The following is a 56,233-nucleotide window of genomic DNA, read 5'->3' as shown; positions in this document are numbered from 1 at the left end:
GAAATAGATCGGCGGGTGTATTGGCGTGCGGCTGCCGGGCGCGGCTTGGCCGCGCGCACGGGCTGCTTCAAGGCATGGTGGCGGGTTCGCCGACGGGTGCAGGCGCCACAGGCCGCCGCGCCGGCCGCCGGCGCAAGCACAATGTGTTGAAGTTTTTCAACACCTCACCCCGGGCTTCACGATGGCCGACGACCCCCAGGACAAGCCCGCGCGCAAGCCGCGTCGCATCAACAAGGCTGCAAGCACGGTGCTTCCCGTGGGCTTGAGCCGCCAGGCCAGTGCGCCGCGCGTGGAAGCCTGGGGACTGGTGGTGGGCCTGCGCCGGCCGGTGCAGGCGCCGGTGCTGCTCAGCCGCGCGCAGTCCACCGCACTGGCCAAGGCGCTGGTGCAGTCGCTGTACCCGGACGCCGCGCAGCGCGCCGCGCTGGCGCGGGCCGGCCACGTGCTGGCCCTGGCCGACGGGTTGATGAGCGCCGACACCTTCATGACCGACGTGGACGTGCAGTCCGAGCTGCACGAGATCGCGGCCTACCTTGGGCGGGTGCTGCCGCCGCCGCCCAGCGAGGGCGAGGAGCGCACGCCGTGGCTGACGCTGACGGACTGCTTCCACGTCTCGGACAAGTCCGACGACATGGCCGCCTTCGCCACTGGGCTGTACGACGAGGCGCACGCGCTGGTGCTGTGCCTGCCCCTGTTCCGCGCCCATTTCGAGCACCAGGGCCCCGACTCCGACCCCTTCAACGGCCCGTTCGCCGACGCCGCCCACCCGCCGCGCAGCCAAAGGCTGGACGCGGCGCTGGCGCGCGCGCTGGGCGTGGCCGAGGCCGACATCCGCACGGTATCGCTGGCGACACTGCGCACCGTGGGTGTGCTGGAGGCCGAAGAGACCGACGCGCAGGCCCCGGAGCTGGAATTCGGCTGCCCGGGCTGGGAGGGCGAGCTCTTCGCGCTGGCGCAGCGCGACAAGCACGAGCTCGACGCCTGTGCCAGCGGCGAGGAGCTGGCGCGGGCGCTGCAGGTCATGCGGGCCCAAGCGGCCGACGAGCAGGCCACGCAGTTCGGCTGGCGCCGCCACGTGAGCGTGGCGGTGCGCGCCGACGGCAAGGTGCTGCTGGGCTTTGCGACGGTGGACGAGATGGGCCAGGCCGTGCGCGAGGCCCTGGACGGCCGGGAGGTCTCCGGCGAGCGGCTGGCCCTGCGCTGGCAGCGCTGGCTCATGGACCACTACATCCCGCTGCTGCAGGAGGTGTTCGACGTGCGCGACCGCGCCCTGTCCTTCAGCGCGCCGGCCGCCGCCTCGGCGCGCCGGGGTGGCGCCGCACCCGGCGGCGTGCAGGACGCGCCCCCGGCGCTGGAGGCCGTGTTCGTCGAACGCAGCCCCCTGGTGCAGGGCGACGAGGCCAGCGGCGTGCGCGCCCAGGCCTGGCGCTGCCTGGCGCTGGCCGGCGATGCCCCGGACAAGCCCTCGGCCAGCCAGGCCCTGCGCGGCAACGCCTTCCTGCTGTGCGTGGTGCTGGTCGTCCTGGACCGTGACGACCAGCCGGTGCAGCAGTGGAACTTCTTCCACACCACGCCCTTTGCGGCCGACACGCTCAAGGACAGCGCCGAGCACCATGCCAAGCAAAGGCAACTGCCGCTGCAGTGGCGCTGGAGCCTGCTGCACGTGGGCGACGAGGCCTTGCGCCTGTCGGTGCTGGAGGCGCAGGAGCTGCACGTCAACGCGCCGGACACGCCGCGTCCGGCTTGGCACCGGCGCGACCACTGAGGGCCGGCGCCGCGCCGTAAGCCGCGGCCTCAGCCGCGCCGCTGCAGCCTGTGCGCGAGGAAGAAGCGCAGCATCGCCGCGGTGGCGTCCGGCCCCTGCGCGTCGGTGTAGGAGCCTTCGCGGCGCCCGCCCGCCCAGGCATGGCCAGCGCCGTGCACGCTCCAGTGCTCGGCCATGGGGTGGCCGGCGGCATTGCGCCAGGTGCGCCGCGTGTAGCGGCGCCCGCCGCGGCTGCTGCCGTGCTCCACCTCGGCGGCGCGGGTGGTGATGGCGCAGGCGGCCACGGCCTGCTCGCCGTTGACGGGGTGGACGATGGCGTCACTGTCGCCATGGAACACGATGGTGGGCGGTGCCGCGGCCTCGCCCGCGGCGGCCGGCTGGCCCTGGCCCTGCATCGCGGCCAGCGCCCCGGGCAGGTCGCGGGCCACGCCCACGGGCAACCCGGAATGCACGCCCACCGCGGCAAACACGTCGGGGTAGGCCGCGCCCAACACGGCGGCCATCGCGCCGCCGGCCGACAGCCCGGCCACGTACACGCGCTCGGGGTCCAGGCCGTGCCGGCTGACCACCGCCTGCACCATGCCCGCCAGCAGCGCGGCCTCGCCACGGCCGCGCGCCTGGTGGCTGTGCTTGAACCAGTTCCAGCAGCGCTGCGGGTTCATCTGCGCCGACTGCGCCGGGTAGAGCACGAAAAAGCCCTGCTCACGCGCCGCTTCGTTCATGCCGGTGCCGGCAGCGAAATCGTCCGGATGCTGCGTGCAGCCGTGCAGCATCACCACCAGCGGCAAGCCGCTGCCGTGCCGCTCGGGGGGGACAAAGAGCTTGAAGGCGCGCGTGCCGCCCGCCTCCGTGTGGCTGCCGTGCACGAAGCGGCCCTCGCCGGGGCCGTAGGGCTCGGCGTCGGGCAGGGTGTGCGGCGCGGGCGCCTGCAGGGGGTCCGCCAGCCCGTCCAGCGAGGGCGCCAGGGACTTGAGCGCCGCCAGCACCCGCCGCGCGGCCCTGCGCCCCGCCCGCGGCCCGACCCCGGGTTCGGCCAGGGGGTCGGCACTCGAGGCGGCCGCAGGGGCCGCCGTGCGCACAGGCGCTTCGGGCGCCGCGCCGGGTGAGGGCGACGCCGGCGCCGGGTCGCTCACCACGCGGGCCGGGATGTCGATCACGTCCGCCTGCGGCCGGTGCGTGCCCAGGGGCGCCGTGAAAGGCGTCGTGAACGGTGTGCTTGGCGCGGGCGTGAAGGTCGGGGGATGGGCACTCGGCTGCCCGTGCAGCGCTGCTTGGATCAGCGCCGTGGCGGCCTGCAAGTCACCGGCGCGCGTGAGGCGCGTGGCGGCCAGCATCGTGCGCTGGAAATCGGCATTCATGGCAATCCTTGGGGAGTGGTGCGCCTTCAGCGCATGCGGGGCGCCAGCGCGGCCTTGACGGCGGCGCTGGCCTGCAGCGCACCGAGCACCACGATGGAGTCGATGGTGTCCAGTGCGAGTTCGGGGCTGACGTCCAGGCCGATGCTGGCCAGGCCCAGCACGCGTATCTGCAGCCGCTGGCCGCTGGCCTGCACGGCGCGCAGGTCGTCCGCGCTGAAGTGCTGTATGCCCAGCACCAGCGTCTTGCGGGCCACCACCTGCTTCACCGCCTCGGCATGGACCGCAAGCTGGTTGCGTATGGCCGTGCGTATCAGGTCCGTGCGGTTGGCATAGAAGCCTTCCTGCACCAGCAGGTCGATCTGGCCGAGGTCCACGACGCCGAGATTGATGGTGATCTTCTCGTCGGTGGACTTGACGGGCGTTTGGGCGAGGGCAGGTCTGGACGGCATGGAGCCATCCTAGAACCATCCAATTGGATGGTGAAGCACTAAGTTGTCAGCGTTGGCAACGGCGCCGCGGCGGCGGCCAGCCCGCCTAGTGCCGGCCGCGCGCCAGCCGCGCCAGCCGCGCCTTCAGCGGCCGAGGTGCGTGTTGTCCAGCATGCGCTCCAGCCACTGCGGGCCCAGCGCCTGCAGCTTTTCCCAGCGCGCGTCGTTGAGCTGGATGGTGCGGGGCTTGCTGCGCTGGTCCACGCCCAGCGCCGGCATGGCCGGCGGCTGCGCCTGGCGCAGCTCCAGGCCGAAGGGCTCCACGCCCAAGGTTTTGGCGGCTTCCCGCAAGGCTTGGCCCATGAGGGCATGGGCTTCGCAGTCGCGCCAGGGCTGGGAGCTGAGCCGGCTCAACTGCCGGCGCGCTTCGTCCACCAGGGCGGCGGCCGTCGGTGGCGGCAACTCGGCCGCGTAGTTCAGCAACTGCAGCGGCATAGCGGCTATGGCCGCCTGATGGGCCTCCGCGCTCACCAGATCGTCCCGTGCGTAATCCGTCATCATCCTTGCGGGCTCCATGTGGATGGGCTTGGCCGGCACCCATGCCGGCGCTGCCGTGGTGGGATCAAGCGGCGTGCCGCCCAACTTCGCTTCACGGCCGCCGCAGGCCACAGGGTAGCCGCCGGGCAGGCCGGCCGCGGGTGGGCTGTACCCGGCTGCCCACAACGCCAGCGGTTTATCGCAGGGTGCCCTGGCCGGCCGCGGCTTCGCGGGCCTTGTCCTTCTTGCTCTTGCGCCGGCCCTTGATGCCGCCGCCGTCGGCCGCTGCCGCCGCGGGGAGCGCCGAGGCCTGCGCGGCCGGCTCGAAGCCGGCCACCCGCTCACGCGGTACGCGCTGCTGCTGGCGTTTCTCTATCAGCCTGAAATGGGCCTCGGCCTCCGGCGTGACGAAGCTCAGCGCCACGCCGGCCGCGCCCGCGCGGCCCGTGCGGCCTATGCGGTGCGTGTAGTCGGCGGCCGCGCGCGGCAGGTCGTAGTTCAGCACCGCCGGCAGGCCCACGATGTCCAGGCCGCGCGCGGCCAGGTCGGTGGCCACCAGCACCTGCAGGGCGCTGGACTGGAAATCGGCCAGCGCCGCGCGGCGCGCGCCCTGGCTCATCTGCCCGTGCAGCGCCGTCGCGGCGATGCCGGCGCGGCGCAGCTTGTCGGCTACGTGCTCAGTGGCGTACTGCGTGGCCACGAACACCAGCAACTGCGGCCAGCCGTGTTGGGCGATGAGGTGGCGCAGCAGCGGCGTGCGCCGCGCCGCGTCCACTTCGATGGCACGCTGCTCGATGTCCGGCCGGCTTTGCGCCTCGAGCGCGGGCGCGATGTGCAGCGGCTCGTGCAGCAGCCGCCCAAGCAGCGCCTGCACGGCGGGGGGAAAGGTCGCGCTGAAGCACAGGTTCTGCCGCCGCGGCGGCAGCAGGGCCAGCACGCGGGCGAGCTCGTCGGCAAAGCCCAGGTCCAGCAGCCGGTCAGCCTCGTCCAGCACCAGGGCCTGCACGGCCGACAGCTTCAGCGCGTTGTGCTCCACCACGTCCAGCAGCCGGCCCGGCGTGGCCACCACGATGTCCGCGCCGCCGCGCAGGCCCATGAGCTGCGGGTTGATGGAGACGCCGCCGAACAGCACCGCCACGCGCAGCGGTGCCTGCAGCGCGCGGGCGAAGTCCTGCAGCACCGTGCCGACCTGCTCGGCCAGCTCCCGCGTGGGCGCCAGCACCAGCGCCCGCGCCGCACGCGGACCCGGCGCCGCGGGCGCCTGCGCCAGGCGCTGCAGCAGCGGCAGCGCGAAGGCCGCCGTCTTGCCCGCCCCGGTGGGGGCATGGGCCTGCACGTCGCGGCCCTGGAGGATGGCCGGCAGGGCGGCGGCCTGTATGGGCGTGGGGGCGTGCCAGCCGCGCTCCTGCGCGGCGCGGGCCAGGGCCGAAGACAGGCCCAGTTCGGAAAAAGTCATGGAGGCGGGCCGTCTTTGAGCGGCCACAGGCGAAAGGGGCCGGATTGTCCCCGGGACTGCGCCCCCGCAAGCGGGCCGAGGCATGAGGCCGTTGGGCCGGCGTGGTGGATTACCGGCATCGCCGCCCGCGCCGCGGGCGGTGCCGGAGCACGCAGGCCGCTGGGCGGCCTTATTTGCAGCTTCTGGCAGGCACGGTGTCCATGTAGTATCCGCGACATGCATGTCGAAGTCGCTACACAGGAGTGGCTGCTGTTGGTCGTGTCCTTGCCCACGGCTAATGCCACGGCGCGCATGCGCATCTGGCGCGCTGTCAAAGGCCTGGGCTGCGAGGCGCTGCGTGACGGGGCCTACCTCATGCCCGCGGGCGGCGAGCGCGAGGCGGCCTTGCAGGAGCTGGCCCAGGAGTGCACGCGCGCAGGCGGTACGGCTTGGCTCATGGCCGTGCAGCCGCGCCGGCCTGGCGAGGAAGGGGCATGGCGCCAGCTTTTCGACCGCGGCGAGGCCTACGCCGGGCTGCGCAAGAGCTGGATGGACGCCGTGCCCACCCTGGCCGGCCTCTCCAGCCAGGAGCTCGCGCGGCTGCACCGCCGCCTGGCCCGCGAATACGAGGCGGTGTGCGCGATCGACTTCTTCCCCGGCGACGCCGCCGCCGACGCCCGCGCGGCTTGGGCGGAGGTGGAACGGCGCCTGCGCCGCGCGCTGCAGGCCGACGAGCCGCACGAGCGCGCGGGTGCCATCCCGCGGCTGGACCCCGGCGCCTACCGCGGCCGCACCTGGGCCACGCGGCGGCGGCTGTGGGTGGACCGGGTGGCCAGCGCCTGGCTGATACGCCGCTTCATCGACCCCGATGCCCGCTTCCTGTGGCTGGCGCAGCCCTCGGACTGCCCGCCGCACGCGCTGGGCTTCGATTTCGACGGCGCCGCCTTCACCCACGTGGGCGAGCGCGTAACTTTCGAGACGCTGCTGGCGGGCTTCGGCCTGGAGAGCGACGCGGCCCTGCGGCGGCTGGCCGTGCTGGTGCACCAGCTCGACGTGGGCGGCGATGCGGCGGCCGAGGCCGCCGGCTTCGAAGCCGTGCTGGCCGGCGCCCGCGAGCGGCTGGACGATGACGACGCCCTGCTGGCCGAGATGGGCACGGTGCTGGACTCGCTGTACGCGCACTTCGCGCGCGCGGCGGCCAGGGAGAAATGAACACGGCACGGGCCTCTGCGGCGGTGGGCAGACACATGCCGCGGCACCCGCGCCCACTCGGAGAGCAGGCATGAGCACCACCACATCCCCCACCCCGGCAAGCCCCGCGGCGCCGGCCGGCCAGGCCCAGGCGGCCCAACCGCCGGCGGCCGTGTCGTTCGCCGAGGCCTTTCGCTTCTGGCTCAAGCTGGGCTTCATCAGCTTCGGCGGCCCGGCCGGGCAGATCGCCATCATGCATACCGAGCTGGTGGAGCGGCGGCGCTGGATCAGCGAGAACCGCTTCCTGCACGCGCTCAACTACTGCATGTTGCTGCCGGGGCCGGAGGCGCAGCAGCTCGCGACCTACATCGGCTGGCTGATGCACCGCACGGCGGGCGGCATCGTCGCGGGGGCGCTGTTCGTGTTGCCCTCGCTGTTCATCCTCATCGCGCTGAGCTGGATCTACCTGCGCTTTGGCAACGTGCCGGTGGTGGCGGGGCTGTTCTACGGCATCAAGCCCGCCGTCACGGCGCTGGTGCTGCACGCGGCGCACCGCGTGGGCACGCGGGCGCTGAAGAACGGCTGGATGTGGGCCATCGCCGCGGCGGCCTTCCTGGCCATCTTCGCGCTGGACACGCCGTTTCCCGCCATCGTCCTGGCCGCCGGGCTGATCGGCCACTTCGGCGCCAGGCGCTGGCCCAAGGTGTTCGCGCTGGGCGGCGGGCACGGCAGCGCCAAGGCCGGCTATGGCCCGGCGCTGATCGACGACGACACGCCCACGCCGGCCCATGCGCGCTTCTCCCGCCGGCAGCTCATGCGCATCCTGGCCGTGGGCCTGGGCCTGTGGGCGCTGGCCATGGCGGGGCTGGTGGCCGCGCAGGGCGTGCAGGGCACGCTCACGCAGATGGGCTGGTTCTTCACCAAGGCCGCCTTGCTGACCTTTGGCGGCGCATACGCCGTGCTGCCCTACGTCTACCAGGGCGCGGTGGAGCATTACCAGTGGCTCAGCGGGCCGCAGATGATCGATGGCCTGGCGCTGGGCGAGACCACGCCGGGGCCGCTGATCATGGTCGTGGCCTTCGTGGGTTTCGTGGGCGGCTGGCTGCGCCAGGTGCTTGGGCCGGACGCGCTGCTCCTGGGCGGTGCGCTGGCGGCGACGGTGGTGACCTTCTTCACCTTCCTGCCGTCCTTCGTCTTCATCCTGGCCGGCGGGCCGGTGGTGGAGGCCACGCACGGCAAGCTGGGCTTCACGGCGCCGCTGTCGGCCATCACGGCGGCAGTGGTGGGCGTGATCCTCAACCTGGCGCTGTTCTTCGCCTACCACGTGCTGTGGCCGCAAGGGTTCTCGGGGCGTTTCGACGCCGTGTCGGCCCTCATCGCCGTGGCCGCCGCCGTGGCGCTGTTCCGCTTCAAGGTGGGCGTGATGCCGCTGCTGGCGGCTTGCGCGGTGGTGGGGCTGGTGGTGACGATGGCGCTGGGCGGCGTGCGGGCCTGACGCGCGGCGCGCCCGCGGGGCAGGCGGCCGCGAAGCCGCCTGGGCTATCGCACGGGGCCCGCTCCGCGAGCCCATTGCCGTTTTCCCCAGGTCCGCGCGTGACTTTCGTCACGGCCATGTGGTGCGGGAAGGCACGGGGCCGCCGTGACGTTTCGCAGCGTGGCGCCGCGCGGCGGCTGCCTACAGTGCATCGCATGAAGTGCTCACTGCTCAACCACCCGCTGCGCAACTCCATCAGCCTGCAGCTGAAGTTGCATCCGCTACTGGCCGGCCTGGACGACGCGGCGCACGCCGCGCTGCTGGGCATCATGACCGTGCACGAAGTCCACCGCGGCGAGCGGCTGCTGGAGCAGGGCAGCCGCGAGCTCAGCCAGTTCCTGGTGCTCGACGGGCTGCTCAAGCGCGTGGTCACCAGCGCCAACGGGCGCGAGATGACGCTGCGCTTTGCCGGCGAGCGCGACATGGAGAGCTGCTACGAGGCCTGGCAGCAGGGCGGCGCCTCGGGCTTTTCCATCGTGGGTGCCAGCGCCGGGCTGGTGGTGTCCCTGAGCATGAGCGACTGGTGCGAGGTGCTGGAGCGCCACGCCTGCGTGCAGCGCGCCTTCCAGCACCGCATGGTGCTCATAGGCGCGGCCATCGTGGAGCACGCCGTCGGGCTGCTGCTGCTCGATGCGCCCAGCCGCGTGCAGCAGTTCTCCTGCAAGCATCGCGAGCTGGTGGAGCGGCTGCCGCACAAGGACCTGGCGTCCTACCTCAACCTCTCGGCCGAAACCTTCTGCCGCGTGACGCGGCGCCACCGCCCGGCCGCGCAGGTGGCCTGAGGAGGCGGGAAGGATTGCCATGACGTGTGCATCACCGTCCCCGCCCTGGCCTGCAGCGGAAACGGCGGGCCGTATATTGGGCTTCATGAACGCCGAACGTGCCACCGCCCAGCAGCGCATACGCCTGCTGATCGTCGATGACCAGTCCCTGGTGCGCCGGGGACTGGCGCTGATGCTGTCCATGCAGGCCGACATGGAAGTCGTCGGCGAGGCCGGCGACGGGCTGGAAGCGGTGGAGCAGGCCCGCAAGCTGCGCCCGGACGTGGTGCTGATGGACCTGCACATGCCGCGCAAGGGCGGCGTGGGCGCCACGCGCGAGATCACGGCCTCGCTGCCCCACACGCGCGTGCTGGTGCTCACGACGCTGGAGTCCGAACAGTCCGTGTTCGACGCCGTGCGCGCCGGCGCCATGGCCTACCTGCTCAAGGACGCCACCGAGCAGGAGGTGCTGGACACCGTGCGCCGCGTGCACCGGGGCGAGTCGCACCTCACGCCGCAGATCGCCCGCAAGGTGCTGGACCAGTTCCGCCGCCTGGCCGAGACCGCGCCGCCGCCGTCGTCCCACCGCCACGACCCGGACGAGGAGCCGCAGGCCGAGCTCTCCGACAAGGAAAGCAAGGTCCTGCAGCTCATCGCCGAGGGCAAGAGCAACAAGCAGATCGCCACCATGCTGTTCCTGGCCGAGGGCACGGTGAAGAACTACGTCAGCCGCATCATGGAAAAGCTGCACGCGGGCAGCCGCACCGAGCTGGCCGTGATCGCGCTGCGGCAGCGACGGGTGGATTAACACCGGCGCCAGCGCCTTGCCGCTTTGCCCAACAGGCCCGCTTGCCGGGCCTGTTGCGTTTCAATGCCCATCCAGCAGCCTGTGCCGCATGGGCCGCAACACGAACCACGCCAGCAGCGCCGCCAGCACGTTCATGGCGCAGGCGATCAGGAACACCGCGTGCCAGTCGTGCGTGGCCAGCACCAGCGTGCTCGACAGCGGCACCGCCAGCGAGGCCACGCCCTTGGCCGTGTAGAGCAGCCCCGCATTGGCCGCCGCGAAGCGCGAGCCGAAGGTGTCGGCGCACACGGAAGGGAACAGGCTGTAGATCTCGCCCCAGGCGAAGAAGAGGGCGCCGCTGAGCAGGATGAAACCCAGCGGGCTGGCGCCCAGCTCGTACAGCGCCAGGATGGCCACGGCCTCCAGGCTGAAGGCCAGCACCATGCTCTGCTCGCGCCCAAGCCGGTCCGACACCCAGCCGAAGACCAGGCGCGACAGGCCGTTGAGCACGCGGTCCAGCGCCAGCGCCGAGGTGAGCACGGGCAGCGCCAGCCCGGCCAGCACCAGGTCCACGTCGTGGATCTTGAAGTCGCGCGCGATGAGCGCGAGCTGCGCCGTGGCCATCAACCCGCCCGCGGCCACCAGCACGAAGATGGCGTACATCACCCAGAACACCGGCTGGCGCAGCGTTTGGGCCGGCGTGTAGTCGCGCTGCGACTGGCGCAGGTGCGGCGGCGGCGCGGGCGTCTCCACGTGCTTGAGCAGTTTGTTGGGGTCCTCCAGGCCCAGCGCCAGCAGCATCACCAGCAGGCCCTGGCCCAGGCCGAAGTACAGGAAGGCCGCTTCGTAGCCGCGCGACTCCAGCACCATGGAGATGGGCACCACCGTCAGCGCCGAGCCCGCGCCGAAGCTCGCCACCACCAGCCCAACCGCCAGCCCGCGCCGCTCGGGGAACCATTTCAAGGTGCTGCCCAGGCAGGAGCCGTACACCGCGCCCGCGCCCGTGCCGCTGATGGCCGAGGCCGCGTAGAGCAGCGGCAGCGAGTCCACGAAGGCGTTCATCACCCAGCCGATGGCGCACAGCAGCCCGCCGCCCAGCACCACGGGGCGCGGGCCGAAGCGGTCCACCAGGTAGCCCTCCACGGGGACGAACCAGGTCTGCGTGAGCACGAAGATTGCAAACGCAACCTGTATGGCCGCGTGGCTCCAGTCGAAGCGGTCGGCAAACGGATCGACGAACAGGGTCCAGCCGTACTGCAGGTTGGCGATGGTGGCCATGCAGACCATGGCCATGGCGAGCTGGCCCCAGCGGAAACGCGGTCCGGGCGGCGCGTCGTCGGCAAAGTCCTCCAGCCACGCGTCGGCCTGCCCTTGGGCACCTTGGGTGACTGGTGCGCTGGCCGGTGCGGCAGCGGCGGCCGGGGCTTGCGTGCCTCGCCAAGGCGTGGCCACGCGGGCGCGGCGCTGGTCGAGCTCGTCGTCGTCCGCGACGGATTGCATGCAGTTCATTCCTGTCAAATCAAGGGATGTGGACGGGATGGCCCAGGGCGCCGTTGCCGTTGCCATTGCCGCTTCCATTGCCGTTGCCGTTCTGCGGCCGCATTTCCGGGCCCACGCGCAGCCGCACCCGCACAGCCGTGCCCGCGCCCGGGGCGCTTTGCAGCTCCAGCGCCGCGTCCACCAGTTGCGCCTGCTCGCCGATGCCCACGAGGCCGAAGTGCCCCGGGTGGGGCTCGTCCAGGTCGAAGCCCAGGCCGTCGTCCACGATGGACAGCTCCACCGTGCCGTCGCCCAAGTCCGTGAGCGCCACGTCCACGTGCGTGGCCTGCGCGTGGCGGTCCACGTTGCGCATGGCCTCCTCGGCGATGCGAAACAGCGTTTCCGCGCGCGTGTCGGCGAAGGTGGCGGCCTGCGGGTCGGCATGGAAGCTCACCTCCAGCCCCGTGCGCTCGGCAAAGCGGTTGACCGCGCCGGCCAGCGCCGCGCCCAGGCCGAGGTCGCGCACGGCGTTGAGCCGCATCTGGCTCACGGCCTCGCGCGCCTCCTTCATGCCCTGGCGCGCCACTTCCTCGGCCCGCTCCAATTCGGCGCCGAGCTTTTGCGGGTCGTGCGCGTGCAGCATGCGCAGCGTGCGCACTTCCACCAGCATTTCCATCATGGAGTGGGCCAGGGTGTCGTGCAGGTCGCGCGCCAGGCGCAGCCGCTCGCGCACCACGGCGGCGTAGCGGCTGTCGGCGGCCAGGCGCTCGACTTCGCGCGTGCGCGCCTGCACGCGCTGCTCCAGCTCCTGCGTCATGCGGTCCAGCTCCTCGTGCTCGCGGCGCTGGGCCTGCAGCAGCCGGCTGAAGGCGCGGCCCAGCACGGCCACCTCGTCGCGGCCGTTGGGCTCGACGATGCCTTCGGCCTCCTGCCGCGCCACGCGCAGCACCTGTGCCGTGAGCGCGCCCAAGCGCCGCGTGAGGCCGCGCGCGAACATGGCGCCCACGAGCGCGGCCGTGATGCTCAGCAGGATGGAGATGGCGGTGAGCTTCTCGTTGAGGCCGCCACCGCCGCCATGGCCGCGCTCCTCGGCCGGCTGCACGGCGGCCACGTGCACGCCCAGCGCGGCCAGGGCCGGGGCCGCATCGCGCGGCGCGGTCACGACCACGGTGCGCTGCCCGTCATCGTCCGGCAGCAGCGCCACGCCGGGCAGCACGGGCGGCAGGTCGTCCAGCGGCCACTGGCCCTCAGGCCGCATGAACAGCACCCCCAGCCGCGCATCCAGCAGCAGGATGCGCGCGCTCCGGTCGGGCTTGACCTCCTCGCGCGCGGCGTCGGCAATGTCGGCGAGCTGCTGCATGGGCGGCAGGGCCTGCATGCTGGTCGCCGCGGGGTCGCGCGTGGCCAGGGCGCGCTCCACGTCCACGGCCACCCGGCCGGCAAAGCGCTTGAGCGTGGCATCGCGCTGCGCCAACATGCTGTTGGCCGCGTAGTCGCCCACGGCCACCAGCGCCAGCGCGATGGTGAGCGAGAGGACTACCGCGAACCAGGCCACCGCGGTGGCAAGGCTGCGTCTGGGATCAAGGGCACGAAAACTGCGGAACATCGTTGCGCGCGGATATTGGCGACTCCTGGGCCCTTGTCCATCGGTATATCGACTAGAAGCACCAGGAGTTGCAGCGCGCGCCGGCGCGAGATGGTGACGCGACGCAACCAAGCGCAAAGAAGTGACGAAAGTCACGGCCCATCAGTGCCTTTGTTCACTGCGCCGGGGTGCCGTTTCGCAGGGGACGGCGCGGCGGCCGGCTTCTAGATTTCCTGCATGAACACCACCGCCTACGCCCTGGATGCCGCCACCGCGGCAGCCGCCTTGTCCCGGGACGACATGCTCGTGGACCTGGTCTGCTTCAAGTGGCTGATGGCGGATCTGGGCTGCTGGGTGGACGTGCCGCGCATGCGCCGCGACGGCGCCTACGCCAGCGAATGTGCCGCGCGTGGCCTCCTGGCGCGCTCGGACGTGCTGCGCCAGCGCAGCCGCGATCTGCTGGCGCTGCTGCACGGCGGCCTGCCGCAACCCGCGCAGGCGGGGCAGGCCCGCGCCTGAAGGCGCGCGGGGTCGGTGCCCGGGGCCGGGCCAGTCCGCAGGCCGGCTTGGGCGCGTTGATCCGGGCGGTGTGGCGTCGTGGAGCGCTTGGCACAGGCGCCACGCGACGCCTTGTGGAGCGCTTTGGGCGCCCTCTGCGGGTTCACCCTAGTCGCAACCGGCCTGGGAGGCCGTGCGACGTGTTCCATCAAGCCGGTACAGGCCTTGCGAAGGAAGCGGAAATTTCCTGGCTGACGACGAACAACGGAGACTTCCCATGTCCCTGAGCACCCAAGCTGCCCTCCTGGCCCTGATGGGCGTGGCTGCAACCCTGGCTGCCGCCCCGGCGCGCGCCGCCGACGGCACGGCCATCTACAACCAGACCTGCGCCATGTGCCACAACCCCGGCCTGGCCAACTCGCCCAAGTTCGGCGACAAGGCCGCCTGGGAGCCGCGCCTGGCCCAGGGCCGCGACACGCTGCTGCAGCACGCGCTCAAGGGCAAGGGCGTGATGCCGGCCAAGGGCGGCAACCCCAAGCTCACCGACGAGGAAGTGGCCGCCGCGCTGGATCACATGCTCGCCGCGGCCAAGTAAGGGCCGCTCCCCCACGCGTCATCGGCGCTGCCGGGGAGGGCCCGGGTGGGCCCCGGGGCGGCCCCAGGCTTTCGCCAGGCTGACACCGGGTGGCGGCGCAACCGGTCTTTTCAGGCCAGGTGGCGGGAAAACAGGCCTTGAGATTCGATCCGGACGGCGGTGTCAGCAAGAACGCCGCCAAGATTGAATACAGTATCTGGTTTTCCCCCCCACCCCCTGACGAGACAGAGAACAACGCCATGTCCGCCGCGCACCCCCGCATCACCTACACGCTCACCGACGAAGCGCCGCTGCTGGCGACGTATTCGTTCCTGCCCATCATCCGCACCTTCGCCGCGCCGGCGGGCATTGAAATCGCCGAAAGCGACATCTCGGTGGCCAATCGCATCCTGGGCGAGTTCCCCGAGTACCTCAGCGACATGCAGAAGGTGCCCAACACGCTGGCCGAGCTGGGCAAGATGACGCTGGAGCCTGATGCCAACATCATCAAGCTGCCCAACATCAGCGCCTCGGTGCCGCAGCTCGTGGCGGCCATCAAGGAGCTGCAGTCCAAGGGCTACCAGCTTCCCAACTTCCCCGAAGATCCCAAGACCGACGCCGAGAAGGCCATCCGCGCCCGCTACGCCAAGTGCCTGGGCAGCGCCGTGAACCCCGTGCTGCGCGAGGGCAACTCCGACCGCCGCGCCCCGCTGGCCGTCAAGAACTACGCCCGCAAGCACCCGCACAGCATGGGCGAGTGGAGCATGGCTTCGCGCACCCACGTCGCGCACATGAAGCACGGCGACTTCTACCACGGCGAAAAGTCCCTGACCCTGGACCGCGCCCGCGACGTGAAGATGGAGCTGGTGACCAAGAGCGGCGAGACCATCGTCCTCAAGCCGCTGGTCAAGCTGCTCGACGGCGAGATCATCGACAGCATGTTCATGAGCAAGAAGGCCCTGTGCGCCTTCTACGAAGAGCAGTTCGAGGACGCGCGCAAGACCGGCGTGATGCTGTCGCTGCACGTCAAGGCGACCATGATGAAGGTCTCGCACCCCATCGTGTTCGGCCACGCCGTGAAGATCTTCTACAAGGAAGCCTTCGCCAAGCACGGCAAGCTCTTCGACGAGCTGGGCGTGAACGTCAACAACGGCATGGTGAACCTGTACGACAAGATCGCCACGCTGCCCTCGTCCAAGCGCGAGGAGATCATCCGCGACCTGCACGCCTGCCACGAGCACCGCCCCGAGCTGGCCATGGTGGACTCGGCCAAGGGCATCACCAACCTGCACGCGCCCAACGACGTGATCGTGGACGCCTCCATGCCCGCCATGATCCGCTTGGGCGGCAAGATGTGGGGCGCCGACGGCAAGCCCAAGGACACCAAGGCGGTCATCCCCGAGTCCACCTTCGCTCGCATCTACCAGGAAGTCATCAACTTCTGCAAGACCAACGGCGCCTTCGACCCGCGCACCATGGGCACCATCCCCAACGTGGGCCTGATGGCGCAGCAGGCCGAAGAGTACGGCTCGCACGACAAGACCTTCGAGATCGCCGAAGACGGCGTGGCCAACATCGTTGACATCGCCACCGGCGAGGTGCTGCTGTCGCAGAACGTGGAAGCCGGCGACATCTGGCGCATGTGCCAGGTCAAGGACGCGGCCATCCGCGACTGGGTCAAGCTCGCCGTCACCCGCGCGCGCAACTCCGGCATGACCACCGTGTTCTGGCTGGACCCGTACCGCCCGCACGAGGCCGAGCTGATCAAGAAGGTCCAGACCTACCTCAAGGACCACGACACCACCGGCCTGGACATCCAGATCATGTCGCAGGTGCGCGCCATGCGTTACTCGCTGGAGCGCGTGATCCGCGGCCTGGACACCATCTCCGTCACCGGCAACATCCTGCGCGACTACCTCACGGACCTGTTCCCCATCATGGAGCTGGGCACCAGCGCCAAGATGCTGTCCATCGTCCCGCTGATGGCCGGCGGCGGCATGTACGAAACGGGCGCGGGCGGCTCGGCCCCGAAGCACGTGCAGCAGCTCGTGGAGGAAAACCACCTGCGCTGGGACTCGCTGGGCGAGTTCCTGGCCCTGGCCGTGAGCCTGGAAGACTTGGGGCTCAAGACCGGCAGCAACCAGGCCAAGATCCTGGCCCGCACGCTGGACGCCGCCACCGGCAAGCTGCTGGACAACAACAAGGGCCCGTCGCCCAAGACCGGCCAGCTCGACAACCGCGGCAGCCAGTTCTACCTGTCCATGTACTGGGCCCAGGAGCTGGCCGCGCAGACGGACGACGCCGAGCTCGCCGCCCGCTTCGCCCCGCTGGCCAAGACGCTGGCCGACAACGAGGCCGCCATCGTCGCCGAGCTGAATGCGGTGCAGGGCAAGCCGGTGGACATCGGCGGCTATTACTACCCCGATCCCCAGAAGCTCAGCGCCGTGATGCGCCCAAGCGCCACCTTCAACGCCGCGCTGGAAAGCGTGAAGGTCGCTGCCTGACGCACGCGCCGGTATAGGCACGCAAGCCTGGCCGCGAAAGCGGCCAGGCTTTTTTGTTGCTCTTTGCTGCCAATTGCAGCCCTGTGCTGCCAGTGCCCGCGTTGCGCTTGCCGTGTTCCAGCAACTGGGAAAATGCCGGCTGCTCCCAGGCAGCGACCTTTCTCCAGGCTTTTTAATGGCTGGCATGCTGAGCCCGACCCCCGTTCCCACCGTCCACGTGATCGATGACGACGCCTCGGTGCGCGCCGCCATCGTGGCCCTGCTGCGGTCCGAGGGACTGGCCGTGCAGGCGCATGCGGACGCCGCGGATTTCCTGCAGCGGCGGCCGCTGCCCGGCCCAAGCTGCCTGGTGCTGGACGTGCGCATGCCTGGCGCCGACGGGCTGGACGTGCAGGCACAGCTCAGGGCGTTGGGCGAGGACATCCCCATCATCTTCGTCACCGGCCACGGCACCATCCCGATGACCGTGCGCGCCATGCGCGCGGGCGCCGTGGAATTCCTCACCAAGCCGTTTGCCGACGACGAGCTGCTGCAGGCCGTGCGCCGCGCCCTGGAGCGCGACGTGGCGGGCTGGGCCGCGCGCCAGGACTTGAAGCTGCTGCGCGAGCGCCACGCGCTGTTGTCGCCCCGGGAGCGGCAGGTGTTTGCCCTGGTCGTGGCCGGGCGGCTCAACAAGGTGGCGGCGGCGGAGCTGGGCGTGAGCGAGATCACGGTGAAGGTCCACCGTCGCCACCTCATGGAGAAGCTGCAGCTGCGCACGGTGGCCGACCTGGTGCGCGCCGGCGAGCGCCTGGGCGTGCGGGCCGGCGCCGCGAACGACGGCGGCGACAACGACTATACGAAGGTGTAATGGCGCCGCCGTGGTCGCCTCCTATGCTGCGCCATGGATGCAAGCGGGCGGGGCGAGGTCGACGGGGGCCAGCAGGACAAGGCGAGGCCGCTGGTGTGCGTCGTGGACGATGACGGCTCCGTGCGCCGGGCCCTGTGCACGCTGCTGCGCTCCGCGGGCTTCGACAGCCACGCCTGGGCCGGCGCGCAGGAGTTCCTGCACGCCGGCCTGGCGGCACAGTGCCGCTGCCTGATCGCGGACCTGCGCATGCCGGGCATGGACGGGTTCGAGCTGCAGCAGTCGCTGCGCCGCTCGCATCCCGGAGTGCCCGTGGTCTTCATTTCCGCCCATGCCGACGAGCCCGCGCGCCGCCGCGCCCTGGCCGCCGGCGCCGTGGATCTGCTGGGCAAGCCGTTCAGCGAGAGCGCCCTGCTGCACGCGGTGCACCGCGCCCTGGAGCCTGGCCGCCCATGAGCATGGTTTCGACGGGCGCCCTGCCGTCCAGGGAGGACGGCGCCGCTGGCCACGGGTCGGATGCGCCCGCGCGCCTGGCGCCCGCCGTGGCCGCCTTGAACCTGCGGCCACCGCTGCAACTGCAGCGCCTGCATGCCGACGACGTGGCCGCCTTGTTCCGGGTGCGCGGCGAGGGCCCGGCGCCCGGCTGCCTGGCGCTGCTGGCCGCGGGGGAGTCGCCGGAGCTGCTGCGCCGCATGCGCCACGAGCTGGCCTTGCAGCCGTGGCTGGACCTGCCCTGCGCGGCCCGCCCGCTGGGCTTGTTCCAGGACGGCGCCACCACCGTGCTGCTGAGGCACGACCCCGGCGGCACGGTGCTGGCCCAACTGCCGGGCGGCGCGATGGACACGGACCGCGCGCTGCGGCTGGCGCTGGACGTCGCGCTGGCGCTGCAGCAGTTGCATGCCGCGGGCCTGGTGCACGGGGACCTGCGGCCGTCCAACATCCTCGTGGCCGAGGGGCAGGGCGCGTGGCTCACCGGTTTCGGCCACGCCTCGCGCCTGGGCCGCGATGCACAGGGCGCCGTCGCCGCCGTGCAACGCGACGCCGACCTGGCCTACTTGCCGCCCGAGCAGGCGGGCGGCAGCGGGCGCGGCGCGGACGTGCGCGGTGACCTGTACGCCCTGGGCGTGGTGCTGCACGAGCTGCTGACGGGCCGCCGGCCCAGCGGCCACGCGGCGTCGCTGGCCGAGGGCCGGCACCTGCGCGGCGCGCCCCGGCAGCTCATGGACATCGTCCACAAGCTGCTGGCCGGGGTGCCGGCGCAGCGCTACCAGTCTGCGGCCAGCCTGGTGGCGGACCTGCGCCGTTGCGCGCGCGACTGGTCGGCCATGGGGGCCATCCAGCGTTTCGCGCTCAACCAGCGCGGCGCGGCCGAGCGGCTGCTCGCTCCGGGCCAGTTGTACGGGCGCGCGCGGCCGGTGCAGGCCTTGATGGAGGCTCACGCCCGCGTCGCCGCCCATGGCGGTTGCGAGCTGGTCGTGGTGAGCGGCCCGGCGGGCGTGGGCAAGTCGTCCATCGCCCAGGAGCTGCGCCGCCATGTCGCGGCGCGCCAGGGCCACTTCGCCGCGGGCAAGTTCGAGCAGCACGGGCGCGACATCCCGTATGCCTGCCTGGCACAGGCCTTTGGCGACCTCGTCAGCGGCGTGCTGGGCGGCGACGAGGCCACGCTGCGCCACTGGCAGGCGCGGCTGCGCGCGGCGCTGGGCACGCACGCCCCGCTGCTGCTGGGCGTGGCGCCGGAGCTGGCGCTGCTTACCGGCGCGCCGCCGCCGCCCTCGGCCCCGCCGCCGCCCGCCGAGGCCGCGGTGCGCTTCCAGTCCGCGGTGCGCGGCCTGCTCTCGGCCTTCGCCTCCGACCGCCAGCCGCTGGTGCTGTTCATGGACGACCTGCAGTGGGCCGACGCCGGCACGCTGCAATTGCTGCTGCACGTGCTCACCCACGAGGAAACGCGCCAGCTCCTGGTGGTCGGCGCCTGCCGCGCCAACGAGGTCGATGCCGCACACCCCTGGCCCGCCGTGCTGGCGCAGGTGCGGGCCGCGGGCGTGCGCGTCACCGACATCGCCCTGGACGGATTGGGCGCGGCCGACGTCGCGCAGCTCGTGGCCGACAGCCTGCAGGTGGAGCGCGACCAGGCCGGGCCGCTGGCCGCGCTGGTGCACGCCCGCACGCACGGCAACCCCTTCTTCACGCTGCAGTTGCTGTCCGCCCTGGCCGAGCAGGGCCTGTTGCGCCTGGACGAGCGCAGCGGGCGCTGGCGCTGGGACATGGCCCGGCTCCAGGCGCACGGACACCGGGACGACGTGGCCGGGCTGATGAACGGCAAGCTGCAGCGCTTGCCGGCGGCCGTGCGCGGCCTGCTGGAAGTGCTGAGCTGCTTCGGCTCCAGCGTGCGGCTGGACACGCTGGCGCGGGCCGCCGCGCTGGACGACGAGGCCGTCGCCCTGCATCTGAGCGTGGCGCAGCGCTCCGGCCTGGTGGAGCTCACGCCCGGCGGCTGCCGCTTCTGCCACGACCGCATACAGGAGGCCGCCTACGCGCTCATCCCCGAGGCACAGCGGCCGCAGCGCCACCTCGACATCGGCTGGCGGCTGTGCGCGGCGCTGGACGCGGACGCCTTGCGCGCGCACCTCTTCGAGGTCGTCAGCCAGCTCTCCCACGGCCTGGCGCTCATCGCCGACGAGGCCGGTCGCCTGCGCGCCGCCCAACTCTTCCTGGACGCGGGCCGGCGTGCCCAAGCCGACACGGCCTACACCGCCGCGCTGCGCTACCTGGGCGATGCCGATGTGCTGCTGCCCGCCGACCGCTGGGAGAATTGCTATGCGCTGGCCTTCCCGGTGGCCCTGGCGCGGGCCGAGTGCGAATTCATGGTGGGCCACATGGAGGCGGCCGCGCAGCGGCTGCAGGCGCTGCAGGCCCTGGCGCACGGCGTGGTGGACTTGGGCGCCGTGAGCTGGCTGCAGATCACGCTGCACACCGCCATGGACCGCAGCGACCTGGCCATACGGACCTGCGTGGCCTTCCTGCAGTCGGCGGGCATGAGCATCGCTGCGCACCCGTCCGACGCCGAGGTGCGCCGCGAATACGAGCTGCTGCTTGGGCGCCTGGGCTCGCGCGAGGGCATCGCCGCGCTGCTGGCGCTGCCCCTGCTGGAGGACCCGCGGCAGCGGGCCGTGCTGGACGTGCTGGCCGCGGCGCTGCCGCCGGCCTTCTTCAGCGACGAGAACCTGGTGTGCCTGCTGTTGTGCCGCATGGCCAACCTGAGCCATGAGTCCGGCAACGGCGACGCCTCGGCGCTGGCCTACGCCTACCTGGGCATGGTCGTGGGCCCGCGCTTTGGCGACTACCCGGCGGCCTTCGCCTTCGGCCAGCTGGGCTACGAGCTGGTGGAGCGCACCCCGCTCACGCGCTACAGGGCGCGCGTGTACATGTGCTTTGCCTACCACGTCATGCCCTGGGCCCGCCCGCTGGGCGAGAGCCTGCCGCTGCTGCGCCGCGCCTTCGACGTGGCGCGCGAAAGCGGCGACGTGACCTATGCCGGCTTCAGCTCCTGCACGCTGGTCACCACGCTGATCTCCTTTGGCGAGCACCTGGCCCACGTGCAGCGCGAGGCGCGCGAGCGGCTGCGCTACGTCAGGGGCGTCAAGTTCGGCCTGGTGGCCGACATCATCACCGTGCAGTTGCAACTGCTGGCCACGCTGCGCGGCGAGACGCCGGTATTCGGCTGCCTGGACGACGCGATGTTCAGCGAGGCCGCCTTCGAGGCCCGCCTGGTGCCCAACCGCAACCTCGACATCGCCACCTGCTGGTACTGGATACGCAAGCTGCAGGCGCGCTTCTTTGCCGGCCGCTACGAGGAGGCCGTGGCCGCGGCCGAGCGCGCCGAGCCGCTGCTGTGGACGTCGGCGGGCCACTTCGAGATGGTGCAGTACCACCTCATCGGCGCGCTGGCGCGCGCGGCCGCGTGCGACGGTGCGGCAGCCGCGCGGCGGGAACAGTTGCGCCGCGCGCTGGACGGGCACCTGGCGCAGCTGCGCGTGTGGGCACGCGAATGTCCGCGCACCTTCCAGTTCCGCGTGGAGCTGCTGGAGGCCGAGGTGGACCGCGTCGACGGCCGCACGCTGCAGGCGCTGCAGGGCTACGAGCGCGCGCTGCGCTCCTCGCGCGAGGGCAACGTGCCGCAGAACCAGGCCGCCACGCTGGAGCTGGCCGCGCGCTGCCACCTGGGGCTGGGGCTGGAGTCCTCGGCGCTGCCCCTGCTGGCCGAGGCGCGCGACCACTACGCCCGCTGGGGGGCGGACGCCAAGGTGCGGCAGCTGGAGGCGCAGTACCCGGCGCTGCGGCGCGATGCGCCCGCGGGCCACCCGCCCGCGGACGGCACGCGTCGCGCGGCTGAATCGACGGACCTGGCCGCGGTGCTCAAGGCCTCGCAGGCGCTCAGCGGCGAAGTGGGCCTGGAGCCGCTGATGCGCACGCTCATGGCCATCGCGCTGGAGCACGCGGGGGCGGACCGCATCCTGCTCGTCCTGCCCCGCGGCGAGCAGCTGCGCGTGGAGGCCGAGGCCCAGGCGCGGGACACGGGCGACGGACCGGCGGCCGTCACGCTGCGCTCCGTGGCCGTGCGGCCGGAGCAACTGCCGCTGGCCGTGCTGCACTACGCCATGCGCACCCGCGCCACCGTGCTGCTGGACGACGCGCGGGCGTCCGGCCATTTCGCGCTGGACCCCTACATCGCCGCCGGCCACTGCCATGCGCTGCTGTGCCTGCCGCTGCTGCGGCGCGGCGAGCTCATCGCCATCCTCTACCTGGAGAACCGCCAGGCCGCCCACGTGTTCACGCCCGCGCGCGTGGCGGTGCTCAAGCTGCTGGCCTCCACCGCGGCGATGTCGCTGGAAAACGCCGCGCTGGAGGAGAAGGAGTCGCTGCTCAAGGAGGTGCACCACCGCGTCAAGAACAACCTGCAGCTCATCAGCAGCCTGCTGAGCCTGCAGGCCGGCCGCTCCAACGACCCGGTGGTGGCCGAGCTGCTGCTGGAAAGCCGCAACCGCGTGCGCTCCATGGCGCTGGTGCACGAAAACCTCTACCGCGCCGGCAACTTCGCCCGCATCCCCATGCCGGGCCATCTGCAAAACCTGTGTGCGCAACTGGTGCGGGCCTACGGTATGGACGCGCGGCGCATCGCCACGCGGGTGGCGGTGGACGACGTGCTGCTGGACCTGGACCGCGCCGTGTGCTGCGGCCTCATCGTCAACGAGCTCGTGTCCAACGCCCTCAAGCACGCCTTTCCCGGCGGGCGCGGCGGCACGATAGACGTGGCGCTGCGTGCGGGCGAGGATGGCCGGTGCGAGATCAGCGTGGCCGACGACGGCACGGGCTTGCCGGCCGACATCGACGTGGAGCAGGCTCAGACGCTGGGCCTGCAGCTCGTGGGCGACCTGACCCAGCAGCTCCACGGCCGGCTGCACGTGGACAACGCCCCCGGCGCCCGCTTTCGCATCATCTTCGTCTTCCAGGAACCCAAGGCTCACGAGCGATGAAACGCGCCAACATCATGATCGTCGAGGACGACCGGGTCGTGGCCCGCGACATCCGCCAGCAACTCCAGCGCATGGGTCACGCGGTGGTGGCCGCCACCGCCGACGGCGAGCAGGCCGTGGCACTGGCCGCGCAGGCGCGCGCGGAGCTGGTGCTGATGGACATCCGCTTGGGCGGCCGCGTGGACGGCGTGGAGGCCGCGCGGCGCCTGCGCGCGCAGTGCGAGATCCCGGTGATCTTCCTCACCGCCTACGCGGACGACGAGACCCTGCGCCGCGCCGGCGAGACCGAGCCCTACGGCTACCTGCTCAAGCCCTTCGAGGACTCGCAACTGCGCACCACGGTGGAGATGGCGCTGTACAAGCACGCGGCCGAGCAGCGGCTGCGCGAGAGCGAGCGGGCCTTGCGCGCGGCCGAGGCCGAGGTGGCGCGCGTGGCGCAGCTCACGCGCATGAGCGAGCTGGCCGCGGCCATCGCGCACGAGATCAACCAGCCCCTGGCGGCCATCGTGGCCAATGCCGGCGCGGGGCTGAACTGGCTGCGGCGCGATCCGCCGGACCTGGCGGAAACGCGCGAGGTGCTGCAAAGCATCCGCGCCGACGGCCACCGCGCCGCCGAGACCATACGCAGCCTGCGGGCGCTGTCGCGGCGCAGCGGCCCCAGCTTCGCGTGCTTCGACCTCTCGGCGCTGGTGCGCGAGGTGGCCGAGCTCTCGCGCGAGGCCCTGCGCGAGCGCGGCGTGAAGCTCAACCTCGAAGGCGTGGTGCCGGGCGCCAGGGTGCATGCCGACCGCGTGCAAATACGCCAGGTGCTGCACAACCTGGTCACCAACGCCATGGACGCCATGGCGGAGGTGCCCGCGGGCGAGCGCTGGCTGATCCTGAGCGTGGCGCCGGCGCAGGCCGAAGGCACGGCCACGGTGACGGTGTCGGACACGGGCGTGGGCCTGCCCGCGGGCGACACGCGGCGGCTGCTGGAGCCCTTCTTCACGACCAAGGCCCACGGCATGGGCATGGGGCTGGCCATCTGCCGAGGCATCCTGGAAGCGCACGAAAGCCGCCTGGCCCTGGCGCCATCCACGCCGCGCGGCGCGGCGTTCAGTTTTGAATTGCGGCTGGATGACTTGAAATCCGGCTAGATACGTGAAAGGACTGCGCCATGCCTGAATTGCCAGCCGCTGCGGGCTCCCTGAATTTCGACGCGCTGGCACAGGCCATTGCCGACACACACCGCGAGTTGGCTGCGCAGGCGACGCGGGCCGTCAATCTCAGCCTCACGCTGCGCAATTGGCTCATTGGCCACCACATCGCCGAGTACGAGCTGGCGGGCAGCGACAGGGCCGTGTATGGCGACCGGCTGGTTGACCGCCTGGCAGAACGTCTTAAGGCCTTCGAAGTCCCGGGTTGTGACCGGCGTAACCTCTACCGGTATCGGACGTTCTTCCAGAGTTACCCACAGATTGTGGCAACGCTGTCGCCACAATTCGCCGCACTCTTGGCACAGGTTCCCCTTATGGCCCGCATGGCTGCCAGTGCGTCAGTGCCCTCGACGCTGGAAGAACAACTTTTCACTCGCCTCAGCTATTCGCACCTGGCGTTGCTGAGCGAGCTTACAAACCTGGAGCAGCGTCGTTTTTACGAAGTCGAGGCTGTGCGAGGCCAGTGGTCTTTGCGCGAGCTCAAGCGCCAGATGGCCAGCCTTTATTGGGAGCGCAGCGGCCTGTCCACTGACAAGGCCACGCTTTCCCAGCTCACGCAGGCCGATGCGCAAGTGCTCACGCCGGCACAGGTCATCCGCGATCCTTACGTCTTCGAATTCCTGGGGCTGAAGCCCGCCGAAGTCCTGCGCGAGGCCGACCTGGAAACCGCGCTGCTGGCGGGCATGAGCGACAGCCTGTTCGTGTCGCGCTACCAAGTGGAATTGCCGGCGCAGGAAGAGATGGCGGCCTTCGTGGAACGGGCGATAAGGGAGTTGGGAAGTTAGCGCCCTGGCCGCTCTCAATTCGCCAGCTCCGCCGTGCCGCCGCGTGCGCGCCGGGCGCCGGCGAAACCCGGGTAGGCCAGCGAGGCGGCTACCTCGGCCGTGACCAGGCCGCGGTGCTGCGCGACCATGGCCGCCTGGGTGCGCGAGCTGGCGTCCAGCTTGCCCAGGATGGACTTCACGTGGGTCTTGACCGTGCCTATGGACAGGCCGAGCTGGTTGGCCACCATCTTGTTGCTCCAGCCCGCGGCCATGAAGCCCAGCACCTCGGCCTCGCGGCTGGTGAGCGCCTGCTGCACCAGGCTGTCGGCGATGCGCCGTGCCACGGCCTGGTCCAGGTAGCGCTGGCCGCGGTGCACGGCCAGCACGCCGTCCACGATGTCCTCCAGCCTGCAGCCGTTGAGCACGTAACCCAGCACGCCGCGCAGCAGCGCCCGCTGCACGTCGGACTCGCTCTCCCGCTGCGTGACGACGAAGAGGCGCTGCGCCTGCAGGCCGTGGTGCGCCAGGTCCATGGCCGAGTCGTAATCGGCCACGACCACGCCGCCCGGGGCAGCCGCTGCCCCCGGCGCCTGCGCCTGCGCGTGGACCTGCACGCTGAAGCGGCCGTCGGCGAGCAAGGTGGCTTGAAGGCCCTGGCGCAGCAGGGCTTCCTTGTGGATGACCGTCACGGTGACGGTGGTTTCCGGGCTGGACGGGGCAACCGTGTGCATCGCAATCCCTTCCGATGGCGCGTACTGACAAGCCGCGACGGTAGGGGACGGCCCGACCGCTGCCTATTGAGCCTTGGTATAGGTGCACGCCCTGGCTCGTGCAGGTGAGGGGGGCGATGCGGCGCGGGCCGCGGCAGCCGGGCTGCATGGATGACGCCGGCCTCTGCCAATGGAGAGATTTGCTTTGGCCAAGGGCTGAGCAGACTGCACGCCGTGGTGGGCGCCCTGTGCCGGGCACATCGCCGACCGCACACCTCCAAACCATGCTGCCCCCGTAGGCAGCCCCCTGGCCTGAAAGGATTCGCCATGCCGCTCAACGCCCAACCCACGCCCGGCCGCCAACTGCTCACGCCCACCGACCACGCGCTGGTGATGATCGACTTCCAGTCGCAGATGTCCTTCGCCACGCACTCCATAGACGCGGTCACGCTGCGCAACAACGCCGCGCTGGTGGCGCGCGCCGCGGCCGGCTTCAAGGTGCCCACCATCCTGACCACGGTGGCCGAGAAGAGCTTCTCCGGGCCGATGTTCGAGGAGATCACCAGCGCCTTCCCCGGCCAGGAGATGCTGGACCGCACCTCCATGAACACCTGGGAGGACGCCAAGGTCATCGACGTCATCAACGCCATCGGCAAGACGCGGCTGGTGTTCTCCGGCCTGTGGACCTCGGTGTGCATCGTTGGGCCGACGCTGTCGGCGCTGGAGCAGGGCTTCGAGGTCTACGTGATCGCCGACGCCTGCGGCGACGTCTCCGCCGAGGCGCACCAGCGCGCCATGGAGCGCATGGTGCAGGCCGGCGCGCGGCCCATGACCTCGCTGCAATACCTGCTGGAGCTGCAGCGCGACTGGGCCCGCGGCGAGACCTACGACATGACCACCGGCATCGCCAAGCAGTTCGGCGGCGCCTACGGCCTGGGCATCAACTACGCCAAGACCATGTTCGGCGCGCACGAGGGCTGACGCTTTCACCTTGCCGCCGGCCGCCGGTGCCTGCGCCCTCCGGTGAGGGCAAGCACCGCGCGGCCCCTCCAGTGCCGTCGCGGAGTCTGCCGTGAAACCCTACATCGTCTCGGCCGCGCTCGGCCTTCTCGTGGGCGTGATCTACGCGCTGTTCAACGTGCGCTCGCCCGCCCCGCCGGTGATCGCGCTGGTGGGCCTGCTGGGCATCCTGGTGGGCGAGCAGATCCCGCCGCTGGTGAAACAGGCCTTCAAGGCGGAGGCCCGCGCCACCTCCTGGCTGCACCAGCAAGTCAAACCCCACATGTTCGGCGAGCTGCCCAAGTGCGCGTCCGACAGCGCCCAGGGCACGGCCCAAGCGACCACCACGGGACCCCAGCATGGTTGATACCGCACCCGACCTCATCCTCCACAGTGGGCGCTTCGCCACGCTCAACCGCGAGCAGCCCATGGCCCAGGCCGTGGCCATCCAGGACGGCCGCTTCGTGGCCGTGGGCGACGACGCCGAGGTGATGGCCCTGGCCGGGCTGCGCACCCGGCGCATCGACCTGCGTGGTCGCCGCGTGCTGCCCGGCCTCATGGACAACCACCTGCACCTTATACGCGGCGGCCTCAACTTCAACCTGGAGCTGCGCTGGGACGGCGTGCGCTCGCTGGCCGATGCCATGAGCATGCTCAAGCGCCAGGTGGACATCACGCCCGCGCCGCAATGGGTGCGCGTGGTGGGCGGCTTCACCGAGCACCAGTTCGCCGAGAAGCGCCTGCCCACGCTGGCCGAGATCAACGCCATCGCGCCGGACACGCCCGTGTTCCTGCTGCACCTGTACGACCGCGCGCTGCTCAACGGCGCGGCGCTGCGCGCCGTGGGCTACACGCGCGACACGCCGGAGCCCCCGGGCGGCGTCATCGAGCGCGACGCCCAGGGCAACCCCACGGGCATGCTGCTGGCCAAGCCCAACGCCGCCATCCTCTACGCCACGCTGGCCCGCGGACCCAAGCTGCCGCCGGAGATGCAACTGAACTCCACGCGCCACTTCATGCGCGAGCTCAACCGCTTGGGCGTCACCGGCGCCATAGACGCCGGCGGCGGTTTCCAGAACTATCCCGAGGACTACCAGGTCATCCAGCAACTGGCCGAGGCCGGCCAGCTCACCGTGCGCCTGGCCTACAACCTGTTCACGCAAAAGCCCAAGCAGGAGAAGGACGACTTCCTGCGCTGGACGGCCAGCTCCCGCTACAAGCAGGGCGACGACTACTTCCGCCACAACGGCGCGGGCGAGATGCTGGTGTTCTCGGCCGCCGACTTCGAGGATTTCCGCGAGCCCCGCCCCGAGCTGCCCGCGGCCATGGAGGACGAGCTGGAGGGCGTGGTGCGCATCCTGGCCGAGAACCGCTGGCCCTGGCGGCTGCACGCCACCTACGACGAGACCATCCGCCGCGCGCTGGACGTGTTCGAGCGCGTCAACCGCGACATCCCGCTGCAGGGGCTGAACTGGTTCTTCGACCACGCCGAGACCATCTCCGACGCTTCCATGGAGCGCATCGCCGCCCTGGGCGGCGGCGTGGCCGTGCAGCACCGCATGGCCTACCAGGGCGAGTATTTCGTGGAGCGCTACGGGCTGGAAGCGGCCGGGCGCACACCGCCGGTGCGGCGGCTGCTGGAGTCGGGCGTGAAGGTGTCGGCAGGCACCGACGCCACGCGCGTGGCCTCCTACAACCCCTGGGTGTCGCTCGCCTGGCTGGTCACGGGCAAGACCGTGGGCGGGCTGCAGCTCTACGCCCAGCGCGACTGCCTGGACCGCGAGACGGCGCTGCGCATGTGGACCGAGAACGTCACCTGGTTCTCCAACGAGGAGGGAAAAAAAGGCCGCGTGCAGCCGGGCTGGCTGGCCGACCTCACCGTGCCGGACCGGGACTTCCTCTCGTGCCCCGAAAGCGACATCGCCGACACCACCTCGCTGCTCACCGTGGTGGGCGGCAAGGTGGTCTATGCGGCGGGCGACTTCGCCGAGCTGGATGCGCCCCCGCCGCCGGCCCTGCCGGACTGGTCGCCCGTGCGCCGCTACGGCGGCTACGCGGCCTGGGGCGAGCAGGGCGCGCCCATGCAGGCCGCCCTGCGCAGCCAAGCGGCGCCGGGCTGCGGCTGCGCGCGTGCCTGCGGCGTGCACGGCCACGCGCACGCCAAGGCCTGGGGCAGCAGCGTGCCGGTAGCGCAGGGCCAGGACTTCAAGGACTTCTGGGGCGTGCTGGGCTGCGCCTGTTGGGCGGTGTGACATGGCGGCCCTGGTCAAGGTGATCCACGTGCCGGCGCCTGCCCTGCGCATGCTGCACGGCCTGGCGCTGCTGGGCCTGTGCGCGGCCTACCTGCAAGGCGGGCTGAACAAGGCGCTGGACTTTCCCGGCGCGGTGGCGGAGATGCGGCACTTCGGCCTCTGGCCCGCGGCGCCCATGGCCGTGGCCGTGGCCGTGGCCGTCATCGTGCTGGAGCTGGGCGCGTCGCTGCTGATCCTCAGCGGGCGCGGGCGCTGGTTGGGTGCCTTGCTGCTGGCGGCCTTCACGCTGGCCGCCACCTTCCTGGCCAACCGCTTCTGGCTGCTGGCGCCGCCGGAGCGCTTCATGGTGGAGAACGCCTTCTTCGAGCACCTGGGCCTGGTCGGCGGCTTTTTGCTGGTGGCGCTGCAGGACTGGGAAAGCCGCGCCGCGGCCCGCTTGTCCGGCGTGCAGGCCGTGGCGGGCGAAAGGGTGGCGCCATGAGCGCGGCGGGACAACCCAGCGCCGCCGCCGCGCCGGCGGCCTCATCAGGCGCCTTCGCCCCGCTGCGCCAGCCGGTGTTCGCGGTGCTGTGGTTCGCCATGGTGCTGGGCAACACGGGCAGCTTCATGCGCGACGTGGCCAGCGCCTGGGTAGTGACTGACCTGTCGGCCAGCCCCACGGCCGTGGCCCTGGTGCAAAGCGCCGCCACGCTGCCGGCCCTGCTGCTGGCGCTGCCGGCGGGGGTGCTGTCGGACATCCTGGACCGGCGCCGCTTTCTCATCGTCGTGCAGGTGTTGCTGATGGCGGTGAGCACGACGCTGATGCTGCTGGCCGCCGGCGGCGGGCTGACGGTGGCCACGCTCATCGGCCTGACCTTCGCCAGCGGCGTGGGCGCGGCGCTGATGGGGCCGGCCTGGCAGGCCATCGTCCCCGAGCTGGTCTCGCGCGACCAGGTGCGCGGCGCCACGGCGCTGAACTCGCTGGGCATCAACATCTCGCGCGCCATCGGCCCGGCGTTGGGCGGCGTGCTGGTAGCGGCCTTCGGCGCGGCCACGGCCTACGCGGTGGACGCGGCCAGCTACCTGGCGGTGATCGCGGCGCTGTGGTGGTGGCGCCGGCCGGCGCAGGCGCCGGATGCCTTGTCCGAGCGCTTCTTTGGCGCCTTCCGCGCGGGCCTGCGCTACACGCGCGCCAGCCGCGCGCTGCACCGAGTGCTGCTGCGCGCGGCCGTGTTCTTCGCCTTCGGCAGCGCGCTGTGGGGCCTGCTGCCGCTGGTGGCGCGGCGCCTCCTGGGCGGCGATGCCGGTTTCTACGGGCTGCTGCTGGGCGCCGTGGGTGCCGGCGCCATTGCCGGCGCGGTGCTGCTGCCCAAGCTGCGCGCCAGGCTGAGTGCCGACGCGCTGCTGCTGGGCTCGGCGCTGGTGGTGAGCGGCGTCATGGCGGCGCTGACGGCCGGGCCGGGGCGCGTGCCGGCCCTGGTGCTGATGCTGCTGCTGGGCGCGGGCTGGATCGTGGCGCTGACCACGCTCAACGGCACCGTGCAGGCCATCCTGCCCAACTGGGTGCGCGGGCGCGGGCTGGCCGTCTACCTGATGGTGTTCAGCGGCGCCAGCGCCGCCGGCAGCCTCGGCTGGGGTTTAACTGCGCAGGCGCTGGGCGTGCCGGCGGCACTGCTGATCGCGGCCGCGGGTGGGCTGGTGGCGGCGCTCGTGATGTGGCGGCTGAAACTGCCGGCGGGCGACGCCGACCTGCAGCCCGCCGAGCACTGGCCGCAGGCCGCGGGCTCGCAGGAGCACGCGCCGGAGCGCGGGCCGGTGATGGTGCAGGTGGAGTACCGCGTGCGCGTGGAGGACCGGCCGGCCTTCCTGGAGCTGCTGCGCCGCCTGGGCGAGGAGCGGCGGCGCGACGGCGCCTTCTCCTGGGGCGTGTTCGAGCACACGGCGGACGCGCAGCGGGTGGTGGAGTGGTTCCTGGTCGAGTCCTGGGGCGAGCACCTGCGCCAGCACCGGCGCGTATCCAAGGCGGACGCGCAGGTGCAGGCGCAACTGCGCGAGCTGCACATCGGCGAGGGCAAGCCGGCCGTTGGGCACTGGGTGGCGTTGGAGTAGGCCGGTCAGGGCGAATCGGCCCGCGCCATCTTGGCCCGCAGCAGGGCCGCGGTTCGGCTTGTAGGACCGCCCTTTTTGACAACATACCGGTTGCTCAAACCACAAAACCATCCCTCTGCGGCCGCACCTTTTTCAGGTGAAGTCAGGGAATCGCAGCGTGGAAAAGCGGAGGGCGCTGCCCAAATGAGTCGCCCCATCGAACCGCGTATGTTGTTTCAGCAGTCTGGCCAGCGCCCTTGAGCGCAACCCCTCATGGCCCTCACCGCAGCTCCGCCGCCCGCGGCATGTCCGCCCCGCGGCGTGAACAAGTCAGCGCCGCCGCCCGCGCGGCAAAGCGCAGCGCCTGCTCCAGCCGCACGGCGGGTAAGGCCAACAGCGCGGCGGCGTCCAGGGCCTGCGCCTCGCCCAGGGCGCACAGCAGCGCGGCCTGGAAGGTGTCGCCCGCGCCCACCGTGTCCACCACCGCCGTGGCGGGCGCAGTCACCTGCAGCCGCTCGCCGCGCCGCCAGGCCAGCGCCCCGTCGGCGCCGCGCGTCACCACCACCAGCGTGCAGCCGGCGGATAGCCAGTCCCGCGCCACCGCCTCGGCCGTGCGGCCGGAGTAGAGCAGCGCCAAATCCTCCTCGCTGACCTTGACCAGGTCGGCGCTGGCCACCATGGCCTGCACCGTGGCGTGCCAGCGCTCCAGCGCGGGCTCCACGTTCAGCCGCACGTTGGGGTCGTAGGCGATCAGCCGCCGCCCCTTCTCGGCCGCGGCCAGCGCGCGCAGCGTGCCCGCCGTGGGCTCCACCACCATGGCGTAGGAGCCGAAGTGCAGCGCGCGCACCGCGGCCGGCAGCTCCCGCAGGTGCTGCGGCAGCAAGGAGCGGTCGGCGCAGCCCTCGCCATGGAAGGCATAGGCCGGCACACCGTGCTCGTCCACGCCCACCAGGCTCAGCGTCGTGGGCGCAGGCAGGCGCGCCACGCAGCCCGTGTCCACGCCTTCCTCGCGCAGCGCACGCATCAGGCGCTCGCCCAGGAAGTCCGTGGACACGGCGCTCAGGAAACCCGTCTCGCAGCCCAGCCGCGACAGGCCCCGCGCCACGTTGAAGGGCGAGCCGCCCACGCGCGCATCCAGCGCCACGCCGTCGGCGCTGTCGCCCGCGCCGAACACGTCCATCAAGGCCTCGCCACACACCATGAACATCGCTTCTCTCCAGAGTCACGGCGCCGTCTGAAAGCGCCTCTTCATGGCCGCCATGCTGAGGCACGCCCGCCGCTTCCGACAGCGGGTTTTCCATTAATCATTCAGCTTGATTTATTTAAACCCGTGGCCGAGACTTGTCTCACCCCGGACGCAACAGCGGCGCTACCGCGGGAGTTCGACAAGGAGACATGCATGCTGAAGCGAACAGCCCTCGCGGCCTTGGGCGCCGTGGCGCTCACGGCCGCCGCGGCGCCCAAGGATGAGCGGCCGGTGGTCGGCCTGATCACCAAGACCGAAACCAATCCCTTCTTCGTGAAGATGAAGGAGGGCGCCGCCGCGGCGGCCCAGGCGCAGGGCGCCGTGCTGCTGACGGCTTCCGGCCGCAGCGACGGCGACAACCTGGGCCAGGTGGCGGCCATGGAAAACATGGTGGCCGCAGGCGCGAAGACCATCCTGATCACGCCCAACGACGCCAAGGCCATCGTGCCCACGCTGCGCCGCGTGCGGGCCAAGGGCGTGCAGGTGATCGCGCTGGACAGCCCCACCGACCCGCAGGACGCCACCGATGCGCTGCTGGCCACCGACAACTACCAGGCCGGCGTGCTCATCGGCCAGTACGCCCGCTCGGCCCTGGGCGGCAAGAAGCCGGTGATCGCCACGCTGGACCTCTTTCCCGGCCACCCCGTGGGCGCGCAGCGGCACAACGGCTTTTTGAAGGGCTTCGGCCTGAAGAGCCTGGAGGCCGGCAGCAAGTTGCTGGCGCAACCCGCCGAAGTGGCCTGCATGGCCGACAGCTATGGCGACCAGGCCAAGGGGCAGACCGTGATGGAGAACTGCCTTCAGAAGAACCCGGACATCAACCTCGTCTACGCCATCAACGAGCCGGCCGCGGCCGGTGCCTGGCGCGCGCTGCGCGCGGCGGGCAAGGAGAAGGGCGTGACCATCGTCTCGGTGGACGGCGGCTGCCAGGGCGTGCGCGACGTGGGCGCCGGCGCTATCGCCGCCACCTCGCAGCAGTACCCGCTGCGCATGGCCGCACTCGGCGTGCAGGCCGGCGTGGAGTACGCGCGCACGGGCCAAAAGCTTTCCGGATTCATGGACACCGGCGTGAACCTCGTCACCGCCCGCCCGGTGGAAGGCGTCGCCAGTCTCGACGTCGCCAAGGGCACTGAACTTTGCTGGGGTAAGAAATGAGCATGGCCTTGAACACCACACCCGCCGTCAAGAATGCAGTGAGCCACCTGCCGCCGCTGGCCGCCCTGGGCCCGCTGCTGGCGCTGCTGGCCGCCTGCGCCTTCTTCGCGGTGCAAAGCGACCGCTTTCTCACCGCGCCCAACCTCACGCTCATCCTGCAGCAGGTGATGGTGGTGGCCGTGATCGCCATCGGCCAGACGCTGATCATCCTCACCGCCGGCATCGACCTGAGCTGCGGCATGGTGATGGCGCTGGGCGGCATCGTGATGAGCAAGCTCGCCACCGAGATGGGCCTGCCGCCCGCCGCGGCCATCGCCTGCGGGCTGGCCGTCACCATGGCCTTCGGCCTGCTCAACGGGCTGCTGGTGACCAAGGTGAAGTTGCCGCCCTTCATCGTGACGCTGGGCACCATGAACATCGCCTTCGCGGTGACGCAGCTCTACTCGCAGTCGCAGACCATCACGGAGCTGCCGTCATCGCTGATTTCCCTGGGCGAGACTTTCACGATTGGCAGCACCTCCATCGCCTGGGGCGTGCTGCTGATGCTGGCGCTCTACGGCATTACCTCGTTCGCGCTGAAGGAGACGGCGCGCGGCCGCCACGTCTATGCCGTGGGCAACAACCCCGAGGCGACGCGCCTGACGGGCATCCCGACGCAGCGCGTGCTGCTGGGCGTGTACGTGCTCGCCGGCCTGTTCTACGGCCTGGCCTCGCTGCTCTCCGTGGGCCGCACCGGCGTGGGCGACCCCAACGCGGGCCAGACCGAGAACCTGGACGCCATCACGGCCGTGGTGCTGGGCGGCACGAGCCTGTTCGGCGGCCGCGGCGCGGTGCTGGGCACGCTGGTGGGCGCGCTGATCGTGGGCGTGTTCCGCAACGGGCTGACGCTCATGGGCGTCTCGTCGATCTACCAGGTGCTGGTCACCGGCATTCTCGTCATCCTGGCCGTCGCGGCCGACCAGCTTTCGCACAAGGGAGCGCGCTGATGAACACCGAAACGCTGACCCGTCCCGCCCCGGCCACCGCTGCCCGCGCCGCCTCGGCGCCCCTGGTGATGCAGGCCCGCGGCCTGATCAAGCGTTACGGCCAGGTCACGGCCCTGGACGGCGCGGACTTCGAATTGCGTGCCGGCGAGATCCTGGCCGTGATCGGCGACAACGGCGCCGGCAAGTCGTCGCTCATCAAATGCCTGTCGGGCGCCTCGATTCCCGACGAGGGCGAGATCCTGCTCGACGGCCAGCCCGTGCGCTTCGGCAGCCCGATTGATGCCCGCCGCGCCGGCATCGAGACCGTCTACCAGGACCTGGCCGTGGCCCCGGCCATGACGATTGCGGAGAACTTGTTCCTGGGCCGCGAGCTGCGGCTGCCGGACTGGCGCGGCAAGGTGCTGCGCATGCTGGACAAGAAGACCATGCTGGAGCAGAGCATCGAGCGGCTCAACGACCTCAAGGTCGGCATCCGCTCCATGACGCAGCCCGTCTCCACGTTGTCGGGCGGCCAGCGCCAGTGCGTGGCGGTGGCGCGGGCAGCGGCCTTTGCGCGGCACGTGGTGATCATGGACGAGCCCACGGCGGCCCTGGGCGTGAAGGAGGGCAACATGGTGCTGGAGCTGATCCGGCGCGTGCGCGACCGCGGCCTGCCCGTGGTGCTGATCAGCCACAACATGCCGCACGTGTTCGAGATTGCCGACCGCATCCACGTCGCCCGCCTGGGCCGCCGCGCGGCGGTGCTGGACCCTAAGAAAATCAGCATGAGCGACACCGTGGCGGTGATGACCGGCGCCATGCGGCCGGAGCAGATTCCGGCCGAGTGCCTGGCCCACTGAACGCCGCCACACCCCCGAGGGAGAGAGACCGTGACCGAAGACCTGCTTGACCACGCCGCCGCCGACGATGCGGCTGCCGCCGCACCGCGCCTGAAGCCGCGCGGCTCCAGCCAAGGGGGCTTGCGCCAGTACAACGAGCGTGTGGTGCTGCACGCCATCCGCCTGAACGGCGCGCTGCCGGGGGCGGAGCTGGCGCGACTCACGGGGCTGACGGCGCAGACGGTGTCGCAGATCAGCAAGCGGCTGCTGGAAGAAGGTCTGCTGGTGAAGGGCGCCCCGGTGCGCGGCAAGGTGGGCCAGCCCTCGGTGCCGCTGGGCCTGCGCCCCGACGGCGCCTTTGCCGTGGGCGTGCACGTGGGCCGCCGCCAGTTGGACACGGTGCTGGTGGACTTCCTGGGCACGGTGCGCGAGCGCTGGAGCCTGGAATACGACTTCCCGGACCCGCAGGCGGTGCTGGCCGAGATCGAGCAGCGGCTGGCGACCTTGCGCGCGGGACTGGGGCCGGAAGGCAGCGAGCGCGTCATCGCCATCGGCCTGGCCGCCCCGCAGTCCATGGGCGGTTGGGCGTCGCTGCTAGGCGTGGACCCGGCGCAGGCGGCGCGCTGGAGCGGCGTCACGCTGCACGAGGAGCTGGCGCGCCGCACGGGGCTGCCCGTGCAGCCGCTCAAGGACACGGCCGCCGCCTGCGTGGCCGAGCTCGTCGCCGGGCGCGGCCGCAGCCTGCACAGCTTTCTCTATCTCTTCGTGGACACGCTCATAGGCGGCGGCTTGGTGGTGGACAGCCGCCTGCGCGCCGGCCTGCACGGCAATGCGGGCGCGGTGGGCTCGCTGCCGCTGGGCCTGGCGCCGGGCCAGGGCGGCGCGGCGCCGGCGCAGTTGCTGAGCGTGGCGTCCCTCCTGGGCCTGGAGCAGCGCTGGCACCAGGCGGGCCTGGCGTCCGACGCGCTGGCGCAGGGCCAGGCGCTGCAGGCGCCCTGGCGCGAGCACACCGAGATTTGGTTGCAGGAAGCGGGGCGGGCCATCGCCATGTCCGCCAACACGGCGGCCTGCCTGCTGGACCTGGAAGGCGTGGTGATCGACGGCGCCTTCAGCCGCGAGCTGCTGCAGGCGCTGGTAAGGGAGGTGGAACAGTCCCTAGCGCTCTACGACTGGGAAGGCGTGGCACGGCCGCAATTGGCGGCCGGGACGATTGGGGCGGATGCGCGGGCGGTGGGGGCGGCGTTATTGCCGCTTTATTTGTATTTCGCGCCGGATAGGGATTTATTTCTCAAAATTGATGATTGAGTGGGGCGCGTGTTTTGATTTGTTCCGCCTTGAACATGCAACGCTGATAGTTTCAGCGGCGGCCAGCGTAAATCTGGGCCGCCGCCTCAAGATAAAAAAAGGGGCGGCTCCCTGCAAACCGTCTGGTCGCTGGCGAAAACATGACTTGCTTCTAGCCACGCTGCGCCGCCGTCCACGCATGGTGCGGCAGCGGCGCGCACTCAGGAGCAACTACGTGTGCCAAGGCACTGCCAACCTTATCAAGCCTTGCAGCACAACAGCTTCTTTTAAAACAGAAAGGACTGAGCTTTTAGGATCAGAAGGAGATTAAAATTTACTTTTTTGTTTTATAAAAACTATGAGTTCCATCCAGAAACACGACATAGAAGGTATTGCAGTCAAAATAAAAACCTTCGCTTGTTTTCTCCCTTAATTCATACTCCTTTGGGACAACAAATCCCACTAATCGAGAAGCCCTATCCAGCCTAAATCTACCCCATTGCGCTTGATGCGGCACATGTCTTGGGTGTGTAAATTCAGAGTTTTGCGGAAACGCTCCATATATAGACAAAACATTGCCAATTTTCCCAATTGGGGTATTCATCCAGTGGATCAAAGTCTCCTTTCCGTAGTCCCTCAGTTTCTCTAAAAGGCATATCAGCCGCTGATGATCCCAGTCACAGAAATTCTGACCTGCAGATTGCACATCAAAGTAAGAAAAATTGAACTTACATCGACGTCTTATATCACACGACTCAACGTTAAGGCTCGCTGTTACGACGTTCGATATAAATTCTTTTTTCTTGGAGTTCCCAAAACCCTTTTTCATAAACGAGGAACCCCTCCAACCTTACCTTCATTATAAGGCGAAACAATGGATCGATCGTTCCTCAGAACATCGCCAGGAATCTCATCCAGCCTATATGCAAAGCTTTCATTTTCCCTTTTATTTACAAGATAGGTTCTATACCTACCCATAAAGTCCATTATTTCCGAATTGTGGGTAGAAAAAATAATTTGAGCATTATTCTTGTTTTTCTCCTCATCCACGAAAAACTCTAGCAGCTTCGGCAATATATGAGGATGAAGATACATATCAAACTCATCCAAAACCAAAACCCCGCCAGCCTCTAGAGCAGCTTTATATACTGTCAGACTTTTAAATAGCTGCCTAGTTCCACTAGACTCCGTTATTGGAGTAACAGGCTTATATTCCCCATTGACCTCATGAAGGAAAACCGGATAATGTCCCTTTGCAGCCTCATCATCAACCTCCACAATTCTTATTTTCTTTATACCAACATCGCATCCAGCAATAAAATTTTCCGTAAATTCCAGATATTCTTTATTAGAGCTCAGAAATTTAGAAATCTTTTTTATGTCAAACCCCTCCTCCCTCGTTCCGCCAAACGTTAAGTTTGATATCACACCAGAAAAGAAAAGATGAACATCTCTAAGCTCAGACAGATCATATTGATGAGCGGTAGAAATTAAAGAAGCATTACTTCTCAGCTTCATTACCTTAAAATTGGCCAAAGATTTAGCCACAAAAACAATCTCATTTTTCAATCTTTCAATGATCTTTGTTTTTCTTTTTTGAGTCTTATATATTGCCTCCCTTTCAACCCCACTTGGCATAGCCGACAGCTCATACAAGTACTCGACACCATTCACTTCGAACTCAACAAAAAATTCGCTAGGCTCTTGACTATTGAAAAAATTATCAAAAGCCAAGCCTTCCTCAGGGGCAGAAGAAAAAGATTTGGCAGCGAAATCAGCAACAAATGCAAGACCTTTCAGAAGGTGCGTCTTGCCAGATCCATTTGCCCCTTTCATACATATTGCAGGGCTATATTTTTTCCCATGAGAAATAGATTTAGGACAATTTGAGTCCAATCGAAAAGATATACTTACCCCTTCTTTAAATGAAAAGAAGTTCTTCAGTCCGTATTCAAGCAGCATGCAATGACCTTATCGGCAACTTCCGTCGAAAACGACGGAAAACACCAACATGATACATGCCTACAGCAGGCGTTCTTCACCAGCATGATGCATGTCGCAAAAAGCAGTCGCAGACCAACCCAACAGCACTTCCCGCTATACACACGCAGCCGACAGTTCATCCCTGCCGTGGCCGCACCTTACCCAGCCCCACCACAAACATCAGCGCATTGGCCCGCGTCACACCGACCTTCTGCCCAGCCTTGTAAAGCGCCGACCCAAGACCGAACCCACTGGCCCTGCGTCTTTTGCCCCCACGCCCCCCACCGGCACCTGCGCAATCGAACTCTCCTTAAGGGGCGGAAGCATTCAAGGCAGACTTTTGAGCCCGTTACATGAAACGCGCCCAAGGAGTTCGCCATGGCTACCCCCACCAGCCAACGCGTCAGGAAGCACCGCGAAGGACTGCGCCAGGCGGGCATGCGTCCGGTGCAGCTCTGGGTGCCTGACACCCGGGCGCAGCAATTCACGCAGGAGTGCCGGCGGCAATGCCTGCTCGTGGCCCAGGCTGACGCGGCTGATCCCGAAGTGTTCGAGGTACTGGATGCCGCTCTGGACGATCTGGAGGGTTGGCACGCGTGAAGCGCGGCGACTTTGTCACCATCGCCATGCAAGGTGACTTTGAGAAACCGCGCCCAGCCCTGGTGGTACAGGCAGACCAGTTCGAGGCCCTGGCCACGGTGACAGTGCTCCCTGTCACCAGCACCTTGGTCGATGCGCCATTCATGCGCATCACGGTTGAGCCCGACGCGCGCAATGGGCTGTCCAAACCTTCCCAGGTCATGGCCGACAAGGCCGTGACGGTCAAGCGCGACAAGGTCGGCCCAGTCTTCGGTACAGCCAGCGATGAAGTCATGGGCGCCGTGGGCCGGGCGCTGGCGGTGTTCCTGGGCATCGTGTGAGCGCGGCCATTGATGCGGTGATTCAGGCGGGCCGCCGGCAGCTCATCCCTGACGTGACCGCACCTCACCCAACGCCGCCACAAATAGCAGCGCATTGGCCCGCGTCGCGCTGACCTCCTGCCCCGCCCTGTAAAGCGCCGACCCAAGGCCGAATCCGCTGGCCCCGGCCGCCATCAACGGCCCGACGTCTGTTGCCCCCACACCGCCCACCGGCACCAGCGCAATCCCGTCATCCATCACCGCCCGCCAAGCCTTGAGCACCTTCACCCCCAACTGCTCAAACGGAAACAGTTTCAGACCGTCAGCCCCAGCCTTCAGCGCCTGAAACGCCTCCGATGGCGTCGCGACGCCCGGCACCGCCGCCAAACCCTTCGCCTTGGCCGCCGCAACGATCTCCACATCCAAATGCGGCGTCACGATCAGCTCGCCACCGGCCGCCTGCACCGCCGCCACGTCCGCCAGCCGAAGCACGGTGCCGGCGCCTATGACGGCGTCCGCCGGCAGCGCCTGGCGCATGGCTTCGATGCTGCGCAGCGGCTGCGGCGAGTTCAGCGGCACCTCGATCACGCGAAAGCCGGCCTCGTACAGGGCCAGCGCATGGCCCACGGCCTCGTCAGGCCGCACGCCGCGCAAGATGGCGATCAGCGGGCAGGCGCCGAAGGCGCGGGCGTAGCCGGCATGCGGCGGCAGGGAAGAAAAGTCGCTCATGGCGCAGTCCTTGGAAATTTTCAGGAGAGGGCGCCCGCCGCCCCCAGCAGCCCGGCTTCCCGGGCGATGTGGAACAGGCCGTGCTCGGTCGTCTGCGCCAGCATCGGCACGTCCAGCCCCTGGGCGTGCGCCAGCGCCATCCGGTAGCGGCGGCAAAGTGAAACGTCGCCGATGAGGCCCAGCGTCCAGTCCGGCCACGTGAAACCTTCGGCGGACAAAACGGCCGACAGGCCGGCCAGCTCGTGGCCTATGAGCAGGCCGGAGAGGTAGTCGGCCTGCTCGCGCGCGGGCAACTGGCCCGTCAGGCCCAGCGTGCGCGTGCTGAAGATGGTGGCCAGCACGCCGGCCTGGCCGTGGTGGCGGGCCGTGTCCACGCCGCGCAGGAAGGCGGCGTCGTGCGGCTCGTCGGCCGGCTGCATGCCCCGGCCCAGGATGGTGTGCTCGCGCAGCACCCCGAACACCTCGCCCGTCATGAAGGTGAAAAAGCGCGTCACCTGGCCGCCTTCCACGAACACCCACTTGGAATGCGTGCCGGGCAAGCCCAGCAGCGCGCGGGGGCTGCGGCGCAAGGCGTCGTCGGACACCAGCGCGCCCAGCACCTGCGTTTCCTCGCCGCGCATCACGTTGGGCAGCGCGCCGTCCTGCAGCAGGCCCGGGACGATGTGGACGTCCACACCGCGCCCGCTGCGCACAGGGACCAGGCCGCGCGCCAGCGGCGCGAGATCGGCCGGCGTGCGCACGTAGGGCGCCTCTTTCCAGCCCTGCACGCTGCCCACCATGCCGGCGGCGATGACGGGCAGCGCGCGCGCCTCCAGCCAGTCGCCGCACAGCTTTTCAAACGCGTCGTCGCAGCCGCCCAGGTCGGCCGGCCGCGGCAGCCGCATCACGCCCATGGAGGACGTGCGCGACGCCAGCACGCGGCCGTCGCCGTCGAACAGGTAGGCGCGCAGCGAGGTCGTGCCCCAGTCCAGGCCTATGAGCGCGGCGGATTGAATCGGGTCGGTGTCCATGGCGGGTCGCCTCGGGTTGGGTCGCTGCGCTCTCGGCGCAGCAATGTCGCTTCACATAATTCCTATTGCAGGGCTTGGCACTACAGCACGTCCGCCGCCGACAGCGAGGGCGTGGCCGCCATGCGCTCGGAGATGGCGCGGCAGGCCGCCAGCAGCGGCTCGACGTAGGCCGACACCACGTCGGCCTTTTGCCGGAAGCGCAGCGTGGTCACGCTGATGGCCGCCACCGGCGCGCCCTGCTGGCCGAAGATGGCTGCGCCGAAGCACTGGATGCCGGCCTCGTTCTCCTCGTCGTCCACCGACCAGCCGCGCTCGCGCACCAACGCGAGCTGCGCCCGCAGCGCGTCGCGGTCGGCCAGCGTGTTGGGCGTGTAGCGCGTGAGCTCCAGCGTGGACACCAGCGCCTCGCGCGTCGCCTCGTCCAGCATGGAGAGATACGCCTTGCCGACGGCGGTGGCGTGCAGGCACACGCTGGTGCCTATGCGCGAGGCCATGCGCACGGCGCTTGGGCTCTCCAGCTTCTCGATGTAGACCATGCTCGCGCCGTTGGGCACGGCCAGGTGCACGGTCTCGCCGGTCAGGTCGCGCAGGCGTTTCAGTTCCTCCACGGCCGCCAGGCGCAGCTCAGAGCGGCCCCAGCTGCGGCTGGCCAGCTGGATCAGCCGCGGGCCCAGCGCCAGCGTGCCGGCGGCGGGCTTGTCCACGAGCAGCCCCTCGGCCAGCAGCGCCTGCACGATGCGGTGCACCGTTGGGCGCGGGTAGCCGCTTTCGCGCGCCAGCATGGCCACCGTCACCGGGCCGGACGCGTCCGCCGCCAGTTGCAGCACGTGCATGAATTTCGAAAAGGCTGCGGCGCCGGCCACCGGCGGTGGCAGGCCCGCGGCGGCGGCGCGGGAGGTGGGCATGGTGAGGCTCAGGGACACAAGGGCACCCGGGATTGTCGTGCGCTCATCCAGGGCCGACGCCATGCCGGCCGCCCTCAGGCCACCATGTAGCCGCCGTCCACCGGCAGGATCACGCCGGTCATGAAGGCGGCGGCGGGCGAGCACAGGAAGGCGACGGCCTCGGCCACGTCCTGCGGCCGGCCCCAGCGCTTGAGCGGCGTGCGCGCCAGGATGGGGCCGCTGCGCTCGGGGTCGTCCTGCAGCGCCTGCGTCAGCGGCGTGGCGATCCAGCCCGGCGCCACGGCGTTGACGCGTATGCCGTCGTCCGCATACGCGATGGCCAGCGACTTGGTGAGCTGCGCGACGCCTCCCTTGCTGGCGGCGTAGCCCGGCACCAGCGAGCCGCCGAAGAAGCTGAGCATGGACGCCATGTTGACGATGCAGCCGTCGCGCCCGGCCAGGAGTGGGCGCGCCGCGGCGCACACGCGCATGGTGCCGGTGAGGTTGACGGCCAGCACCTGCTCGAAGACGTCCGGGTCGTGTTCGGCGCCGCGGCGGATGATGCCGGCGCAGTTCACCACCAGGTCCAGCGTGTCCAGGCCGTCGAAGAGGCGCTCCACCTCGGCCGCGCTGCTCACGTCGCCCAGGCTGACTTCGATGTCGCCCAGCGGCTCGCCGGCATCGCGGCCAACGGCCACCACGCGCGCACCCAACGCGGCCAGCCGGCGGGCGATGCCCGCGCCTATGCCCTGCGTGCCGCCGGTCACGAGCGCGGTGCGGCCAGCGAAGAGATCGTTCTTGAAAGTCATGGCGTGCTCCGCCGCGCCCTGCACCCCCGCGGGCGCCAAGGCGCGGCCACAGGTCAGAAATCAGTTCTTCAGGTTGAGCTTGGACATCAGCGTCTTGAAGTAGCCGTTGTCGCGCTCCATGGAGGCCTTGAAAGCCTGGCCGTCGGCGTAGTCGTAGCCCAGGTAGAGCTTGTCCATGGCCTCGCGCAGTTGCGGCTCCTGGGCGATCTTGGCGGTGGCGCTGCGCAGCGTGGCCAGCACGTCCGGCGGCGTGTTCTTGGGCGCGGCGATGCCGCGCCAGGTGCCGATCACGAGGTCGATGCCGCGCTCCTTGAGCGTGGGCACCTTCTCGAAGCCCTTCACCCGCTGCTCGGCCATCACGGCCAGCGTCTTGAGCTTGCCGCCCTGCACGAAGGTGGTCACCTCGGCCGGGCTCACGGCCACGGCCTCGATGTGCCCGCCCATGAGCGCCTGCACCGCCGGGCCCGCGCCCTGGAAGGGGATGTGGCTGAACTTCACGCCCGTCTTGTCCTCCAGCGCCGCGGCGGCCAAGTGCCAGATGGAGCCGTTGCCCGCGTTGCCCATGCGCATGCGCTCGGGGTCCTTCTTGGCGGCGGCCAGGAACTCCTCCACCGTGTTCCAGGGCGCGTCGGCGCGCACGGTGATGGCGGACTGGTCGGCGTTCAGGCGTGCGATGGGCTGCAGGTCGTCGTGGCTGAACTTGGCCAGGCCCAGGTGCGGCAGCGTGACCAGCTCGACCGTGACCACGGCGAGCTTGTAGCCGTCCGGCTTGGCGTTGATGACTTCGCTCCAGCCGATGGCGCCGCTGGCGCCGGGGCGGTTCACGACCACCATGCTCTGCGGCAGGTGCTTGCGCGCGGCATCGGCAAAGGCGCGGGCCAGCGCGTCCGTGCCGCCGCCGGGCTGGAAAGGCACGACCAGCTCAATGGGGTGAGTGGGATAGCCCTGCGCCAGCGCGGGGCCGGTGGCCAGCGCCGTGGCGGCCAGGGCGAACAGGGGCGCGGCGGCCAGCAGGCGGCGGCGGGATGCGTTCATGGGGTTGTCTCCTTGGGTTCTCGTGGCAACGAGGAAGGTGGTCCGCTGCGGTGCAGCGTGGGTTTTTTTCGACGGGTTCAGTAGGTGGCGCGGCCGCCCGACAGGTCGAACACCGCGCCGGTGGAAAAGCTGCAGGCGTCGCTGCACAGCCAGGCGGCCAGCTCGGCCACCTCCTGCGGCTCGCCCAAGCGGCCCATGGGGCTCTTGTCGACCATGGTCTGCACGTGGGCCGGCGCCATCTGCGCCAGCAGCGCGGTGCGCACCGCGGCCGGGGCGATGGCGTTGACGCGCACCCCCGTGGCGGCCAGCTCCTTGCCCAGCGCCTTCACCAGCGCGATCACGCCGGCCTTGGCCGCGCTGTAGGCCGTGGCGTTGGGCGTGCCCTCCTTGCCGGCGAGCGACGCGATGGCCACGATGCGGCCGGCGTCGGCACGGCGCATGGCGGGGACGACGGCGCGGCAGACGTTGAAGCTGCCCACGAGGTTGACGTCCACGATGCGCTGCCACTCGGCGGGGTCGTAGTCGTCCAGCGGCACGGTGGGCCCGGCGTAGCCGGCGCTGTGCACGAGGTGGTCCATGCGCCCGTGGCGCGCCAGCGTGGCCTGGGTGGCGGCGGCGAGGCTGGCGCGGTCGGTGACGTCCACGGCGCAGGCCAGGGCGGGCGGCAAGTCCCGGACGGCCTGCGGCAGGTCCCAGACCACCACGGTGGCGCCGTCCGCGCGCAGCCGCTCGGCGATGGCGGCGCCTATGCCGCTGGCCCCGCCCGTCACCACCGACACGCGGCCGGCAAAGTCGTAGCGCGGCATGGTGCTCACCGGATGAACTGGTCCACGAAGCTCTCGCCCAGGCCTGCCTCGCGGTAGTGCTTGCGGCACAGGTCGATCTTGGTGAAGACGTCCTCGTAGCCCGTGACGGCGCCCCAGGGGTCCGTGTAGACCATCACGCCGTTGACCTGGAAGAAGGTGATCATTTCCTCCACCCCTTCCGGCACCACGAGGGTGTGCGTCTCGCCCGGCGGCTCGAACACGTAGCTGCCCTCGGTGGCCTCCCAGTCGTGCTCCAGGTAATGCCAGCGGCCCTTGAGCACGAAGCCGTGCACGGGCTGCGGATGGCGGTGGCGGCTGAGCACGCCGCTCTTGCGCACGCGCAGCAGGTTCATCCAATAGCCCTGGGCCGTGTTCAGGCACAGCGGCCGGAACCAGACGTTCTCGGCCTGCGGCACCCACAGCCGCTCGTCCTCGGGAATGGCGTGCGGGATCACGATCTCCGCCTGCGCCTCCCGCGGCATGGGCAACTGGTAAGGCATGCGGGGGTCGGCGTCGTGCTGGTTGGGCATGTCGGTTCCTGGTGCTGCTATGTCCACATTGTGGACACTTGATCCACATCATGGATGCATTCTAGGAACCGGTTTCAAGATCAGACAGTCGGGTAAATGCGGAGGGCTGCCGCGCCAGCGTGCCGCTTCGTTTGGACGGGTGGACGGACGGACGGACGTGCGGGCGGGTGGCGCGGCCGGCTCAGGCCGGCGGCTGGCCGCGCCGCCGCGGGACGAGCTCGTCAAAGCCCGTGGCCGGGTCGGCCTCGCGGCTGAAGTGCCACTGCGGCAGCAGCACCAGCAGCACTTCGGCGGTGGTGCGCACGCGGCATCCGTAGCCCAGGTGGCCGCCCAACACGCGGCCCTGGGAGTCGGAGAGGCTCGCGTGCAGGTGCGAGCCGTTGACGGCCACGCTGCCCGCCAGGGTGAGCACTTCCAGCGGGCCGTCCAGCCGCAGCGCCTCGGGGGCGCCGGCCAGGCGCAATTGGGCTTGCGCCAGGCTGCCCATGCCGGCGGCCACGAAACCGGCCTCGCAGCCCTGCCCGGCCAACGCCGCTTCGAGCGCGCGGCGCAGGTCGTCGCCGGGGTGCAGGCGCAGGGGTAAAAAAGCGTCGTCCTTCATGCGGGCAGCGTAGCGGGTCGGCGGCGCGCGTCAGGTGCGGCGCCTGCGCGCAGCGACGCCCACCATGAGCACGCCGGCCAGCATCAGCGCGTAGGTGGACGGCTCCGGGATGCTGGTGGGCACCTGGCCGCGCGACCACACGCCGAACTTGCCCCACAGCGTGGCCTGGTGGTCCAGGTCGTTGCGCAGCAGCACGGGGAGCTCGCCCGTCTCGTGCACGGAGAAGGGCTGCGTGTACTGGTCCGCGAAGATGGCCGTCAGCACGTCCGGCCCCTCCATGAACTTGCTGCGGAAGAAGACGCCGGCGATGGAGCGGCAGGCGTCGTGCACGTGCCCTGGCAGCGCTGGCAGTTGGCTCGCGGCAGAAGTCGTAGGTGCCGAAGGGTGCGCTGGAACCGACGTCGGCCAGGGCGGGCAGCGTTTTGAGAGCAAGCCCGTGGCCGCCCGGCGGCGCCTGCCCGTGCGCGCGGGCCCTCGCGGCGGGTCTCAGTGCCGCGAGCCCGGCGCCAGCAGCGCCAGCGCGCCGCCGCGGCGCAGCACGGCGAGATGGCCGGCCAAGCGCTGCATGAAAGCCTCGGCCCAGGGCTCGCGGCCGAACACGGCGGACACCTCCAGCGCCGCGGCCACGGCCTCGTGCGCGCTGCCGGCGGCCTGCAGCCGCTGCGCCAGCGCTTGCGCGCCGGGGTCGCTGAGGGCGAGCGGCGCGCCGGCATCGTCGCGCCCGCTGCCCAGGTAGTGCAGCCAGGCCGCCAGCGCCCGCTCCAGGAACGGGCGCTCCACGCCGCGCGCCAGGCTCTCGCGCAGCGCGGGCAGCCAGCGCACGGGCACTTTCTGCGTGCCGTCCATGGCGATCTGCTGCGTGCGGTGGCCCAGCGCCGGGTTTTCGAAGCGGTGGATCAGCTCGCGGCAATAGGCGCGCGCGTCGTAGCCGGCGGGCACGTCCACGGTGGCCAGTAAATCCTGGGTCATGAGCGCGCGGGCGAAGCCGCCCAACAGCGGGTCGGCCATGGCGTCAGCCACGGTCTGCAAACCGCGCAACTGGCCCAGGTAGGCAATGGCCGAGTGGGTGCCGTTGAGCAGCCGCAGCTTCATGGCCTGGTAGGGCCGCACGTCGGCCGTGAACAGCGCCCCGCCCGCTTCCCAGGCCGGCCGCGGGCTGCTGAAGCGGTCTTCGATGACCCACTGCGTGAAGGGCTCGCAGACGATGGCCGCCTCGTCGCGCAGGCCGCCCAGGCGGGCCTGTGCCCAGTCCAGCGAGGCCGGCGTGGCGGCGGGGACGATGCGGTCCACCATGGTGTTGGGGAAGGCGATGTCGTGCTCGATGCGCCGCGCCAGGCCGGCGTCCACCTGCTGCGCGTACTGGCCCAGCAGCCGCTGCAGCGTGCGGCCGTTGGCGGCCATGTTGTCGCAGCACACCACGGTGATGGGCGCACCGGCCGGCCTGCGGCGCAGGCCCGCGGCCAGCACGCCCAGGGTGCTGCGCGGCGCGTCGGGGTGCGCCAGGTCGTGGCGGATGTCGGGGTCGTCGACATCCAGCTCGCCGCTGGCCGGGTGCTGGCTGTAGCCCTTCTCGGTGACGGTGGTGGTGACGAGGGCCACGCCGGGGTCGGCCAGCGCGCCCAGCACGCGCTCCAGCGCGGCCGGCGCAAAGAGCGCCTCGCGCAGCCCGCCCACCACGCGGGTGTGCGCCGTGTCGGCATGGCGCTCGGTGACGGCGTACAGGCCCGCCTGCGCCGCCAGCGTGCGCGGCACGCCCGGCCCGCGCAGGCTCACGCCCACGGTGCCCCAGCGCAGGTCCCCATCGGCCAGCGCCGCCTCGGTGTAGAGCGCCTGGTGCGCCCGCTGGAAAGCGCCCAGCCCCAGGTGGACGATGCCGCTGCGCAAGGCGCCGCGCTCATACGCCGGCCGCTGCACGGTGGCAGGCAGCTCGGCCAGGGATTCAGGGCTCAACAGGCTCACGTTTTTCACCCGGGTTGCGATCAAAAACTACCATGGCAGCATGGCACCGACTGGGCAGTGTATGTAGCGGCCTTCCGGGTTCTTCCAGGTGCAAACCCCAGGCTTACGGCTCAAGCCGCAATAACTACCATGGTAGAACCGTGAACACGATCCTCAGACCCCTGGCGAATTCCGACGACATCCTGCTGGCGGCCCTGCGCGGTTTCCAGTTGGACCCGCAGCGCTCCTACACGCAGCAGGTGCACCAGCACCTGCGCGAGGCGATCGTGCGCGGCACGCTGCAGCCGCGCACGGGGCTGTCGGAAGCCACCATCGCCGGCACCCTGGCCGTGAGCCGCACGCCGGTACGCGAGGCGCTGGCGCAACTGGCCGACGAGCAGCTCGTGCGCATCTACCGCAAGGTGGGCACGGTGGTGGCGCCCATTCCCGTGTCGCTGCTGGACGAGGCGCGCTTTGCCCGCTGCACGCTGGAGTGCGCCAACCACGTGCAGCTGGCCACCACCATCACGCCGGCGCAGCTCGATGAACTGGCCGGCATCGTCGAGGCGCAGCGCCGCGCCGTGGCCGATGCGCAGGTGGACGAGTTCTTCCGCCTGGACGAGCGCCTGCACCGGCGCCTCTTCGAATTCGCCGGCCGCCAGCACGTGTGGGCCATGTTGCAGCCCATGAAGCGGCAGTTCGACCGCGTGCGCTGGCTGCTGCTGGACCACGTGGCCGACCACGCCCGCGTCGCGCTGGCCGAGCACGAGTTGATCCTCGCCCAACTGGCCGCGCGCGACGTGGCGCGCTTGGGCGCCACGGTGGCCAGCCACATCGACCGCGTCGGCAGCCACCTGCAGGCCGTGCGCGAGCGCGATCCCGGCCATTTCACCGACTGACCCCCTCCACCCCGCCAAAGAAGAGAGAGCCCGCAGTGAAGATCGAACGGCTGCAAACCATCGTCACCTGCCCGGGCAGGAACTTCGTGACGGTGAAGATTGAAACCGACCAGGGCGTGTACGGCCTGGGCGACGCCACGCTCAACGGGCGCGAGCTGGCGGTGAAGTCCTACCTGGAGGACCACGTCTTCCCCTGCCTCGTCGGCCGCGACCCGCGCAACATCGAGGACATCTGGCAGTACCTCTACCGCGGCGCCTACTGGCGCCGGGGGCCGGTGACCATGACGGCCATCGCCGCCATCGACATGGCGCTGTGGGACATCCTGGGCAAGCTCGCCGGCATGCCCGTGTACCGGATGTTGGGCGGCAAGAGCCGCCAGGGGCTGATGGTCTACGGCCACGCCACCGGGCGCGACCACGCCGAGGCCGTCGAGGAAGTGCAGCGCCATATCGAGCAGGGCTACAAGGCCATACGCGTGCAGTCCGGCGTGCCGGGGCTGGAGAAGGTCTACGGCGTGGGCAAGGCCGCCGGGCAGTACGAGCCGGCGCAAAAGGGCCTGCCCATCGAGGAAGCCTGGGACACGGCGCTGTACCTGCGCCACACGCCGGAGCTGTTCCGCAAGGTGCGCGAGGCCGTGGGGTTCGAGCCGCACCTGCTGCACGACGCGCACCACCGCCTCACGCCCATGGAGGCCGGCCGCCTGGGCAAGGACCTGGAGCCCTACCGCCTCTTCTGGCTGGAAGACGCCACGCCCGCGGAGAACCAGGAAGCCTTCCGCCTCATACGCCAGCACACCACCACGCCGCTGGCCGTGGGCGAGGTGTTCAACTCGATCTGGGACTGCAAGGACCTCATCCAGCAGCAGTTGGTCGACTACATCCGCGCCACCATCGTCCACGCCGGCGGCATCACGCACGTGCGCCGCATCGCCGACTTCGCGGCCCTGCACCAGGTGCGCACGGGCTTCCACGGCGCCACGGACCTCTCGCCCGTGTGCATGGCCGCGGCGGTGAATTTCGGCCTGTGGGCGCCCAACTTCGGCATCCAGGAGCTGATGCCGCACAACGCGCTCACCGACGAGGTGTTCCCCCACAGCTACCGCTTCGAGGACGGCTACCTCGTCATGGACGACGTGCCGGGGCTGGGCGTGGACATCGACGAGGCGCTGGCTTGTCAATACCCCTACGAGCGCGCCTACCTGCCCGTGGCGCGGCTGCGCGACGGGTCGATGTGGAACTGGTAATTCAAGCGCCGGCCTGAACCGGCCGGCGCTGTTGCTTCCACCGCTACGGCGCCCGTCCGGCCCTGAGCTTGCCCAGCAGCCCGGCGAGCTGGGCTTGCTCCTGGGCGTCCAGCCTGTCCAGCAGGCCGCGGGCCAGCGCGCGCCGCTCGGCGCGCATGCGCGCGTGCAAGGCCTCGCCCGCCTCGGTGGCGAACAGGCACTGCGCGCGCCTGTCCTCGGCGTGCGCCTCGCGCCTCAACAAACCCTCTTCCTCCAGGTGCTGGATCAGCCGCGTGAGCTGCCCCTTGTCGCGCCCGCTGTGCCGCGCCAGGTCGCCCGCGGTGCAGCCGGGGTGGTGGGCGACGTGCAGCAGCACGCGCACTTCCATGGGGCTCACCGGCAGGTCGGCTTCGCGCATGGCGCGGTGCATCTCGCCGCGAAAGGCGAACAGCAGCGCGTCGAGCTGCTCCACCACCTCATCAGCCGGACCGGTGGCAGGGTTCTTCGTTGGCATGGTTGACAAAGTCAAGTTAGTCGCGGACCATAAGTTGACATTATCAAGCAATTCAATCCCATGACCAAGCTCGCTGACTTGCCAGACGACACCGCCCTCGCCCTTGAAATCCGCCGCGTGCGCCACCCGCTGCAGGTGCGCGCGCTCAGCGTTGCCGCCGTGCAGGCGCTCACGCCGCACATGCGCCGCCTGACGCTGGCCGGCCCCAGCCTCGCCGATCTGCACAGCGACGGCTTTGACGACCACGTGAAGCTGCTGCTGCCGCCCGCAGGCAGCGACACGCTGGTGCTGCCGCTGCCCGGTCCGGATGGCCGCCCCGACTTCGCCGCCGCGGGCCTGCCGCCGCCCATCGCCCGCGACTACACGCCGCGCCACGTGGACCGCAGCGCCTGCACGCTGCAGATCGACTTCAGCCTGCATGGCGACGGCCCCGCCGCCCGCTGGGCAGCCCAGGCCCGCGTGGGGGACACCGTGCACGTCGCCGGCCCGCGCGGCTCCATGGTGCTGCCCACGGATTTGCGCTGGCAGTGGCTGATTGGGGATGAATCCGCCCTGCCCGCCATCGCCCGCCGCCTGGAGGATTTGCCCGCCTCGGTGGACGTGACGGTGGTGCTGGAGACGCAGCACGCCGACGACCCGCTGCCGTTGCTGCCCCAGCGCGACGGCCTGCGGCTGCTGCGCGTGGGCCGGCCGGCCGCGGGCGATGCCGCCACGCTGGCCGCGCCCCTGGTGCAGGCCGTGCGCGGCCTGCCCCCGCCCGCCGGCCGGGGCCATGCCTTCGCCGCCGCCGAAAGCCACACGGTGCAGGCGGTGCGCGGCGTGCTGGTCGGCCACCATGGCCTGTTGAAGGGCCAGGTGCGGGCTTCGGCCTACTGGCGGCGTGGTGCCAGCGGGCACCATGAAAACATAGAGGGTTGAAGCGGCGGCGTGCCGCCTCGGCCGCCCGCACCGCCCGCACCGCCTGATCCAGCGTACCCAGCCCTCTAGATGTCCTCAGAACTGTCCTCCGCCACGTCGCCCCCCGCCCAACTGCCGGCCCACACCGGCGTGCATGGGGGCCTGCGCCTGCTGCTGGCCCTGCTCATGGCCTTCGGCCCGCTGGCCATAGACATGTATTTGCCGGCCCTGCCGGCCATCGCCGCGGAGTTGAACGCCAGCAGCGGCGCGGTGCAGGCCACGCTGGCGGCCTACCTGGCGGGCATGGCCGGCGGCCAGCTCTTCTACGGCACGCTGGCCGACCGCTTGGGCCGGCGGCTGCCGCTGCTCATGGGCCTGGCGCTGTTCACGCTGGCCTCGTTGGGCTGCGCGCAGGCGCAGAGCGTGGAGTCGCTCACCGCGTGGCGGCTGGTCCAGGCCCTGGGCGGCTGCGTGGGCGTGGTGATGCCGCTGACCATCGTGGCCGACCGCGTGCGCGGCGCCGGCGAAACGGCGCGCGTGCTGTCGCAGCTCATGGCCGTGTTGGGCGTGGCGCCCATTGCCGCGCCCACCGTGGGCGGCGCCGTGCAGGCGCTGCTGGGCTGGCGCGGCATCTTCGGCGTGCTGGCCGCGCTGGGCGCGCTGGCCTTCGTCCTGGTGTGGCGCACGCTAGACGAGACCCTGCCGCGCTCGGCGCGCCAGCACCCGCCGCTGCCCTGGCGCCGCGTGCTGCCCGGCTATGCCGGGCTGCTGGCGCACCGCGGCTTCGTCGCCCCGGCGCTGGCCGGGGCGCTCGCGCGCGCGGGCATGTTCGTCTACATCAGCGCCAGCGCCTTCGTGTTCATACGCCACCTGGGCCTGGCGCCGCTGGCCTTCAGCGGCGTGTTCGCCGCCAACGCGCTGGCGCTGGTGCTGTCGGCCCAAGTCAATGCGCGGCTGGTGCGCCGCATCGGTCCGCACGGCGTGCTGCGCTGGTCGCTGCCGGGCATGGTGGCCACGGGGCTGTACCTGGCGCTGCTGGGCGCCACGGGCCACGCCACGCTGTGGACGCTGCTGCCCGGGCTGATGCTGTTCCTGGGCCTGCTGGGCTTCGCCGCGTCCAACACCACGGCGCTGGCAATAAGCAGCAGCCAGGCGCAGCAGCGCCGGGGCACGGCCTCGGGGCTGCTGGGCACGATGCAGTTCGCCTGCGGCGCCTCGGCCGGCGCGCTGCTGGGCCTGGCCGGCGACACCGGGCCGCTGGCCATGGGCGTGGCCATGGCCGCCTGCGCCGCGCTGGCCTGGACGGTGTTCAGATTCAGCGCCCCCCGCGCGGGCCAGGCGCTGTAGACGGCAGGCCGTCCTGGCCACCGCACCGAAGCGGCCAGGACGGCGAGGCCTCACGAGGCGGAAGCGGCAGGCACCAGCTCGGTCACGACCTCGGTGGTCGCTTGCGTCATCAACTTGTGCACGGGGCACTTGCCGGCGACGTTCAGCAGCTCCTGCCGCTGCGCTTCGGTCAGATCCCCCGTGACGTCCAGCAGCACGCGCAGCCGATAGACGCCGCGGCGCTCCTCGCTGTCGTCGCGCTCCACGCTCACGCGTATGTCCTCGACCGGGATGTGCTTGCGCTGCGCGTACCACAGCGTGGTGAGCGCCTTGCAGGCGCCCAACGCGCTGTCGTAGAGGTCATGCGGCGTCGGCCCCAAGTCCTCGCCGCCGTTGGCCGGCGGCTCGTCGACCGTGAACGCGTGGCTGCCCACGCGCACGGTGTGCTTCATCTTGTGCGCGCGGTCGCGGACAACTTCAATGGTCATGAACAGGCTCCATCAGTGGGAGCCCCATTGTGCTGACGCGGGTTGCAAAGCGTTGTTGCCAGGCGCTGCTGCCGGGCGTTCAGCACCGCCGCTCAAGCCGCCTTGCGCAGCAGCGAGTGCGGGTCCAGCACGTACTTGCGCGGCGCGCCGTGGTCGAAGGCCTCGTAGCCCTTGGGCGCGTCTTCCAGCGACAGCACTTCCACGCCCACCGTGTCGGCGATGTTGATGCGGTCCCACAGGATGGCCTGCATCAGCGCGCGGTTGTACTTCATCACCGGCGTCTGGCCCGTGAAGAAGCTGTGCGACTTGGCCCAGCCCAGGCCCAGGCGCACGCTGAGCGAACCGCGCCTGGCGGCCTCGTCCAGGGCGCCGGGGTCGTCGGTGACGTACAGGCCCGGGATGCCGATGGCGCCCGCGGCGCGCGTGATCTCCATGAGCGAGTTCAGCACCGTGGCCGGCGCCTCGTGCTGCGCGCCCTCATGGCCGTGGCCGCGGGCCTCGAAGCCCACGGCGTCCACCGCGCAGTCCACCTCCGGCGTGCCCAGGATCTGCGCCACCTGCTCGGCCAGCGTCGCGTCCAGCGACAGGTCCACCGTCTGGTAGCCCAGGGCGCGCGGGTGCTCCAGGCGCACCGGGTTGACGTCGCCGATGATGATGCACGCGGCCCCCAGCAGCCGCGCCGAGGCCGCCGCGGCCAAGCCCACCGGCCCGGCGCCGGCGATGTAGACCGTACTGCCTGGGCCGACCCCGGCCGTCACCGCACCGTGGTAACCCGTGGGCAGGATGTCGGAGAGGCACGTCAGGTCGCGGATCTTCTCCATGGCCTGCGCGCGGTCGGGGAAGCGCAGCAGGTTGAAATCCGCGTAGGGAACCATGACGTACTGCGCCTGGCCGCCCACCCAGCCGCCCATGTCCACGTAGCCGTAGGCGCCGCCCGCGCGCGAGGGGTTCACGCTCAGGCACACGCCGGTGTGCATCTCCTTGCAGGTGCGGCAACGCCCGCAGGCCACGTTGAAGGGCACGGAGACGATGTCCCCCAGTTGCAGCGTCTCCACGTCGCGGCCCTTTTCGATCACCTCGCCGGTGATCTCGTGGCCCAGCACCAGGCCCACGGGCGCCGTGGTGCGCCCGCGCACCATGTGCTGGTCCGAACCGCAGATGTTGGTGGAGACCACGCGCAGGATGACGCCGTGCTCGGCCTTGCGCCCGCGCGGATCGACCAGCTTGGGGAACTCAATGCCCTGGACTTCGACTTTCCCCGGGCCCATGTAGACCACGCCTCGATTGCTGGAACTCATAGCTGCTGTCTCCTGTAGTTGGCTTGTTCAAACCGCTTGCCTTGAAGCATCGGAGCGCAAGCGCCATCAGGCGCCATGGCGTGCCATGGTTGCGCGGGCACCTTCATGCCTGCGCGTGGACGCGTTGCGGGCGCTTCAGCGCCGATGCGGCGGGCCGAGGGGGCATTCTTCGAAGGGGCGACCCAAGCGGCTTGTGCACAGGAGACGCGCACTGGCCGATATGCGACATGCGGGCTCGGCCGGTGCGGGCCGCGCCGCGCTAGCGGCCGAACAAGGCGGACTGCTGGGCCTGCCCTGCCCGCTCCTTGCGGGCGGCCTTCTTCAGCGCCGTCATGACGTGCTGGCCCAGGGCCCAGCGCAGCCTGTCGTTGGCCTTGAGGTCCTGCGCGGCGGGCTGCTCCTTGTCCAGCTTGAGCTGGGCCTTGAGCACCCGGAACTGGCTGCTGCGCGCAAACGCCGCCCAGAACTCGGCCTGCTGCGGCGCGCCATAGCCCAGGTACGTCTCGAAGCCCAGCTCGCCGCTGCGCTCGTATTCGCGGCGCAAGGCGTCGGCGGCGGGGTCTTCGCCGGCTTGCGGTGCGGCTTCGGCCGCGGCCACGGGCGCCTTCGCGGCCGGGGCGGGCTCCAGGGCCGCCGGCGCACCGGCAGGCGGGCCCTCGGCCACCAGCTCCGCGGTCGGCACCGTCCAGCCCTCCTTGAGCGCCTTGATGAACAAGCGTCCGGGGAAGCGCACCTTGGGACCGCGCCCGGCCATGCGGTGGCGGACGAACTCGATGGCGGCCTGGATGCGCGAGGGCGTGTACTCGCTGGCGTTGAGCGTGATGGCCTCCAGGTCGTCGTTGCCCAGGCCGAACTCGCCGCGCAGCGTGTCGTACAGCGTCTTGCGCACCTCTGTCTGCGCCAGCGACTGCACGAGCTTGCCTTCCTGCTCGCGGATGTGAAAGCGCAGGTGCGTGATGCGCTTGGAGCCGGGCGAGGAACGGGTTTCGATCTCGATGTGCAGGTCGGTGATGTCGTTGATCTTGGTGCGCACCTTGTCGAGGATGCGGCGATTGAAGGCCTTGAACTCGGCCACGTACTTCGCGTCCTGCAGGTCCAGCCAGCGGCGCACCTCGTCCACCGTGAACCATTCCGTTGGGCTGCCGCGGTAGGCCATGGACTTGAGCTTCTCGTACAGGGCGTGGGCGTGCACGGAGTCCAGCGAGGCCGTCGTGCGCATGGACAGCAGCGTGTAGCCGCGCGGGTCCTTGTGCAGCTTGCGAATGGCCTCGTCGAACTTGAAATAGACGCGCCCGCCCGCGATGCCCACGCGGCCCACCAGCGGGATGGACACGTAGTCCATCTCGCTGGCGGCATTGCGCCCAAGCGTCTCCCGCGCCAGCAGCACGCTGGACTTCTGCGCCTCGCGCAGCGCGTCCAGCAGGTGGCGCCGGTTGCGGCTCTCGCTATTGATCAGGAACATGAACAGGCCCAGGTCGAAGTCGAACTCCAGCACCTCCACCGGCGCGCTGGACGCCAGGTAGTTCATGACGTTGAGGCAGCGCCGCGCCGACAGGCTCAGGCCCGCGACGTCGATGAGCACGTTGTGCTTGCGGAACGTGATGTCCGCCTCGGCTTCCTTGATGGTGGCGTTGGGCCCCACCCTGCCGACCGTCTCTTCAAAAAGCGCCAGCGCGTAGTTCTCGCCCAAGGGCGGCTTGGAGGAGGGAACCAGATCGGACATGGGGGGCCACGGCGGCTTGGAAGGCAAGGACGCGAAGGCTAGTGGCGAAGGTGCCCCAGGGTCAACCGTCACGGGCACTTTTCACGGCGCACTGTTGTGCGGGCGCAAGACGCTGCACATAAAAGGCCACCTTGATGCGCGCACGGCCGGCACAAATGGCGGCAGGCCGAACACCTGGGCACCCGATGCACACAAAAGGGCACTTTCCCTCACGGCGCGCCCGTGCCGCGTGGCCGCCAACGCTATCGGGCAGCACAAAAAAGGGCACCTTGAAAGCCGCCCAGCACCAGCAGGCCTTTCAGGTGGCGTGCCAGCGCCAAACCCGCACACAAAAGGTCACTTTGCCTGTG

Annotated in this window: 51 protein-coding genes; 28 read left to right on the top strand and 23 right to left on the bottom strand. The window is 70.2% G+C overall.

The annotated features are described in order from the left end of the window. The first annotated feature begins 181 nt into the window (after positions 1–181). Positions 182–1,765 carry a hypothetical protein gene (locus SM757_RS05085; protein WP_322464623.1) on the top strand — a complete coding sequence of 528 codons (1,584 nt, stop codon included), beginning with the start codon at positions 182–184 and terminating at the stop codon, positions 1,763–1,765. Between the two features lie 29 nt (positions 1,766–1,794). Here SM757_RS05085 and SM757_RS05080 read toward each other — a convergent pair whose 3' ends face one another. The 4 genes from SM757_RS05080 to SM757_RS05065 form a co-directional block, all read right to left on the bottom strand. Then, positions 1,795–3,123, bottom strand: a complete 1,329-nt coding sequence (locus SM757_RS05080; RefSeq protein ID WP_322464622.1) for an extracellular catalytic domain type 1 short-chain-length polyhydroxyalkanoate depolymerase — start codon at positions 3,121–3,123, stop codon at positions 1,795–1,797. A 26-nt stretch (positions 3,124–3,149) separates the two neighbouring features. Beyond that, entirely contained in the window at positions 3,150–3,572 is a 423-nt protein-coding gene (locus tag SM757_RS05075; protein ID WP_322464621.1) for a CopG family transcriptional regulator, read from the bottom strand. A 123-nt stretch (positions 3,573–3,695) separates the two neighbouring features. Then, positions 3,696–4,112, bottom strand: a complete 417-nt coding sequence (locus SM757_RS05070; protein ID WP_322464620.1) for a hypothetical protein — start codon at positions 4,110–4,112, stop codon at positions 3,696–3,698. A gap of 172 nt (positions 4,113–4,284) precedes the next feature. Then, positions 4,285–5,544 (bottom strand): DEAD/DEAH box helicase, encoded by a 1,260-nt coding sequence (locus tag SM757_RS05065; protein WP_322464619.1) that lies wholly within the window; start codon positions 5,542–5,544, stop codon positions 4,285–4,287. A 216-nt stretch (positions 5,545–5,760) separates the two neighbouring features. Here SM757_RS05065 and SM757_RS05060 point away from each other — a divergent pair, with 216 nt between their 5' ends. From SM757_RS05060 to SM757_RS05045, 4 genes are all read left to right on the top strand, one after another. Next, positions 5,761–6,735, top strand: coding sequence for a chromate resistance protein ChrB domain-containing protein (locus SM757_RS05060; RefSeq protein WP_322464618.1), 975 nt, complete (start codon positions 5,761–5,763; stop codon positions 6,733–6,735). 70 nt (positions 6,736–6,805) lie between these two features. After that, positions 6,806–8,209 carry a chromate efflux transporter gene (gene chrA / locus SM757_RS05055; RefSeq protein ID WP_322464617.1) on the top strand — a complete coding sequence of 468 codons (1,404 nt, stop codon included), beginning with the start codon at positions 6,806–6,808 and terminating at the stop codon, positions 8,207–8,209. A 194-nt stretch (positions 8,210–8,403) separates the two neighbouring features. Further along, a complete protein-coding gene (locus SM757_RS05050) occupies positions 8,404–9,030 on the top strand; it encodes a Crp/Fnr family transcriptional regulator (protein ID WP_322464616.1) in 627 nt (208 codons plus the stop codon). Between the two features lie 85 nt (positions 9,031–9,115). Beyond that, a complete protein-coding gene (locus tag SM757_RS05045) occupies positions 9,116–9,817 on the top strand; it encodes a response regulator transcription factor (protein WP_322464615.1) in 702 nt (233 codons plus the stop codon). Positions 9,818–9,877: 60 nt separating this feature from the next. On the opposite strand, the gene oxlT is transcribed toward SM757_RS05045, so the two are convergent. Together oxlT and SM757_RS05035 are read right to left on the bottom strand one after the other, a co-directional pair. Continuing rightward, positions 9,878–11,296, bottom strand: coding sequence for an oxalate/formate MFS antiporter (gene oxlT, locus SM757_RS05040; RefSeq protein ID WP_322464614.1), 1,419 nt, complete (start codon positions 11,294–11,296; stop codon positions 9,878–9,880). Between the two features lie 19 nt (positions 11,297–11,315). Continuing rightward, positions 11,316–12,830, bottom strand: coding sequence for a sensor histidine kinase (locus SM757_RS05035; RefSeq protein WP_322464613.1), 1,515 nt, complete (start codon positions 12,828–12,830; stop codon positions 11,316–11,318). Between the two features lie 267 nt (positions 12,831–13,097). On the opposite strand from SM757_RS05035, the gene SM757_RS05030 reads away from it, so the two are divergent. From SM757_RS05030 to SM757_RS04995, 8 genes are all read left to right on the top strand, one after another. Further along, positions 13,098–13,379, top strand: coding sequence for a hypothetical protein (locus SM757_RS05030; RefSeq protein ID WP_322464612.1), 282 nt, complete (start codon positions 13,098–13,100; stop codon positions 13,377–13,379). 256 nt (positions 13,380–13,635) lie between these two features. Continuing rightward, a complete protein-coding gene (locus tag SM757_RS05025) occupies positions 13,636–13,953 on the top strand; it encodes a c-type cytochrome (RefSeq protein ID WP_322464611.1) in 318 nt (105 codons plus the stop codon). A gap of 239 nt (positions 13,954–14,192) precedes the next feature. Beyond that, positions 14,193–16,436: an NADP-dependent isocitrate dehydrogenase gene (locus tag SM757_RS05020; RefSeq protein ID WP_322464610.1), complete on the top strand. Its 2,244-nt coding sequence runs from the start codon at positions 14,193–14,195 to the stop codon at positions 16,434–16,436. A gap of 184 nt (positions 16,437–16,620) precedes the next feature. After that, positions 16,621–17,286, top strand: coding sequence for a response regulator transcription factor (locus SM757_RS05015; RefSeq protein ID WP_322464609.1), 666 nt, complete (start codon positions 16,621–16,623; stop codon positions 17,284–17,286). A 33-nt stretch (positions 17,287–17,319) separates the two neighbouring features. After that, on the top strand, positions 17,320–17,739 hold the full coding sequence (locus SM757_RS05010; RefSeq protein WP_322464608.1) for a response regulator transcription factor: 420 nt from the start codon (positions 17,320–17,322) through the stop codon (positions 17,737–17,739). After that, positions 17,736–22,814: an AAA family ATPase gene (locus tag SM757_RS05005; RefSeq protein WP_322464607.1), complete on the top strand. Its 5,079-nt coding sequence runs from the start codon at positions 17,736–17,738 to the stop codon at positions 22,812–22,814. Before SM757_RS05010 ends, SM757_RS05005 begins: the two co-directional genes overlap by 4 nt. Next, positions 22,811–23,950 carry a sensor histidine kinase gene (locus SM757_RS05000; RefSeq protein WP_322464606.1) on the top strand — a complete coding sequence of 380 codons (1,140 nt, stop codon included), beginning with the start codon at positions 22,811–22,813 and terminating at the stop codon, positions 23,948–23,950. The genes SM757_RS05005 and SM757_RS05000 overlap by 4 nt, the downstream gene beginning before the upstream one ends. A gap of 20 nt (positions 23,951–23,970) precedes the next feature. Further along, entirely contained in the window at positions 23,971–24,795 is an 825-nt protein-coding gene (locus tag SM757_RS04995; RefSeq protein ID WP_322464605.1) for a DUF1016 N-terminal domain-containing protein, read from the top strand. A gap of 14 nt (positions 24,796–24,809) precedes the next feature. On the opposite strand, the gene SM757_RS04990 is transcribed toward SM757_RS04995, so the two are convergent. Continuing rightward, a complete protein-coding gene (locus SM757_RS04990; RefSeq protein WP_322464604.1) occupies positions 24,810–25,505 on the bottom strand; it encodes a helix-turn-helix transcriptional regulator in 696 nt (231 codons plus the stop codon). Between the two features lie 306 nt (positions 25,506–25,811). Here SM757_RS04990 and SM757_RS04985 point away from each other — a divergent pair, with 306 nt between their 5' ends. The 5 genes from SM757_RS04985 to SM757_RS04965 all read left to right on the top strand — a co-directional run bounded on the left by SM757_RS04985 (position 25,812) and on the right by SM757_RS04965 (position 30,823). Continuing rightward, positions 25,812–26,465, top strand: coding sequence for a hydrolase (locus SM757_RS04985; protein ID WP_322464603.1), 654 nt, complete (start codon positions 25,812–25,814; stop codon positions 26,463–26,465). Between the two features lie 91 nt (positions 26,466–26,556). Next, on the top strand, positions 26,557–26,850 hold the full coding sequence (locus SM757_RS04980) for a XapX domain-containing protein (RefSeq protein WP_322464602.1): 294 nt from the start codon (positions 26,557–26,559) through the stop codon (positions 26,848–26,850). Next, the gene (locus SM757_RS04975; protein WP_322464601.1) at positions 26,843–28,735 is read left to right on the top strand and encodes an amidohydrolase; all 1,893 of its coding nucleotides are present in this window, start codon (positions 26,843–26,845) and stop codon (positions 28,733–28,735) included. The genes SM757_RS04980 and SM757_RS04975 overlap by 8 nt, the downstream gene beginning before the upstream one ends. Position 28,736: 1 nt before the next feature. Next, complete coding sequence (locus SM757_RS04970) at positions 28,737–29,216, top strand: DoxX family membrane protein (protein WP_322464600.1); 480 nt, start codon at positions 28,737–28,739, stop codon at positions 29,214–29,216. Then, positions 29,213–30,823 (top strand): MFS transporter, encoded by a 1,611-nt coding sequence (locus tag SM757_RS04965; RefSeq protein ID WP_322464599.1) that lies wholly within the window; start codon positions 29,213–29,215, stop codon positions 30,821–30,823. Before SM757_RS04970 ends, SM757_RS04965 begins: the two co-directional genes overlap by 4 nt. 259 nt (positions 30,824–31,082) lie before the next feature. Here the strand turns inward: SM757_RS04965 and SM757_RS04960 are convergent, their stop codons facing one another. Beyond that, positions 31,083–32,009, bottom strand: a complete 927-nt coding sequence (locus SM757_RS04960) for a carbohydrate kinase family protein (protein ID WP_322464598.1) — start codon at positions 32,007–32,009, stop codon at positions 31,083–31,085. Between the two features lie 192 nt (positions 32,010–32,201). Between SM757_RS04960 and SM757_RS04955 the strand changes: the two genes are divergently transcribed. Genes SM757_RS04955 through SM757_RS04940 form a run of 4 tightly spaced genes read left to right on the top strand, consistent with a single transcriptional unit; the run spans position 32,202 to position 36,312 of the window. Continuing rightward, positions 32,202–33,203, top strand: a complete 1,002-nt coding sequence (locus SM757_RS04955) for a sugar ABC transporter substrate-binding protein (RefSeq protein ID WP_322464597.1) — start codon at positions 32,202–32,204, stop codon at positions 33,201–33,203. Between the two features lie 8 nt (positions 33,204–33,211). Further along, on the top strand, positions 33,212–34,189 hold the full coding sequence (locus SM757_RS04950; RefSeq protein WP_322464596.1) for an ABC transporter permease: 978 nt from the start codon (positions 33,212–33,214) through the stop codon (positions 34,187–34,189). Beyond that, a complete protein-coding gene (locus SM757_RS04945) occupies positions 34,189–35,028 on the top strand; it encodes an ATP-binding cassette domain-containing protein (protein ID WP_407655740.1) in 840 nt (279 codons plus the stop codon). The genes SM757_RS04950 and SM757_RS04945 overlap by 1 nt, the downstream gene beginning before the upstream one ends. Positions 35,029–35,058: 30 nt before the next feature. Further along, positions 35,059–36,312 carry an ROK family transcriptional regulator gene (locus SM757_RS04940; protein WP_322464595.1) on the top strand — a complete coding sequence of 418 codons (1,254 nt, stop codon included), beginning with the start codon at positions 35,059–35,061 and terminating at the stop codon, positions 36,310–36,312. A gap of 804 nt (positions 36,313–37,116) precedes the next feature. Here the strand turns inward: SM757_RS04940 and SM757_RS04935 are convergent. Beyond that, positions 37,117–38,253: an AAA family ATPase gene (locus tag SM757_RS04935; protein WP_322464594.1), complete on the bottom strand. Its 1,137-nt coding sequence runs from the start codon at positions 38,251–38,253 to the stop codon at positions 37,117–37,119. A gap of 399 nt (positions 38,254–38,652) precedes the next feature. Here SM757_RS04935 and SM757_RS04930 point away from each other — a divergent pair, with 399 nt between their 5' ends. Together SM757_RS04930 and SM757_RS04925 are read left to right on the top strand one after the other, a co-directional pair. After that, positions 38,653–38,874, top strand: a complete 222-nt coding sequence (locus SM757_RS04930) for an antitoxin MazE family protein (protein WP_322464593.1) — start codon at positions 38,653–38,655, stop codon at positions 38,872–38,874. Then, a complete protein-coding gene (locus SM757_RS04925) occupies positions 38,871–39,194 on the top strand; it encodes a type II toxin-antitoxin system PemK/MazF family toxin (RefSeq protein WP_322464592.1) in 324 nt (107 codons plus the stop codon). Before SM757_RS04930 ends, SM757_RS04925 begins: the two co-directional genes overlap by 4 nt. A 42-nt stretch (positions 39,195–39,236) precedes the next feature. Here the strand turns inward: SM757_RS04925 and SM757_RS04920 are convergent, their stop codons facing one another. The 10 genes from SM757_RS04920 to SM757_RS04875 form a co-directional block, all read right to left on the bottom strand. After that, positions 39,237–39,902 (bottom strand): 2-dehydro-3-deoxy-6-phosphogalactonate aldolase, encoded by a 666-nt coding sequence (locus tag SM757_RS04920; RefSeq protein WP_322464591.1) that lies wholly within the window; start codon positions 39,900–39,902, stop codon positions 39,237–39,239. Between the two features lie 20 nt (positions 39,903–39,922). Next, positions 39,923–40,912 carry a 2-dehydro-3-deoxygalactonokinase gene (locus SM757_RS04915; protein WP_322464590.1) on the bottom strand — a complete coding sequence of 330 codons (990 nt, stop codon included), beginning with the start codon at positions 40,910–40,912 and terminating at the stop codon, positions 39,923–39,925. Between the two features lie 80 nt (positions 40,913–40,992). Further along, the gene (locus SM757_RS04910; protein WP_322464589.1) at positions 40,993–41,817 is read right to left on the bottom strand and encodes an IclR family transcriptional regulator; all 825 of its coding nucleotides are present in this window, start codon (positions 41,815–41,817) and stop codon (positions 40,993–40,995) included. A gap of 74 nt (positions 41,818–41,891) precedes the next feature. After that, positions 41,892–42,605: an SDR family NAD(P)-dependent oxidoreductase gene (locus SM757_RS04905; RefSeq protein WP_322464588.1), complete on the bottom strand. Its 714-nt coding sequence runs from the start codon at positions 42,603–42,605 to the stop codon at positions 41,892–41,894. 60 nt (positions 42,606–42,665) lie between these two features. Beyond that, complete coding sequence (locus SM757_RS04900) at positions 42,666–43,640, bottom strand: tripartite tricarboxylate transporter substrate binding protein (RefSeq protein WP_322464587.1); 975 nt, start codon at positions 43,638–43,640, stop codon at positions 42,666–42,668. A gap of 77 nt (positions 43,641–43,717) precedes the next feature. Further along, positions 43,718–44,446, bottom strand: coding sequence for an SDR family NAD(P)-dependent oxidoreductase (locus SM757_RS04895; protein ID WP_322464633.1), 729 nt, complete (start codon positions 44,444–44,446; stop codon positions 43,718–43,720). Between the two features lie 5 nt (positions 44,447–44,451). Then, positions 44,452–44,976, bottom strand: a complete 525-nt coding sequence (locus SM757_RS04890) for a 2,4'-dihydroxyacetophenone dioxygenase family protein (RefSeq protein WP_322464586.1) — start codon at positions 44,974–44,976, stop codon at positions 44,452–44,454. A gap of 181 nt (positions 44,977–45,157) precedes the next feature. Further along, positions 45,158–45,577 carry a PPC domain-containing DNA-binding protein gene (locus tag SM757_RS04885; protein WP_322464585.1) on the bottom strand — a complete coding sequence of 140 codons (420 nt, stop codon included), beginning with the start codon at positions 45,575–45,577 and terminating at the stop codon, positions 45,158–45,160. A gap of 30 nt (positions 45,578–45,607) precedes the next feature. Beyond that, positions 45,608–45,907: a PEP-CTERM sorting domain-containing protein gene (locus SM757_RS04880; protein ID WP_322464584.1), complete on the bottom strand. Its 300-nt coding sequence runs from the start codon at positions 45,905–45,907 to the stop codon at positions 45,608–45,610. Between the two features lie 156 nt (positions 45,908–46,063). Continuing rightward, a complete protein-coding gene (locus SM757_RS04875) occupies positions 46,064–47,536 on the bottom strand; it encodes a mannitol dehydrogenase family protein (protein ID WP_322464583.1) in 1,473 nt (490 codons plus the stop codon). Between the two features lie 149 nt (positions 47,537–47,685). Between SM757_RS04875 and SM757_RS04870 the strand changes: the two genes are divergently transcribed. Together SM757_RS04870 and manD are read left to right on the top strand one after the other, a co-directional pair. Further along, positions 47,686–48,414: a GntR family transcriptional regulator gene (locus SM757_RS04870; protein ID WP_322464632.1), complete on the top strand. Its 729-nt coding sequence runs from the start codon at positions 47,686–47,688 to the stop codon at positions 48,412–48,414. A 35-nt stretch (positions 48,415–48,449) separates the two neighbouring features. Continuing rightward, complete coding sequence (gene manD, locus SM757_RS04865) at positions 48,450–49,658, top strand: D-mannonate dehydratase ManD (RefSeq protein ID WP_322464582.1); 1,209 nt, start codon at positions 48,450–48,452, stop codon at positions 49,656–49,658. A gap of 43 nt (positions 49,659–49,701) precedes the next feature. On the opposite strand, the gene SM757_RS04860 is transcribed toward manD, so the two are convergent. Next, entirely contained in the window at positions 49,702–50,151 is a 450-nt protein-coding gene (locus SM757_RS04860) for a MarR family winged helix-turn-helix transcriptional regulator (RefSeq protein WP_322464581.1), read from the bottom strand. A gap of 60 nt (positions 50,152–50,211) precedes the next feature. On the opposite strand from SM757_RS04860, the gene SM757_RS04855 reads away from it, so the two are divergent. Continuing rightward, positions 50,212–51,069: a siderophore-interacting protein gene (locus SM757_RS04855; RefSeq protein ID WP_322464580.1), complete on the top strand. Its 858-nt coding sequence runs from the start codon at positions 50,212–50,214 to the stop codon at positions 51,067–51,069. 69 nt (positions 51,070–51,138) lie between these two features. Then, positions 51,139–52,395 carry a multidrug effflux MFS transporter gene (locus tag SM757_RS04850; protein WP_322464579.1) on the top strand — a complete coding sequence of 419 codons (1,257 nt, stop codon included), beginning with the start codon at positions 51,139–51,141 and terminating at the stop codon, positions 52,393–52,395. A 50-nt stretch (positions 52,396–52,445) separates the two neighbouring features. Here the strand turns inward: SM757_RS04850 and SM757_RS04845 are convergent, their stop codons facing one another. From SM757_RS04845 to SM757_RS04835, 3 genes are all read right to left on the bottom strand, one after another. Then, on the bottom strand, positions 52,446–52,862 hold the full coding sequence (locus SM757_RS04845) for an OsmC family protein (RefSeq protein ID WP_322464578.1): 417 nt from the start codon (positions 52,860–52,862) through the stop codon (positions 52,446–52,448). A 92-nt stretch (positions 52,863–52,954) separates the two neighbouring features. Then, positions 52,955–54,160, bottom strand: coding sequence for a formaldehyde dehydrogenase, glutathione-independent (gene fdhA / locus SM757_RS04840; protein WP_322464577.1), 1,206 nt, complete (start codon positions 54,158–54,160; stop codon positions 52,955–52,957). Positions 54,161–54,419: 259 nt separating this feature from the next. Continuing rightward, complete coding sequence (locus tag SM757_RS04835) at positions 54,420–55,883, bottom strand: replication initiation protein (RefSeq protein ID WP_322464576.1); 1,464 nt, start codon at positions 55,881–55,883, stop codon at positions 54,420–54,422. Between the last annotated feature and the right edge of the window lie 350 nt (positions 55,884–56,233).

This window comes from Azohydromonas lata (assembly GCF_034427735.1).
In the GTDB taxonomy this organism is placed as follows: Bacteria; Pseudomonadota; Gammaproteobacteria; order Burkholderiales; family Burkholderiaceae_C; genus Azohydromonas; species Azohydromonas lata.
This window is presented reverse-complemented; position numbering and strand designations above follow the sequence as displayed.

Coding starts and splice junctions, on each gene's coding strand:
- SM757_RS04855 (WP_322464580.1), top strand. CDS start 50,212: ATGACCAAGCTCGCTGACTTGCCAGACGACACCGCCCTCGCCCTTGAA.
- SM757_RS04890 (WP_322464586.1), bottom strand. CDS start 44,976: ATGCCCAACCAGCACGACGCCGACCCCCGCATGCCTTACCAGTTGCCC.
- SM757_RS04945 (WP_407655740.1), top strand. CDS start 34,189: ATGAACACCGAAACGCTGACCCGTCCCGCCCCGGCCACCGCTGCCCGC.
- SM757_RS05020 (WP_322464610.1), top strand. CDS start 14,193: ATGTCCGCCGCGCACCCCCGCATCACCTACACGCTCACCGACGAAGCG.
- SM757_RS05075 (WP_322464621.1), bottom strand. CDS start 3,572: ATGCCGTCCAGACCTGCCCTCGCCCAAACGCCCGTCAAGTCCACCGAC.
- SM757_RS04905 (WP_322464588.1), bottom strand. CDS start 42,605: ATGACTTTCAAGAACGATCTCTTCGCTGGCCGCACCGCGCTCGTGACC.
- SM757_RS04850 (WP_322464579.1), top strand. CDS start 51,139: ATGTCCTCAGAACTGTCCTCCGCCACGTCGCCCCCCGCCCAACTGCCG.
- oxlT (WP_322464614.1), bottom strand. CDS start 11,296: ATGCAATCCGTCGCGGACGACGACGAGCTCGACCAGCGCCGCGCCCGC.
- SM757_RS04895 (WP_322464633.1), bottom strand. CDS start 44,446: ATGCCGCGCTACGACTTTGCCGGCCGCGTGTCGGTGGTGACGGGCGGG.
- SM757_RS05005 (WP_322464607.1), top strand. CDS start 17,736: ATGAGCATGGTTTCGACGGGCGCCCTGCCGTCCAGGGAGGACGGCGCC.
- SM757_RS04900 (WP_322464587.1), bottom strand. CDS start 43,640: ATGAACGCATCCCGCCGCCGCCTGCTGGCCGCCGCGCCCCTGTTCGCC.
- SM757_RS05065 (WP_322464619.1), bottom strand. CDS start 5,544: ATGACTTTTTCCGAACTGGGCCTGTCTTCGGCCCTGGCCCGCGCCGCG.
- SM757_RS04965 (WP_322464599.1), top strand. CDS start 29,213: ATGAGCGCGGCGGGACAACCCAGCGCCGCCGCCGCGCCGGCGGCCTCA.
- SM757_RS05060 (WP_322464618.1), top strand. CDS start 5,761: ATGCATGTCGAAGTCGCTACACAGGAGTGGCTGCTGTTGGTCGTGTCC.
- SM757_RS05045 (WP_322464615.1), top strand. CDS start 9,116: ATGAACGCCGAACGTGCCACCGCCCAGCAGCGCATACGCCTGCTGATC.
- chrA (WP_322464617.1), top strand. CDS start 6,806: ATGAGCACCACCACATCCCCCACCCCGGCAAGCCCCGCGGCGCCGGCC.
- SM757_RS04990 (WP_322464604.1), bottom strand. CDS start 25,505: ATGCACACGGTTGCCCCGTCCAGCCCGGAAACCACCGTCACCGTGACG.
- SM757_RS04860 (WP_322464581.1), bottom strand. CDS start 50,151: ATGCCAACGAAGAACCCTGCCACCGGTCCGGCTGATGAGGTGGTGGAG.
- SM757_RS05070 (WP_322464620.1), bottom strand. CDS start 4,112: ATGATGACGGATTACGCACGGGACGATCTGGTGAGCGCGGAGGCCCAT.
- SM757_RS05015 (WP_322464609.1), top strand. CDS start 16,621: ATGCTGAGCCCGACCCCCGTTCCCACCGTCCACGTGATCGATGACGAC.
- SM757_RS04885 (WP_322464585.1), bottom strand. CDS start 45,577: ATGAAGGACGACGCTTTTTTACCCCTGCGCCTGCACCCCGGCGACGAC.
- SM757_RS05030 (WP_322464612.1), top strand. CDS start 13,098: ATGAACACCACCGCCTACGCCCTGGATGCCGCCACCGCGGCAGCCGCC.
- fdhA (WP_322464577.1), bottom strand. CDS start 54,160: ATGAGTTCCAGCAATCGAGGCGTGGTCTACATGGGCCCGGGGAAAGTC.
- SM757_RS05080 (WP_322464622.1), bottom strand. CDS start 3,123: ATGAATGCCGATTTCCAGCGCACGATGCTGGCCGCCACGCGCCTCACG.
- SM757_RS04845 (WP_322464578.1), bottom strand. CDS start 52,862: ATGACCATTGAAGTTGTCCGCGACCGCGCGCACAAGATGAAGCACACC.
- SM757_RS05025 (WP_322464611.1), top strand. CDS start 13,636: ATGTCCCTGAGCACCCAAGCTGCCCTCCTGGCCCTGATGGGCGTGGCT.
- SM757_RS04995 (WP_322464605.1), top strand. CDS start 23,971: ATGCCTGAATTGCCAGCCGCTGCGGGCTCCCTGAATTTCGACGCGCTG.
- SM757_RS04975 (WP_322464601.1), top strand. CDS start 26,843: ATGGTTGATACCGCACCCGACCTCATCCTCCACAGTGGGCGCTTCGCC.
- SM757_RS04955 (WP_322464597.1), top strand. CDS start 32,202: ATGCTGAAGCGAACAGCCCTCGCGGCCTTGGGCGCCGTGGCGCTCACG.
- SM757_RS05050 (WP_322464616.1), top strand. CDS start 8,404: ATGAAGTGCTCACTGCTCAACCACCCGCTGCGCAACTCCATCAGCCTG.
- SM757_RS05085 (WP_322464623.1), top strand. CDS start 182: ATGGCCGACGACCCCCAGGACAAGCCCGCGCGCAAGCCGCGTCGCATC.
- SM757_RS05000 (WP_322464606.1), top strand. CDS start 22,811: ATGAAACGCGCCAACATCATGATCGTCGAGGACGACCGGGTCGTGGCC.
- SM757_RS04970 (WP_322464600.1), top strand. CDS start 28,737: ATGGCGGCCCTGGTCAAGGTGATCCACGTGCCGGCGCCTGCCCTGCGC.
- SM757_RS04935 (WP_322464594.1), bottom strand. CDS start 38,253: ATGCTGCTTGAATACGGACTGAAGAACTTCTTTTCATTTAAAGAAGGG.
- SM757_RS04930 (WP_322464593.1), top strand. CDS start 38,653: ATGGCTACCCCCACCAGCCAACGCGTCAGGAAGCACCGCGAAGGACTG.
- SM757_RS04835 (WP_322464576.1), bottom strand. CDS start 55,883: ATGTCCGATCTGGTTCCCTCCTCCAAGCCGCCCTTGGGCGAGAACTAC.
- SM757_RS04960 (WP_322464598.1), bottom strand. CDS start 32,009: ATGTTCATGGTGTGTGGCGAGGCCTTGATGGACGTGTTCGGCGCGGGC.
- SM757_RS04915 (WP_322464590.1), bottom strand. CDS start 40,912: ATGGACACCGACCCGATTCAATCCGCCGCGCTCATAGGCCTGGACTGG.
- SM757_RS04985 (WP_322464603.1), top strand. CDS start 25,812: ATGCCGCTCAACGCCCAACCCACGCCCGGCCGCCAACTGCTCACGCCC.
- SM757_RS05010 (WP_322464608.1), top strand. CDS start 17,320: ATGGATGCAAGCGGGCGGGGCGAGGTCGACGGGGGCCAGCAGGACAAG.
- SM757_RS04910 (WP_322464589.1), bottom strand. CDS start 41,817: ATGCCCACCTCCCGCGCCGCCGCCGCGGGCCTGCCACCGCCGGTGGCC.
- SM757_RS04920 (WP_322464591.1), bottom strand. CDS start 39,902: ATGAGCGACTTTTCTTCCCTGCCGCCGCATGCCGGCTACGCCCGCGCC.